The 54,727-nt window shown below is 67.1% G+C and carries 57 protein-coding genes, 3 tRNA genes and 1 riboswitch (2 of these 61 running past the window's edge); of the genes, 26 read left to right on the top strand and 34 right to left on the bottom strand.

What is annotated here, in order from left to right:
* The 5 genes from thiM to ACN0TP_RS14985 form a co-directional block, all read left to right on the top strand.
* Positions 1-103, top strand: the final stretch of a protein-coding gene (gene thiM, locus ACN0TP_RS15005; RefSeq protein ID WP_417220209.1) for a hydroxyethylthiazole kinase. Its footprint begins 719 nt before the window's first position; only the last 103 of its 822 coding nucleotides appear in the window; the start codon falls outside the window, past its left edge; it ends in the stop codon at positions 101-103.
* Positions 100-774, top strand: a complete 675-nt coding sequence (gene thiE / locus ACN0TP_RS15000; protein ID WP_417220207.1) for a thiamine phosphate synthase — start codon at positions 100-102, stop codon at positions 772-774. Before thiM ends, thiE begins: the two co-directional genes overlap by 4 nt.
* Positions 771-2,291 (top strand): bifunctional hydroxymethylpyrimidine kinase/phosphomethylpyrimidine kinase, encoded by a 1,521-nt coding sequence (thiD, locus tag ACN0TP_RS14995; RefSeq protein ID WP_417220206.1) that lies wholly within the window; start codon positions 771-773, stop codon positions 2,289-2,291. Before thiE ends, thiD begins: the two co-directional genes overlap by 4 nt.
* Before the next feature lie 70 nt (positions 2,292-2,361).
* The gene (locus ACN0TP_RS14990) at positions 2,362-3,678 is read left to right on the top strand and encodes a uracil-xanthine permease family protein (protein WP_417220204.1); all 1,317 of its coding nucleotides are present in this window, start codon (positions 2,362-2,364) and stop codon (positions 3,676-3,678) included.
* An 8-nt stretch (positions 3,679-3,686) separates the two neighbouring features.
* Positions 3,687-4,685 carry a hypothetical protein gene (locus tag ACN0TP_RS14985; RefSeq protein ID WP_417220202.1) on the top strand — a complete coding sequence of 333 codons (999 nt, stop codon included), beginning with the start codon at positions 3,687-3,689 and terminating at the stop codon, positions 4,683-4,685.
* Here the strand turns inward: ACN0TP_RS14985 and ACN0TP_RS14980 are convergent.
* Positions 4,682-5,497 (bottom strand): glycerophosphodiester phosphodiesterase, encoded by an 816-nt coding sequence (locus tag ACN0TP_RS14980; protein WP_417220201.1) that lies wholly within the window; start codon positions 5,495-5,497, stop codon positions 4,682-4,684. The genes ACN0TP_RS14985 and ACN0TP_RS14980 overlap by 4 nt on opposite strands.
* Positions 5,498-5,528: 31 nt before the next feature.
* On the opposite strand from ACN0TP_RS14980, the gene ACN0TP_RS14975 reads away from it, so the two are divergent.
* Positions 5,529-6,206, top strand: a complete 678-nt coding sequence (locus tag ACN0TP_RS14975; protein WP_417220199.1) for a nitrilase-related carbon-nitrogen hydrolase — start codon at positions 5,529-5,531, stop codon at positions 6,204-6,206.
* A 56-nt stretch (positions 6,207-6,262) separates the two neighbouring features.
* Here ACN0TP_RS14975 and ACN0TP_RS14970 read toward each other — a convergent pair whose 3' ends face one another.
* The 6 genes from ACN0TP_RS14970 to ACN0TP_RS14945 all read right to left on the bottom strand — a co-directional run bounded on the left by ACN0TP_RS14970 (position 6,263) and on the right by ACN0TP_RS14945 (position 13,192).
* Positions 6,263-8,284 (bottom strand): DUF222 domain-containing protein, encoded by a 2,022-nt coding sequence (locus tag ACN0TP_RS14970; protein WP_417220198.1) that lies wholly within the window; start codon positions 8,282-8,284, stop codon positions 6,263-6,265.
* Positions 8,285-8,397: 113 nt separating this feature from the next.
* Positions 8,398-9,210 (bottom strand): HAD family hydrolase, encoded by an 813-nt coding sequence (locus ACN0TP_RS14965; protein WP_417220196.1) that lies wholly within the window; start codon positions 9,208-9,210, stop codon positions 8,398-8,400.
* A gap of 28 nt (positions 9,211-9,238) precedes the next feature.
* Positions 9,239-10,153 (bottom strand): carbohydrate kinase family protein, encoded by a 915-nt coding sequence (locus ACN0TP_RS14960; RefSeq protein WP_417220195.1) that lies wholly within the window; start codon positions 10,151-10,153, stop codon positions 9,239-9,241.
* 77 nt (positions 10,154-10,230) lie between these two features.
* A complete protein-coding gene (locus ACN0TP_RS14955; RefSeq protein WP_417220193.1) occupies positions 10,231-11,055 on the bottom strand; it encodes an alpha/beta hydrolase family protein in 825 nt (274 codons plus the stop codon).
* A 4-nt stretch (positions 11,056-11,059) separates the two neighbouring features.
* A complete protein-coding gene (locus ACN0TP_RS14950; RefSeq protein WP_417220192.1) occupies positions 11,060-11,869 on the bottom strand; it encodes an enoyl-CoA hydratase/isomerase family protein in 810 nt (269 codons plus the stop codon).
* Positions 11,870-11,926: 57 nt separating this feature from the next.
* Positions 11,927-13,192: a carbamoyl-phosphate synthase gene (locus tag ACN0TP_RS14945; RefSeq protein ID WP_417220191.1), complete on the bottom strand. Its 1,266-nt coding sequence runs from the start codon at positions 13,190-13,192 to the stop codon at positions 11,927-11,929.
* 135 nt (positions 13,193-13,327) lie between these two features.
* Here ACN0TP_RS14945 and ACN0TP_RS14940 point away from each other — a divergent pair, with 135 nt between their 5' ends.
* Entirely contained in the window at positions 13,328-14,719 is a 1,392-nt protein-coding gene (locus ACN0TP_RS14940; RefSeq protein WP_417220189.1) for an OFA family MFS transporter, read from the top strand.
* Complete coding sequence (locus ACN0TP_RS14935) at positions 14,716-14,853, top strand: MFS transporter small subunit (RefSeq protein WP_417220187.1); 138 nt, start codon at positions 14,716-14,718, stop codon at positions 14,851-14,853. The genes ACN0TP_RS14940 and ACN0TP_RS14935 overlap by 4 nt, the downstream gene beginning before the upstream one ends.
* A 93-nt stretch (positions 14,854-14,946) precedes the next feature.
* Here the strand turns inward: ACN0TP_RS14935 and ACN0TP_RS14930 are convergent, their stop codons facing one another.
* Entirely contained in the window at positions 14,947-15,672 is a 726-nt protein-coding gene (locus ACN0TP_RS14930) for a FadR/GntR family transcriptional regulator (protein ID WP_417220185.1), read from the bottom strand.
* Positions 15,673-15,801: 129 nt separating this feature from the next.
* On the opposite strand from ACN0TP_RS14930, the gene ACN0TP_RS14925 reads away from it, so the two are divergent.
* Positions 15,802-16,338, top strand: a complete 537-nt coding sequence (locus ACN0TP_RS14925; protein WP_417220183.1) for a gluconokinase — start codon at positions 15,802-15,804, stop codon at positions 16,336-16,338.
* A gap of 43 nt (positions 16,339-16,381) precedes the next feature.
* Positions 16,382-17,782: a GntP family permease gene (locus ACN0TP_RS14920; protein WP_417220181.1), complete on the top strand. Its 1,401-nt coding sequence runs from the start codon at positions 16,382-16,384 to the stop codon at positions 17,780-17,782.
* A gap of 91 nt (positions 17,783-17,873) precedes the next feature.
* On the opposite strand, the gene ACN0TP_RS14915 is transcribed toward ACN0TP_RS14920, so the two are convergent.
* On the bottom strand, positions 17,874-18,626 hold the full coding sequence (locus tag ACN0TP_RS14915) for a substrate-binding domain-containing protein (protein WP_417220179.1): 753 nt from the start codon (positions 18,624-18,626) through the stop codon (positions 17,874-17,876).
* Positions 18,627-18,666: 40 nt separating this feature from the next.
* Between ACN0TP_RS14915 and ACN0TP_RS14910 the strand changes: the two genes are divergently transcribed.
* Entirely contained in the window at positions 18,667-19,068 is a 402-nt protein-coding gene (locus ACN0TP_RS14910; RefSeq protein WP_417220178.1) for a DUF5997 family protein, read from the top strand.
* A gap of 82 nt (positions 19,069-19,150) precedes the next feature.
* Here ACN0TP_RS14910 and ACN0TP_RS14905 read toward each other — a convergent pair whose 3' ends face one another.
* The 9 genes from ACN0TP_RS14905 to ACN0TP_RS14865 all read right to left on the bottom strand — a co-directional run bounded on the left by ACN0TP_RS14905 (position 19,151) and on the right by ACN0TP_RS14865 (position 25,873).
* The gene (locus ACN0TP_RS14905; protein ID WP_417220176.1) at positions 19,151-19,582 is read right to left on the bottom strand and encodes a universal stress protein; all 432 of its coding nucleotides are present in this window, start codon (positions 19,580-19,582) and stop codon (positions 19,151-19,153) included.
* 60 nt (positions 19,583-19,642) lie between these two features.
* On the bottom strand, positions 19,643-20,341 hold the full coding sequence (locus ACN0TP_RS14900; RefSeq protein WP_417220174.1) for a dienelactone hydrolase family protein: 699 nt from the start codon (positions 20,339-20,341) through the stop codon (positions 19,643-19,645).
* A gap of 136 nt (positions 20,342-20,477) precedes the next feature.
* Positions 20,478-21,467 (bottom strand): MsnO8 family LLM class oxidoreductase, encoded by a 990-nt coding sequence (locus ACN0TP_RS14895; RefSeq protein WP_417220173.1) that lies wholly within the window; start codon positions 21,465-21,467, stop codon positions 20,478-20,480.
* A gap of 346 nt (positions 21,468-21,813) precedes the next feature.
* A complete protein-coding gene (locus ACN0TP_RS14890; protein ID WP_206475464.1) occupies positions 21,814-22,194 on the bottom strand; it encodes a rhodanese-like domain-containing protein in 381 nt (126 codons plus the stop codon).
* 14 nt (positions 22,195-22,208) lie between these two features.
* Positions 22,209-22,829: a DUF4395 domain-containing protein gene (locus tag ACN0TP_RS14885; RefSeq protein ID WP_298863924.1), complete on the bottom strand. Its 621-nt coding sequence runs from the start codon at positions 22,827-22,829 to the stop codon at positions 22,209-22,211.
* Between the two features lie 17 nt (positions 22,830-22,846).
* Positions 22,847-23,638, bottom strand: coding sequence for a sulfite exporter TauE/SafE family protein (locus ACN0TP_RS14880; RefSeq protein ID WP_417220171.1), 792 nt, complete (start codon positions 23,636-23,638; stop codon positions 22,847-22,849).
* Between the two features lie 21 nt (positions 23,639-23,659).
* Complete coding sequence (locus ACN0TP_RS14875) at positions 23,660-25,078, bottom strand: MBL fold metallo-hydrolase (protein ID WP_417220169.1); 1,419 nt, start codon at positions 25,076-25,078, stop codon at positions 23,660-23,662.
* Between the two features lie 208 nt (positions 25,079-25,286).
* Positions 25,287-25,661, bottom strand: coding sequence for a thioredoxin family protein (locus ACN0TP_RS14870; RefSeq protein WP_206475468.1), 375 nt, complete (start codon positions 25,659-25,661; stop codon positions 25,287-25,289).
* Positions 25,662-25,687: 26 nt separating this feature from the next.
* The gene (locus ACN0TP_RS14865; RefSeq protein ID WP_417220166.1) at positions 25,688-25,873 is read right to left on the bottom strand and encodes a hypothetical protein; all 186 of its coding nucleotides are present in this window, start codon (positions 25,871-25,873) and stop codon (positions 25,688-25,690) included.
* A 120-nt stretch (positions 25,874-25,993) separates the two neighbouring features.
* Between ACN0TP_RS14865 and ACN0TP_RS14860 the strand changes: the two genes are divergently transcribed.
* Entirely contained in the window at positions 25,994-26,290 is a 297-nt protein-coding gene (locus tag ACN0TP_RS14860; RefSeq protein WP_417220283.1) for a metal-sensitive transcriptional regulator, read from the top strand.
* Positions 26,291-26,616: 326 nt separating this feature from the next.
* The gene (mobF, locus tag ACN0TP_RS14855; protein ID WP_417220164.1) at positions 26,617-30,081 is read left to right on the top strand and encodes a MobF family relaxase; all 3,465 of its coding nucleotides are present in this window, start codon (positions 26,617-26,619) and stop codon (positions 30,079-30,081) included.
* Between the two features lie 47 nt (positions 30,082-30,128).
* Here the strand turns inward: mobF and ACN0TP_RS14850 are convergent, their stop codons facing one another.
* The 3 genes from ACN0TP_RS14850 to ACN0TP_RS14840 form a co-directional block, all read right to left on the bottom strand.
* The gene (locus ACN0TP_RS14850) at positions 30,129-30,917 is read right to left on the bottom strand and encodes a Fic/DOC family protein (RefSeq protein ID WP_417220163.1); all 789 of its coding nucleotides are present in this window, start codon (positions 30,915-30,917) and stop codon (positions 30,129-30,131) included.
* Between the two features lie 9 nt (positions 30,918-30,926).
* Positions 30,927-31,130, bottom strand: a complete 204-nt coding sequence (locus ACN0TP_RS14845; protein ID WP_417220161.1) for an antitoxin VbhA family protein — start codon at positions 31,128-31,130, stop codon at positions 30,927-30,929.
* A gap of 112 nt (positions 31,131-31,242) precedes the next feature.
* The gene (locus ACN0TP_RS14840) at positions 31,243-31,467 is read right to left on the bottom strand and encodes a helix-turn-helix domain-containing protein (protein ID WP_124970892.1); all 225 of its coding nucleotides are present in this window, start codon (positions 31,465-31,467) and stop codon (positions 31,243-31,245) included.
* 98 nt (positions 31,468-31,565) lie between these two features.
* Here ACN0TP_RS14840 and ACN0TP_RS14835 point away from each other — a divergent pair, with 98 nt between their 5' ends.
* Together ACN0TP_RS14835 and ACN0TP_RS14830 are read left to right on the top strand one after the other, a co-directional pair.
* Positions 31,566-32,219: a helix-turn-helix domain-containing protein gene (locus tag ACN0TP_RS14835; protein WP_417220159.1), complete on the top strand. Its 654-nt coding sequence runs from the start codon at positions 31,566-31,568 to the stop codon at positions 32,217-32,219.
* Positions 32,216-33,478: a tyrosine-type recombinase/integrase gene (locus ACN0TP_RS14830; RefSeq protein ID WP_417220158.1), complete on the top strand. Its 1,263-nt coding sequence runs from the start codon at positions 32,216-32,218 to the stop codon at positions 33,476-33,478. Before ACN0TP_RS14835 ends, ACN0TP_RS14830 begins: the two co-directional genes overlap by 4 nt.
* A 79-nt stretch (positions 33,479-33,557) precedes the next feature.
* On the opposite strand, the gene ACN0TP_RS14825 is transcribed toward ACN0TP_RS14830, so the two are convergent.
* Positions 33,558-33,641, bottom strand: a tRNA-Leu gene (locus ACN0TP_RS14825).
* A 278-nt stretch (positions 33,642-33,919) separates the two neighbouring features.
* Here ACN0TP_RS14825 and ACN0TP_RS14820 point away from each other — a divergent pair.
* From ACN0TP_RS14820 to pknB, 7 genes are read left to right on the top strand one after another with little or no spacing between them, the layout of a single operon-like run.
* Positions 33,920-34,657 carry an FhaA domain-containing protein gene (locus ACN0TP_RS14820; RefSeq protein WP_417220156.1) on the top strand — a complete coding sequence of 246 codons (738 nt, stop codon included), beginning with the start codon at positions 33,920-33,922 and terminating at the stop codon, positions 34,655-34,657.
* Positions 34,654-35,136, top strand: a complete 483-nt coding sequence (locus ACN0TP_RS14815; RefSeq protein WP_417220154.1) for an FHA domain-containing protein — start codon at positions 34,654-34,656, stop codon at positions 35,134-35,136. The genes ACN0TP_RS14820 and ACN0TP_RS14815 overlap by 4 nt, the downstream gene beginning before the upstream one ends.
* A gap of 1 nt (position 35,137) precedes the next feature.
* Positions 35,138-36,550 (top strand): PP2C family protein-serine/threonine phosphatase, encoded by a 1,413-nt coding sequence (locus ACN0TP_RS14810; RefSeq protein ID WP_417220152.1) that lies wholly within the window; start codon positions 35,138-35,140, stop codon positions 36,548-36,550.
* Complete coding sequence (locus ACN0TP_RS14805) at positions 36,547-38,016, top strand: FtsW/RodA/SpoVE family cell cycle protein (protein WP_417220150.1); 1,470 nt, start codon at positions 36,547-36,549, stop codon at positions 38,014-38,016. Before ACN0TP_RS14810 ends, ACN0TP_RS14805 begins: the two co-directional genes overlap by 4 nt.
* Positions 38,013-39,458 (top strand): penicillin-binding transpeptidase domain-containing protein, encoded by a 1,446-nt coding sequence (locus tag ACN0TP_RS14800; RefSeq protein WP_417220149.1) that lies wholly within the window; start codon positions 38,013-38,015, stop codon positions 39,456-39,458. The genes ACN0TP_RS14805 and ACN0TP_RS14800 overlap by 4 nt, the downstream gene beginning before the upstream one ends.
* A complete protein-coding gene (locus tag ACN0TP_RS14795) occupies positions 39,455-41,326 on the top strand; it encodes a protein kinase domain-containing protein (RefSeq protein ID WP_417220147.1) in 1,872 nt (623 codons plus the stop codon). Before ACN0TP_RS14800 ends, ACN0TP_RS14795 begins: the two co-directional genes overlap by 4 nt.
* A 24-nt stretch (positions 41,327-41,350) precedes the next feature.
* Positions 41,351-43,429, top strand: coding sequence for a Stk1 family PASTA domain-containing Ser/Thr kinase (gene pknB, locus ACN0TP_RS14790; protein WP_417220145.1), 2,079 nt, complete (start codon positions 41,351-41,353; stop codon positions 43,427-43,429).
* A 15-nt stretch (positions 43,430-43,444) separates the two neighbouring features.
* Here pknB and ACN0TP_RS14785 read toward each other — a convergent pair whose 3' ends face one another.
* Positions 43,445-44,089 (bottom strand): anthranilate synthase component II, encoded by a 645-nt coding sequence (locus tag ACN0TP_RS14785; protein WP_417220144.1) that lies wholly within the window; start codon positions 44,087-44,089, stop codon positions 43,445-43,447.
* A gap of 419 nt (positions 44,090-44,508) precedes the next feature.
* Here ACN0TP_RS14785 and ACN0TP_RS14780 point away from each other — a divergent pair, with 419 nt between their 5' ends.
* A complete protein-coding gene (locus ACN0TP_RS14780) occupies positions 44,509-44,760 on the top strand; it encodes a cell division protein CrgA (RefSeq protein WP_417220142.1) in 252 nt (83 codons plus the stop codon).
* A 3-nt stretch (positions 44,761-44,763) separates the two neighbouring features.
* Here the strand turns inward: ACN0TP_RS14780 and ACN0TP_RS14775 are convergent, their stop codons facing one another.
* Positions 44,764-45,078, bottom strand: a complete 315-nt coding sequence (locus tag ACN0TP_RS14775) for a DMT family transporter (RefSeq protein ID WP_417220281.1) — start codon at positions 45,076-45,078, stop codon at positions 44,764-44,766.
* Between the two features lie 21 nt (positions 45,079-45,099).
* A riboswitch (guanidine-III (ykkC-III) riboswitch) is annotated at positions 45,100-45,164 on the bottom strand.
* 70 nt (positions 45,165-45,234) lie between these two features.
* On the opposite strand from ACN0TP_RS14775, the gene ACN0TP_RS14770 reads away from it, so the two are divergent.
* Positions 45,235-45,726, top strand: coding sequence for a DUF3817 domain-containing protein (locus ACN0TP_RS14770; RefSeq protein ID WP_417220140.1), 492 nt, complete (start codon positions 45,235-45,237; stop codon positions 45,724-45,726).
* On the opposite strand, the gene ACN0TP_RS14765 is transcribed toward ACN0TP_RS14770, so the two are convergent.
* The gene (locus tag ACN0TP_RS14765; RefSeq protein ID WP_417220139.1) at positions 45,723-46,637 is read right to left on the bottom strand and encodes an ArgP/LysG family DNA-binding transcriptional regulator; all 915 of its coding nucleotides are present in this window, start codon (positions 46,635-46,637) and stop codon (positions 45,723-45,725) included. The two genes, ACN0TP_RS14770 and ACN0TP_RS14765, sit on opposite strands and share 4 nt — an antisense overlap.
* Positions 46,638-46,742: 105 nt before the next feature.
* Here ACN0TP_RS14765 and ACN0TP_RS14760 point away from each other — a divergent pair, with 105 nt between their 5' ends.
* The gene (locus ACN0TP_RS14760; RefSeq protein ID WP_417220279.1) at positions 46,743-47,333 is read left to right on the top strand and encodes a LysE/ArgO family amino acid transporter; all 591 of its coding nucleotides are present in this window, start codon (positions 46,743-46,745) and stop codon (positions 47,331-47,333) included.
* A gap of 6 nt (positions 47,334-47,339) precedes the next feature.
* On the opposite strand, the gene ACN0TP_RS14755 is transcribed toward ACN0TP_RS14760, so the two are convergent.
* The 3 genes from ACN0TP_RS14755 to ACN0TP_RS14745 all read right to left on the bottom strand — a co-directional run bounded on the left by ACN0TP_RS14755 (position 47,340) and on the right by ACN0TP_RS14745 (position 50,482).
* Positions 47,340-48,311, bottom strand: a complete 972-nt coding sequence (locus ACN0TP_RS14755) for a GNAT family N-acetyltransferase (RefSeq protein WP_417220138.1) — start codon at positions 48,309-48,311, stop codon at positions 47,340-47,342.
* A gap of 634 nt (positions 48,312-48,945) precedes the next feature.
* Entirely contained in the window at positions 48,946-49,656 is a 711-nt protein-coding gene (locus ACN0TP_RS14750) for a rhomboid family intramembrane serine protease (RefSeq protein ID WP_417220137.1), read from the bottom strand.
* A 280-nt stretch (positions 49,657-49,936) separates the two neighbouring features.
* Positions 49,937-50,482: a peptidylprolyl isomerase gene (locus ACN0TP_RS14745; protein ID WP_417220136.1), complete on the bottom strand. Its 546-nt coding sequence runs from the start codon at positions 50,480-50,482 to the stop codon at positions 49,937-49,939.
* A 170-nt stretch (positions 50,483-50,652) separates the two neighbouring features.
* Between ACN0TP_RS14745 and ACN0TP_RS14740 the strand changes: the two genes are divergently transcribed.
* Positions 50,653-51,543, top strand: coding sequence for a hypothetical protein (locus ACN0TP_RS14740; RefSeq protein ID WP_417220134.1), 891 nt, complete (start codon positions 50,653-50,655; stop codon positions 51,541-51,543).
* 102 nt (positions 51,544-51,645) lie between these two features.
* Here ACN0TP_RS14740 and ACN0TP_RS14735 read toward each other — a convergent pair whose 3' ends face one another.
* From ACN0TP_RS14735 to gyrA, 6 genes are all read right to left on the bottom strand, one after another.
* A complete protein-coding gene (locus tag ACN0TP_RS14735; RefSeq protein ID WP_417220133.1) occupies positions 51,646-52,566 on the bottom strand; it encodes a DMT family transporter in 921 nt (306 codons plus the stop codon).
* Between the two features lie 46 nt (positions 52,567-52,612).
* Positions 52,613-52,685: transfer RNA gene (locus tag ACN0TP_RS14730), tRNA-Ala, on the bottom strand.
* 10 nt (positions 52,686-52,695) lie between these two features.
* Positions 52,696-52,812: a DLW-39 family protein gene (locus ACN0TP_RS14725; protein WP_417220131.1), complete on the bottom strand. Its 117-nt coding sequence runs from the start codon at positions 52,810-52,812 to the stop codon at positions 52,696-52,698.
* Positions 52,813-52,850: 38 nt separating this feature from the next.
* Positions 52,851-52,924: transfer RNA gene (locus ACN0TP_RS14720), tRNA-Ile, on the bottom strand.
* A gap of 110 nt (positions 52,925-53,034) precedes the next feature.
* Positions 53,035-53,592 (bottom strand): DUF3566 domain-containing protein, encoded by a 558-nt coding sequence (locus ACN0TP_RS14715; protein ID WP_417220129.1) that lies wholly within the window; start codon positions 53,590-53,592, stop codon positions 53,035-53,037.
* A protein-coding gene (gyrA, locus tag ACN0TP_RS14710) for a DNA gyrase subunit A (protein ID WP_417220127.1) crosses the window boundary here: on the bottom strand, positions 53,589-54,727 show its 3' portion. Its footprint extends 1,552 nt past the window's final position; 1,139 of the gene's 2,691 nt are visible here — the last part of the coding sequence; the start codon falls outside the window, past its right edge; its stop codon occupies positions 53,589-53,591. The genes ACN0TP_RS14715 and gyrA overlap by 4 nt, the downstream gene beginning before the upstream one ends.

Here is a 54,727-nt window from a genome sequence, read left to right as displayed (position 1 = left end):
CGCCGCCACGGCTTCGGGGCCGGGCTCCTTCGCCGTGGGGTTCCTGGATGCGCTGGCCGCCGTCTCGCCAGAGGACCTGGCCGCCCGGGCGGTGATCGCATGAGCACGCCCACCGCCGTGACCGGGATCTACCTCGTCGCCGACGCGGCCAGCACCGCCGGACGGCCGCTGGCCGACATCGTGGCAGCTGCCGTTGCCTCGGGCATCAGCACCATCCAGCTGCGGTGCAAGGACCTCCCGGCCCGGGCGTTCCTGGACGAGGTCGCCGCCTGCGCCCCACAGGCCGCGGGCAGGGCCCTGCTGCTGGTGAACGACCGCATCGACGTCTACCTCGCCGCACGGGCCGCCGGCCTCGCCGTCAACGGGGTCCACATTGGACAGCAGGACCTGCCCGCCGACGCCGTCCGGGACCTGATCGGACCGGACGCGGTGCTGGGTTTGAGTGCCAGCACCCCAGCACACTTTGCCGCGGTGGCTGCCCTGCCGGCCGGCACCGTGGACTACCTGGGCACCGGTGCGGTGCGCCCGACCCCCACCAAGAAGGACCACCCCACCCCGCTCGGCTTCGCGGGCCTGGGCCGGCTCGTGGCCCAGGCGCCGCTGCCCTGCGTGGCCATCGGGGGGCTGGGCCACGGCGACGCCGCCGACGTCCACGCCGCCGGGGCGGCCGGGATGGCCGTGGTCCGGGCGATCTGCGCCGCGGCGGACCCGGGCGCGGCCGCCGTCAATCTGCGTGTCGAGTGGGCCGCAGCGACCGGGGAGGGCGGCCGATGAGCGGGGCGCGCATTCCGAACATCCTCTCGATCGCCGGCTCGGACCCCTCCGGCGGGGCAGGGATCCAGGCGGACCTGAAGTCGATTGCGGCCTGCGGTGGCTACGGCATGGCGGCCATCGCCGCGCTGACCGTGCAGAACACCCGCGGCGTGACCGGGGTCCACACCCCACCGGCGGACTTCCTCACCGGACAGCTTCAGGCGATCTCCGGCGACATCCGTATCGATGCCGTGAAGATCGGCATGCTGGCCACCGCCGAGGTCATCGAGGCAGTCACCGGGTGGCTGGGCACCCAGCCAGGCACCGCCGTCGTGCTGGATCCTGTCCTGGTCTCCACGTCAGGTGACCGGCTGCTGGAGCACGACGCCGAGGCCGCCCTGCGCCGTCTGCTGCCGTTGGTCACGGTGGTCACCCCGAACACCGCGGAGTTGGCTGCGCTGCTGGGGGAACCGGAGGCCACCGGGTGGGACGCGGTGCTGGGACAGGCGGAGCGGTTGGCGCACCGCTACAACGTGCTGGTGCTGGCCAAGGGAGGCCACCTGGCCGGCGGGGAACGCCCCGACGCGCTGGTCGGGCCCGACGGGGTCCACGCCGAGGTGTCCGGCCCGCGCGTCGACACCCCGAACTCGCACGGCACCGGTTGCTCGCTCTCCTCCGCGCTGGCCACGTTGTGGGCCAGATGTGGCGACTGGGGCGATGCGCTCCGGCTGGCCCGCGGGTGGTTGCAGGACGCCCTCGCCACGGCCGGGGAGCTCGAGGTGGGTGGTGGCCACGGGCCGGTGAACCACTTCTCGGCGCTCTGGGCCGGGCGGATGGCCCCCTCGGCCGACGCGTTGCTCTCGACGTGGTGGGACGGGATCGCCGGGCTGCGCTCGCGCATCGATTCCCTGACGTTCATCCGCGGGCTGCGGGACGGAAGCCTGCCGGCCGGCGAATTCCACTTCTACCTGGCCCAGGATGCCCTCTACCTGCGCACGTATTCGCAGGTCCTCTCCCGGGCCGCGCAGCTGGCACCGAACCGCGAGGAGCAATCGTTTTGGGCCGCCGGCGCCGTCGGTGCGCTTCAGGAGGAGGCCAACCTGCACCGGTCCCGGCTGGGAGCCACCGGCGATCCGGAGCCGAGCCCCACCACGTCGGCCTACCTGAACCACCTGCTCGCCTCGGACACCTCCTACCCGCAACTCGTCGCCGCGATCCTGCCCTGCTATTGGCTGTACCAGGACATCGGGCGGCGGCTGGCAGCGGCGTCGAGCCCCGGGAACCCCTATGCCGACTGGCTCGACGCCTACTCCAGCCCGGAGTTCGATGAGGCCACCGCCGCCGCGATCGCCACCGTGCAACAGGTTGCCTTTCGTGCCGACGCGACCGGGCTGGCGGCCATGCGCCGGGCCTTCGAGGAGTCGAGCCGGCATGAGCTCGCGTTCTTCGCGCAGACCTCGGCCGATGCCGCAGCGGGCCGGGTCGCCGCCCCCAGGGAGGTCGACGCCGACGGGCTCGTGGGCGTGCCCAGCCTGTAGGATTCCGTGGGGGTTCCGCATCGGTGCGGGCCCCGGCAGAACACCCGCAGGGCCCACACGGAGGACACCCATGAGCAGCAGATTCGGCTACGGCTGGACGGTCCACGGCGACGGCAAGACGATCCGGCCGGGCACCGTCGTGGCACCGGATGAACGGCTGAACTGGTTCCAGACCACCGGCATCGGCGTCCAGCACGTGATGGCCATGTTCGGTTCCACCGTGCTGGTCCCCGCCCTGACCGGCTTCCCGGTCACCGCCACCCTGTTCTTCTCCGGTGTCGGCACGCTGCTGTTCCTGCTCATCACCGCCGGCAGGGTCCCCAGCTACCTGGGGTCCTCCTTCGCCTTCATCGCCCCGGTGACCGCCGCCATGGCAGGCCACGGCTTCGCCGGCGCCTTGGGCGGGGTGGTCATCTCCGGGCTGGCCCTGTTCATCATCGGCCTGGTTGTGCAGAAGTCCGGTACCGGGTGGATCCACGCGCTCATGCCGCCGGTGGTCATGGGCACGATCGTTGCCCTGATCGGCCTGAACCTGGCAGGTGCCACCACGGAGGCCATGCAGACCGTTCCGTTGACCACGTTCACCACCGTCGCCGCCATCGTCTTCTCGGCCGTCCTGTTCCGGGGCCTGTTGGGACGCCTGTCGATCCTGGTGGGGATCGTTCTCGGCTACCTCGTGGCCCTGGTCCAGGGGCAGGTGGACTTCACCGCCGTCGGGGCGGCCGGCTGGCTGGGGTTGCCGCCGTTCGCCTTCCCGGAGTTCCATCTCGATACCCTCGCCCTGTTCCTGCCAGTGGTCTTCGTCCTGGTCGCCGAGAACATCGGCCACGTGAAGACGGTGGGCCTGATGACCAACCGCAACCTGGACGACGTCAACGGCCGGGCGCTGATGGCCGATGGCGTGGCGAGCGTCGTCGCCGGATTCGGTGGCGGCTCCGGAACCACGACCTACGCCGAGAACATCGGCGTCATGGCCTCCTCCCGCGTGTATTCCACGGCCGCCTACTGGATCGCCGGCATCGTGGCCATTCTCCTCGCGTTCCTGCCGAAGTTCGGGGCCGCCATCAACTCCATCCCCACCGGCGTCAGCGGTGGGGCCGGCATCGTGCTGTATGGCATGATCGGCATCATCGGCGCGCGCCTGTGGGTGCAGAACAAGGTGAACTTCTCCAACCCGATCAACCTGATGACCGCTGGCGCCGGCCTGATCATCGCCATCGCCGATCCGACGATCGCCGTCGGGTCGATGCAGTTCGGCGGGATTGCGCTGGGCACGATCGCCACGCTGGTGATTTTCCACGGCATGCGATTCATCGCCCGATGGCGCGGTACCGAGCCGACGGATGCCCCGGACTACGAGGGCTCGACGCCCAGCAAGCTCGGTTAGGCCCCGGCATGGCGGAATGGAACGACTATTGGGCCACCGACGCGTGGTTCGCGGAGGTCGACACGTGGGTCTCCATGGTGCTCGACACCTACGAACTGCGCCGGACGGGGCCGTTGGAGCGCGGTGGCATTGAACTGTGGTCCACCCAGGTCCAGGTGCCCACCGACCATGGCCGGCTCTTCTTCAAGGCGGTCAACCCCGGGCAGCAGTCAGAGGTGGCCCTGACGGCCGCCGCAGCACGTCTGGTCCCCGACCAGCTCGTGATGCCCCTGGCCGTCGAGCCAATGCGCGGCTGGATGATCTCCCCCGACTACGGCGAGACGATGGCGCGGATCCCCAGCACCGACTACCGGCTGTGGGAGAGGATCCTGGCGGACTTCGCCCGGCTGCAACGAGGTCTGGCCCCCTACGCCGACGAGCTCTTCGACGCAGGATTGACGCAGTTGATTCCGGCCCAGCTGCCCGGGTACATCGATGACCAGATCCTGCTGCACGCCTCCCTGCCGGCCGAGCATCCGCTGCATCTCCCCGCCCGGGATGCCGACGATTTGAACGGCCAGCTCGAACCCCTCCACGGCATGTGCGAATTCCTCGCGGCCGGTCCCATCCCGCTGTCGTTGGACCACAACGATCTGCACCGGGGCAATGTCTTCCTGCCTGCTTCCCCCGATGAGCCCCTGCGTTTCATCGACCTGGGTGACGCCTACTGGGCCCACCCGTTCTCCTCCCTCACCGTGCCCTTGCGCACCATGTCGAAGGAGCTGAATACGACACCGGCCGACCCGCGGATCCGCCGGGCCGTGACCGCGTACCTGCATGAGTGGGAGGACTACGGCACCGCCGAGGAGTTGCGCCACTACATCGAGCCGGCGCTGCGGTTGGGCAAGCTGCAGTCCCACCGGACGTGGCTGCGGATCCTCACCGGCGCGAGCGAGGCCGACCTGGAGCGCTACGCACCACGCGTGTTGCGTCCCCTGGCCGAATTGGTCGCACCGCTGACGCTCTAGGCCCGGCGTTGCGGCCAGAACCCGCGGGCCTCCATGACCTCGGCCAGCACGTCGGCGCGGTCCGTCAGGAGCCCGTCGACCCCGAGGTCGAGCAACCGTTCCATGTCCGCCCGGTCGTCGACGACCCAGACGTGGACCTGCAGGCCGGCTCGGTGCGCCTGGGCCAGAAAGCGTGGGGTCACGACCCGGAGGGGGCCACGGCGTTCCGGGACCTGCAGGGCGGCAACACCCTTCAGCCAGGGCGCCACGAGTGACATGAGGCCCACCTTCCCCAGGACCACCGCTGCGGTGATCGTGAAGACGCCGGGGCTCGTGGCGGTCGGGGCCTCGAGCAGCTCGAGGACACGGCGCCGCCGGACATCGGAAAACGAGGCAACCAGGACCCGGTCGTGCGCGCCATACCGGTTGACCAGTTCGGCAAACGGTTCCACCGAGCGATCATCCTTGATGTCGACGTTCAGCCGCACGTCCGGCCAGGCGGCGAGCACCTCCTCGAACCGCGGAATCGCCCCTCCGGCCACCCGGTAGCGGGAAACCTCAGCATGGTCGGCCTCCGCGATCGGGCCGCTGCCATTGCTGACCCGCTCAAGGGTCTCGTCATGGAAGACCATCACCACGCCGTCCCGGGTGGTGCGCACGTCCAGCTCCAAATAGCCGTATCCACGCTCGACGGCGGCCTGGAAGGCCTGCAGGGTGTTCTCCCCCAACGCGGGGTGCGCACCACGGTGCGCAAAGGCCAGCGGCCAGCCCTCACGCCGGGAACCGCCATTAGGATGCAAGTAGGGGAATGCCCTTGTCCGCCGAATATCCATTCGGCCGACTCTACCGCCCGGGAGGTCCGCCATGGCAGCACGCGTGCACCATGCCGCCGCCACGCCCGCCCCCGATCCGGGCACCAACCTCGAACGGATCCATTCCCTGCTGCTGGAGGCGGGCCGACAGGGCGTGATGCTGCTGGTCACCCCCGAACTCTTCGTGACCGCGGAGGCCACGACCGACGGCTCGCTGCTGCGCGAACGCCTGCGCTGGATGGCCAGATCCACCGGGGTCGGACTTATCGCCTCCACACCGGAGACAACGGACACCGCCACCTACATCGGGGCGGATTGGTGGGATTCCTCGGGGAACCTGGTGGCCCATGAACGCAAGCACCGCCTGGCGGAATGGCAGTTCGCCCGGGGTTTCACCGCATGGGACGGACGTCCGCTTTCCATTCTGACAAGCATGTATTCCGATCAGGGAATCAAGGGTCGAGTGGCCCTGGGCTTCGCGGACGACCTGGCTGATCCCGCCTACGAGTACTACCTGCGCGATCATGGCGTCAGCAGGTTCCTGGAGCTGGGCCCGGCTTCAACCCGGTCCGAATCCATCGAGCCGGCCCCGGCGTGGGCCCCCAAGCACACCGGGATTCCATTCCCGCAACCGGGACCGCTTCCCGAGCCCTTGTTGAGGCCCCTGCCACGCATCGCCGATTCCTGGTGGGAGACCACCATCCGCCCGGCACCCGGGTGGGGTTCCTGAGTTCGCCGACGGCCGCGTTCCTGCCTGGCCTGCGCAGTCGCTGACTCCGCCATCGATCAGTAGGGTGGCTCCTGAAGCGGATCGGGTGGTGCCTGCGACGCCGGAGGTCCAGTCTCCGCCCCATCGTCGTAGTGGCGGATGATGGGAGGTCCGTAGCCGCCGACGATTCGTTTCAGCCGACGCTTCCTCGTGGCCTTCGCGGCACCGCTCTGGGCGTAGCGTCCACGGAGCGGGTGCTCGGTCGACGAGTCGGGGACATCCTGGATCCTCCCCCACTCCCGCAGCTGCAACGCCTCGTAACGTCGATACTCGATCCTCCCCGCCCGGGTGTCCCGCAACCTGGGAGGCGGCTCCGTCGTCGCCTGGTCCCCGGGCCCGTCGGCTGCATCGGCCAACCCGGTGTCCCCGCCGTCCGGCCTGCTGGGATGATAAGGCCGCGGTTCGACGTCGGGGATCCGCGCGTCGGGATCCTTCGGCGGTGGTTCGCGGCCATCATCGTGGATCGGTTCACCCGAAACGCCTTCCCGTGGGCCGGCGGACGCCCAGGGCGCGGCGGGGTAGAAGACCCGACGGGTGCCAAACAGGCTGGTCACCAGCATCGTCCCGCCGGCACGCTGCTCAATCTCGATCAGGCCCAGGGACTTCAACCGGTGACAACGATGACACCCGAAATGGAGGTTGGCGATGTCCGTTCCCCCACCGTCCTGCCACTCCTCGGTATGGTCGATTTCGCACGTCCTCAGCGGCCCGGAGCACCCGGGGGTGGTGCACGATCCGTCCCTGAATTGCAGGGCTGCGCGCTGTGCAGCGGTGGGGCGGTAGCGTTCCCTGCCGAATTCCACCACGGCACCGGTGACCGGATCGGTGATCAACCTCCACCAGGTCCTGGCCGCATTCATGAGGCGTACCGCCGATTCCTGGTCGATGGGCCCGCCCCCCAGAAGCGTCGGAACCGGCGCTCCGGGTTCGAGCTCTGCCGTCGCGATTCCGGGGACTCCGTCCACGCCGCCGGCCGGTGGGCCGTCGACCGCCGTGTCGTCGCAGCCAACGGGGCCACCTGGCGTTCCGGGCAGCATGGTCGCGGGAATGGCGACAAACACCTCTGCCGCCACCGACTCCAACCCCTGCCCGCGGGGCCCATTGAGCATCATGTCTGTAAAGACATCTGCCCGCAGCTGGTCCATGCTTCGCCTTTCCGCGGGATCGTCCGCCGGTTGCACCGGGGTCCCCTCGCCCCTGGCCTCGCGCGCTGCCTTCTGCACATGGGCGGCGGCGTCGGGGTCGGCCTTGAGCAGCCGGGCCATCGAATCGAGCTTCGAGAAGATCGCCTGGCAGCTGGCCGTGGGCAGATATCCCGTGAGCCAGGACATGCCATCGGCGGCCTCTTCCACGGTGATCCGGCGATCGCGCAGCGCCGTCCGGGACCTCTTGGTGAAGGACAGGCCGTAGTACTTCTCCAGGACCTGGCGGCCCCGGGTCCGCAACTGAGCCGGCGATTTCCCGGGGGCGACGGCCAACATGTCCACCCCGAAATCACGTCGGTCGGCACGCGCCTGCGCGGACCGCCGTGCCATCTCCCGCTCCCACTCTTCCCGGGTCGCTTCATCGGCATTCCGATCCGGTAGAGGCAGGGGTTCGGGGACGATGTGTTGGGTGTGTTCGAGGATCCGCTGGACGTGGCTGCCCCCGATGCGGCCCAGCGTCAGCGATTCGAGGACCTCGGGCATGTCCATGACCAGCGTTTCGGCCTGGCCCAGGATCCTGTGGGCCTGGCCCGAGGAGAGGCCCGAAACCAAGGCGATCTCCATCGCTGCGCTTTCCGTTGCCGCGAAGGTGACCATGCGTCCGGTACGCAGGGACACCTGCATCCCCGGGTTCTCCTCGAGTGCCTCCAACTGCGGCGGGACCGCATGCTGGGCCTCATCGTGCAGCATCGCCGAGGCCCTGAATTTCTCGGACTCGGCAAAACGAAGCAGCGCTTCGGCGGCCTGCAGGCGTGGCGAGCCGGTCACCGAGGTGCCGGCCATGCGGGTCAGCTTCCACCCGTTGACCTCAACCGACTCCGCAACTGCTTCCATGACCCCACTCTGCCAGCCGCCACCGACAGATGGGGCGGGCGGCGGGGAGCCGTGGACAAGGCCGGGGGATGCGTCTCTTGTGAGGGGTCGGTGGATGCCCGGACGGCCGTCCGCTAGACCGGGTCCCCCGCCAGGTACCGCTCGATCACCCGGGCCACGCCGTCGTCGTGCAGGGAGGCGGTGGTGCGTCCGGCGGCCGTCTTGGCCAGCGGGTGTCCCGAGTCGACGGCATAGCCGCGCCCGGCCCAGGCGAGCATCTGCACGTCGTTGGGCATGTCGCCGAAGGCGAGCACCTCGTCGGCGCCGATCCCGAGGCCAGCGGCGTAGTCGGCCAGGGTGACCGCCTTGTTGACCTCGGGGTGGGCCATCTCCAGCAGGGCGACGCCCGGAGCCGAATGGGTGACGGAAACCAGCCCGCCGATCCGGGGCTCCACGAGGTCCTGGAAGGCCTCGGCGTCGACCTGGTGCGTCTTGGCCAGCAGCTTCACCACCCCGTCGGCATCGAGCAGCCCGACGTCGAAGGGCCCCTCGACGGCTTCGCGGATCCGGGCCCTTGAGGCCGCCTCGTCCAGGAAACCCGGCTCGAGCAGCAGGCCTTTGAGGGTTTCGGCGGCGAAGACTGCCCCGGGCTCGAGCGAGCGGATGCGCCGCTGCACCTGAAGGACCGTCGACCCGGAGATCGTGTGGCTGGCCAGGATGCTTTCGGCCTCGAGATCGTAGACCAGGGCCCCATTGGAACAGATCACGGTGCCCAGATGTCCGAACGCACGCTGCACGGGGCCCAGCCAGCGGAAGGGCCGGCCGGTGACGAAGACGACGTGCAGCCCCGCGTTCCGGGCCGCGGCGAAGGCGGCGACCGTGCGCGCGGAAATCGACTCGTCGGCGTGCAGGATGGTGCCGTCGAGGTCGCTGGCAATCAGGCGCATGGAGGCAGGCGGTCCGTCGGTGAGGGGGTCAGGAGATCTCGGCCCGGTGCGGGGGGTTGGCACCGGGGCGGGAAACGGTGACCGCTGCGGCCCGGGTGGCGTAGCCGAGGACTTCACCGAGCTGTCCCGGGGTCAGGGCGTGCAGGGCCTCCCGGCGCGCGGCACCGACCAGCTCACGGTCCACCAGCGCCGAGAGCAGGGCCGACATGTACGAATCCCCGGCCCCCACCGTGTCCGCCACGTCGACCACCGGCGCCTTCGCCTCGGCCTCCCCGGCGGCCACGACGCCGCGCGAACCCCCGGAACCGTAGGTCGCCACGACCATCGCCGGGCCCAGGGCCAGCCAGGCCTTCACGCTCTCCTCCACACTGCGTTCGGGGTAGAGCCACTGCAGGTCCGAATCGCTGGCCCGCACGACGTCGCTGAGCGCCACGAAGCGCTCGAACTGCTCGACGGCCTCGGCGTGGTGCGTCACGAAGCTGGGGCGCACGTTCGGATCGTAGGAGATGGTCGCATGCGGCCGGGCGCGCTCGATGGCGGCCAGGACGGTGGCCGCACCGGGTTGGAGCACCGTGGCGATCGAGCCGGTGTGCACCAGCTGCGAGTCGGCCAGGGCATTCGACGTCGCGGGGTCGAAAGCGGAAAGGTCCCAGACCATGTCGAACTCGTAGGTGGCGGCACCCACGGGGTCCAGCGTGCCGTGGGCCGTGGACGTCGGCAGGGCGTCGGGGGCCAGGACCTCCTGGACGTCGTTGGAGCGCAGGTGCTCGTGGATCATGCGCCCGTACTCGTCATCGCCGTAGCGGCCCACGAAGGAGACCGGATGGCCCAGCCGGGCCAGTCCCACGGCGACGTTCATCGGACTGCCCCCGACGTAGGCCTGGGGCGCGGCAATGCCGCCGGACAGCACGTCAACGAGGGCCTCGCCCATAACAGTCAGCACTTCTCAACCTTACCTGTGGTCGTTCCGGACGCCCCGTCCGCTTCATCCCGGTGCTGCCCGACCGGGTTCGGGTCCTGCTAGGCCGGAACCGCGAGTTCGGCCAGGGCCACCAGGCAAGCATCCCATGCCGTGGTGCCGGGGGTGATCAGCGCGTGGTGGTCCCCGGTGGTGAAGACCATCCGGGCCGGGTCGCCCTGGGCGCGGGCGGCGTCGGTGTAGGCCCGTGAGAGCGCCGAGGGGACGTCGGCATCGGATTTGCCGTGCAGGGCGATCACCGGGACACCGATCGGCAGCATCCGCACCGGGTCCGCCCACTGCCACCGGCGGGGATCCTCCTCGCTGGTGGCCCCCATGAGCTTCAGCGCCGCCGAGTGGCTGAGCTTGAGCCAGTTCGCCATCCACAGCTCCAGCACGCCGGCCTGGCTGACCACTCCGGCGACCTTCACCGCGGGTCCGGCCCCCGGGGTACCGGCGGGCAGCTTGTGCCGTCCTGCGGCCCAGGTGCCCAGATGCCCTCCCGCGGAATGACCCAGGACGACGACGTTGCCCGGTTCCAGCCCGGCTTCGGCCAGGGCGGGGCCGAGCGCGTCGATGCCCGCCGCGATGTCCTCGAACGTCTCCGGCCAGCCGCCGGTATCCGGCCCCGGCTCCCCGTCGGTGGTCCTGCGGTATTCGAGGTTCCACACGACCCAGCCGCGGCGGACCAGGTCATCGGCCAGCGGGCGGCCCAGGGAGGCGTCGTAGGTGTCGCGCCAGAAGCCGCCGTGGATGATGACGATGACCCCGGGTAGCCGTCGTTCGGACGGCACGTACAGTTCGGCGTACTGGCTCGGGTTCGGCCCGTAGCGGTGGAGTGCATCGGGGGCGCGGGGTGCCGCCGGCACTGCGTCGTTCTCTGCCATGGTCTCAGCGCCCCGGGAACTCGGGGGTTTCCTTCGCCAGGAAGGCGCGGCGCCCCACCACGGAGTCCTCGGTGGCGAAGGCCTTCCGGAAGCTCTCCACTTCGGCTTCGAGCCCGGCGGCGACGGGGAGCCCGTTGATCCGGTTCAGCGCCCGCTTGGTGTTGTCCACCGAGGTCGGGGCCTTCGCGGCGATCTCCTGGATCGTTGCCTTGGCCCCGGCCAGCAGGGCGTCGGTGTCATCGAAGAGGGCGTTGGCCAACCCGATGCGCAGGGCTTCTGCAGCGTCGATCCGGCGTCCGGTGTAGATCAGTTCGCGGGCGTGGCCCAGGCCCACCCGTTGCTGCAGGCGCACCGAGCCGCCGAACCCGGGCACCAGGCCCAGGTTGACCTCCGGCTGGCCGAAGCTGGCGCGGACGCCGGCGTAGATGAAGTCGCACGCCAGTGCCAGCTCGCAGCCCCCGCCGAGCGCAAAGCCGTTGACCGCGGCGATCACGGGGACGGGCAGGGCCTCCAGCCGGGTGGTGACCGCATGCATCTGCCGCGCGTACGCCTCGGCGGCGTCGGGGCTCATGGAGTTCATCTCGCGGATGTCGGCCCCCGCGACAAAGGCCTTGGTCCCTGCCCCGGTGAGCACGATCCCGCGGATCGGCCAGTTCCCGTCGACGCCCAGGCCGGCGAGCCGCCCGGTCAAGTCCAGCAGGTCCTTCACGACGGTCGACGCCAGGGCGTTCATGGCGTCCGGCCGGTTCACCGTCACCACCAGCGCGGCACCGTCCTGCTCGACGAGCAACGTGTCGTAGGGGGCGAATTCCATGGGTGCTTCCTTCCGGGTCATCATCGACCGGCGCGGGTGGCCAGTTCCTCCAGCATGTCAGAGTCGCGGCGGATGCCGCCGGAACTTGCGGAATTGGTTCAGCGACGTGAGCGCGATGTACCACAGCCTACGGGGGTCGCGTTCGGCGCGGTAGAGCAGTGGATTCGCGACCCGGTGGGCGCGCATCAACTCCCTGGCCTTCTCCCCGACGGGGCCGCGCAGGTGGCGGCGCAGCAGCGACAGCGGAAGGACCGTGTACAGGATCTGCTCGGAGGCCACCACGGGAGGCGCGTCCCCGGCGGCGGCCGGCAGGGCGCCGTCGTCGTACCCGGGGCCGAGGTATTCGCGCACGTAGAACCTGGCGGCGTTGTGCCCGGCGGCTGTGAGGTAGTAGTGGTTGCGGCCCAGCCGGGGGTTGAGTTCGAAGAACTTCACCACCCCGTCGCGGGGGTCCAGCTTGGCGTCGAACATGGAGAAACCGGTCCAGCCCAGGTGTTCGAGGATGCGCCGGCCCTGGTCGGTGAATTCGGCGTTGACCCCGGTGACGATGCCTGCCGAGTTGCCCAGCACCAGCGGGGCGTGCTCCTCCACGACGACCTCACCGTAGGCGGCGAAGCGCACGCGGGCGTCGCGGTCGGAGTAGAACGTGCACAGGCGCATGTTCGCGTCCCCGCCCGGGATCATTTCCTGCAGGATGAACGGGCTGGCGTAGCCGGAGGCACGGATGCGCGCGAGCAGGTCATCGAGCTCGTCGGCACCGGCGATGGTGTGGACCTTCTGCTTGCCGGCGAATTTCGCGTGCACCCAGGCGCTGCTGTCCGCCGGCTTGCCGATGAGCGGGAACGGCAGGTCCGCCGGCAGCGGGCGCGGGGAAACCGGGTCGTAGGTGACGGTCAGCGGGTGCGGGATGTCCAGTTCGGCGCAGAGGGCGTAGAAGTTCTGCTTGTGTGCGGCGCGCTCGATGACTGCGGTGTCGGGATACGGAATGGTGTACCAGGGTTCGAGCTCCTCGCGGTGGCCCGTGATGATGCCGACCTGCAGGTCCAGCGAGCCGAACAGCAGCAGCGGGCGCGGGTTGGCCCCGTTCGCGGTGAGCTCACGCGCCACGGAGAGCAGGTGTTCCACGACAGCCGCCTCGTCGGTCATGGTGCCTGCCGGGCGGATGTCGATCGCGACCGAGTGCTCCAGCACCCCGTTCGTCCCGGCCGGGACGGCGACGCTGACGGCCCCGTAGGCCTCGTGGAACTCGCGGGCCAGCGAATACGTGCCGATGTCCCCGCCCAGGATGACCGGGACGAACGGCTGTGAGTCGAGGATGCGCATGGGCACCAATCTAGCGGGACGGGCCGCGCCCGCCGAACCGGGACAACCACTATGCAAGAAGTGTGTTGTGCAGCACAATGACCAGAGGCAACCAGTTCGCCGCCCGGCATCCCGTCCACTTTGGAGGCAACATCCATGGGGTTTCTTGACAGGTCACGTTCCATCGCCCCTCCGGGGTTCAACCGGTGGCTCATCCCGCCGGCGGCCCTGGCGGTGCATCTGTGCATCGGCCAGGCGTACGCCACCAGCGTCTACAAGACGGCGCTGATCGGCCACTTCCAGGTCTCCCAGACGGCGATCGGGGTGATCTTCTCGATCGCGATCGTGATGCTGGGCCTCTCGGCGGCCATCATGGGCACCTGGGTGGAACGCTCGGGCCCGCGCAAGTCCATGTTCACCGCTGCCGTCTTCTGGGCCGTCGGCTTCCTGGTCGGAGCGCTGGGCATCTTCACCGGCCAGCTCTGGCTCGTCTACCTGGGGTACGGCTTCCTGGGGGGCATCGGCCTGGGCATCGGCTACATCTCGCCGGTCTCCACGCTGATCAAGTGGTTCCCCGACCGCCCGGGCATGGCCACCGGCATGGCGATCATGGGCTTCGGCGGCGGCGCGCTGATCGCCTCCCCGCTGTCCACGCAGCTGCTCAAGGCGTTCGACCCGGCGTCCGGCTCCGAGGGCTGGGTCGCCAGCGGCGACGCTGTCGGCCAGTTGTTCGTGACGCTGGGCATCGTGTACTTCATCGTCATGATGTACGGGGTGTTCGCCATCCGGGTCCCGGCCGACGGCTGGCGTCCCAACGGCTGGGATCCGGCCCAGGTCAAGCATTCCGAACTGGTCACCAGGAACCACGTCTCGGCGGCGAACGCCATCAAGACGAAGCAGTTCTGGCTGCTCTGGACCGCGCTGTTCCTGAACGTCACCGCCGGGATCGGCATCCTGGAACAGGCCTCGCCCATGATCCAGGACTTCTTCCGGGCCGAACACGGCGTCTCGGCGGTGTCCGCAGGCGTCGCCGGAGGTTTCGTGGGCCTGCTCTCCATCGGCAACATGGCCGGACGGTTCGTCTGGTCCAGCACCTCGGATGTGATCGGGCGCAAGAACATCTACATGGTCTACCTCGGCCTCGGCGCGGTGCTGTACGTCATCCTGGCGTTCTTCGGCGGTTCCAGCACCCTGCTGTTCATCCTGCTGGCGTTCGTGATCATCAGCTTCTACGGGGGCGGTTTCTCCACCGCCCCCGCCTACCTGAAGGACCTCTTCGGCACGTTCCAGGTCGGCGCCATCCACGGCCGGCTGCTCACCGCCTGGTCGGCCGCCGGCATCGCGGGGCCGCTGATCGTCAACGGCCTGCTGGACGCCCAGGGCAAGCCCGGCACGATGAACGCGCACAACTACCTGCCGGTGCTGCTGACCATGGTGGTGCTGCTCATCGTCGGCTTCGTCGCCGCCCTGCTCATCCGCCCCGTGGATCCCAGGTTCCACGAGCCCGACCGTGAATCCGCCACCACCAGCGCCGAGGAGGCCCGATGAACACCCCCGAACCCACCGACGTCCCCGTCAACGTCAACCCCGCCCAGCTGGTCTTCGGCTGGCTACTGGTGGGCATCCCGCTCATCTACGGGATCACCACGACGCTCTCGCGGGTGGGCCAGCTGTTCCAGTAGCACCCTTTGAACCGGCACGACGGCGGTGCCCACCCTCCGGGGCGGGCGCCGCCGGTGCCGCCCCGTCACTGCAGCACCGTCAGCGCAGCCCGGTCAGTCCGGCAGCTGCCCGTCGGTCAGCGTCGCCTCCAGCGCGGCGCGCACCTCGTCGACCAGGACCTGCATGTGCGCCTCGGCGCCGGGCCCGTCGGCGGCGGCCACGGCTGCGGCGACGGCATCGTGCTCGTCCAGGGCCTTGGCGCGCGGATGGAACGGCATCATGCCCTGTTCGGTACGCCCGGTGAGCACCTCGGCCACCACCGGTTCGAGTTCGGCGAACATCGAGTTCCCGCTGGCCTGCAGCAGCAGTGCGTGAAAGGCGATGTCCACCGCCAGGAAGGCCTCCAGGTCCCCGGCCTCACCCAACCGGCGCATCTCGGCGGCCAGCCGCAGGATCTCCACGCGTGCCTCCCGGGGCGCCCGGCGCGCGGCACCGGCGGCGGCCAGCGGTTCCACGGCCACGCGCAGCTCGGTGAGTTCGGTGAACTGGCGTTCGCGTCCCGGGCCGGCGAGCCGCCACCGGATCACCCGGCGGTCATACGCGTTCCAGAAGTGCGGTTCCTGGACCACGAGCCCGACGCGGCGCTTGGCGTAGACCAGGCGCAACGATTCCAGCACCCGCATGCCGTCGCGCATCACGGTCCGCGAGACCCCAAACCGTTCCTGCAGGGATTCCAGGGTCAGCCGGTCCCCCGGACGCAGCACCCCGTCGGTGATCTCACGGCCCAAGGTCTCGACAATCGGCTCCTGGAGCACCCGTGCCCCGGTGGGAATCTGCATACCGGCCATCCTATGGTCCGGACGCGACCACGATCACAATTAGTACTATCTTTACCCGGTCATAAGGTGTTATCTTTTATCCAGCCACTCCGGTGGCACCAGGCCAAGGACGTCCTTCCAGGAGATGACATGCCACATCAGGCACCCCCCGCCCCCACCACGCACCTCGTGGTCATGGGGGTCTCCGGCTCGGGGAAGACCACGGTCGCCGGCCTGGTCGCCGCGGAACTGGGCTGGCCCTGTGCCGAGGCCGACGACTTCCACCCGGCGGCCAACATCGCCAAGATGGCGGCCGGCACCCCGCTGGACGACGACGACCGCTGGCCCTGGCTGGCCTCCCTGAAGGAATGGATGGACCGGCACGACTCAGGTCCCGGCACCGTCGTCACCTGCTCGGCCCTCAAACGCAGCTACCGCGAGGTGCTCAGGGAAGCCACCGGCGTCGTGCGCTTCCTGCACGTCGACGCGGACACCGACCTCCTGGCCATGCGCCTGGGGCAGCGCACCGGGCACTTCATGCCCGGCACCCTGCTGGCCAGCCAGCTGGCCACGCTCGAACCGCTCGCCGCCGACGAGGACGGCATCACGCTGCCCAACGACACCACCCCCGAGGCCCTGGCCGAGCTGGCCATCGCGCGCCTTCACCTGGCCCCCACGGCCCCCTGACGTTCCTGACCCCTCCGATCCACCCACCCCCAATGGAGAACCCATGACCCTCGAGAACTGGACCCAGACCCTGGGTGCGGGACCGTTGCTCGGCATCGCCGCCGTCGCCATCGTCGTCCTGCTGCTGCTCATCATCAAACTCAGGATGCATGCCTTCGTGGCACTGATCCTGGTCAGCCTGCTGACCGCCTTCGCCACCGGCATCCCCGCCGGCAGCGTCGTGTCGGTGCTCACCGGCGGCTTCGGCTCCACCCTGGCCTCCGTCGCCCTGCTCGTGGGCCTGGGCGCCATGCTCGGGCGCATCGTGGAGACCTCCGGCGGCGCGAAGGTGCTGGCCGACTACCTGATCCGGGTGTTCGGCGAAAAGCGGGCCCCGTTCGCCCTGGGCGTCGCCTCGCTGATCTTCGGCTTCCCGATCTTCTTCGACGCCGGCCTGGTGGTCATGTTGCCCGTCGTCTTCGCCGTCGGGCGCCGGCTCGGCGGCGGCGTGCTGCTCTACGGTTTGCCGGCCGCCGGCGCGTTCTCCGTCATGCACGTCTTCGTCCCGCCGCACCCCGGCCCGGTCGCGGCCGCCCAGTTCTTCGACGCCAACGTCGGCTACGTGCTGCTCATCGGGCTCGTCGTCGCGCTGCCGACCTGGTACGTGGCCAGCTACCTCTTCGGCAAGTGGGCCGGACGTAAATGGGAACTGCCGATCCCGACCCTGCTGGGCGAGGCCGACTCCGAACACGAGGCGAACCCGCCGGCCTTCGGCACCGTCATCGCCGTGCTGCTGCTGCCCCTGGTCCTGATCTTCCTGAACACCGGCCTGAACACGCTGGCCTCCGGCGGGGTGTTCCAGGAGGCCACGACGGAGGCCACCTGGTTCCAGCTGCTCCGGGCCCTGGGCGAGACCCCGGTGGCCCTGCTGATCTCCCTGCTGGTCGCCGCCGTCGTGCTCGGCATGCGCCGCGGCATGGCCAAGACGGCCATCGAGCAGGTCATGGAGAAGGCGTTGGGTCCGGTCTGCTCGGTCATCCTCATCACGGGCGCCGGCGGCATGTTCGGCGGCGTCCTGCGCACCTCCGGCATCGGCGACGCCCTCGCCGACGTGCTGGGCGACCTGGGGGTCCCGCTGATCCTGGCCGGCTTCCTCATCTCAGGCATCCTGCGCGTCGCCCAGGGCTCGGCCACCGTCGCGTTGACCACCGCCGCCGGCCTGCTGGCCCCCGCGGTGGCCGCCGCGGGACTGAACGACATCCAGCTGGCCACCATGGTGGTGGCCGTGGCCGCCGGTTCGGTGATCATCTCCCACGTGAACGATTCCGGCTTCTGGCTGGTGGGCCGCTTCTTCGACATGGACGTGAAGACCACCCTGAAGACCTGGACGGTGCTGGAGACGCTCATCGGCGTGATCGGCTTCGCCCTCGCCGCCGTCGTCTTCGGGTTCGCCTCGATCGGCTGATCCGGCTCTCCCCCCGCGGGGCCCCGCACGGCAGCGCCTTCCGGTGCAGCGGTGCGGGGCCCCGCCGCGTGGGGGCAGCGGCAGTGGGCGGTCAGCGGCGTCCGCGGGCCGGACCGCCACGGCGCTTGTTGCCACCGGACGGCTTGCCGCCGGAGCGCTGGCCCGTCTTCCGGGCGCCGCCGCGGGGGGCATCCTGCGGGCCGCGTTGGCGTTTGCGCTGGGCCTCGGCGGCCTCGCGGCGTTCACGTTCCTGAACGGAGGGCTGGCGGGAGGAATTCGCCCCGCGTCCGCGCACGATGCCGATGAATTCCTCCACGCGCGGATCCTCCGGGTCATCGCCGAGCGGCTTGAGCCAGCCGACGCCGATCCGGGTCGAGGGGGCGCCGGCGAGGATCTTCTGCACCACGTCCTTGCGCCGATGCAGCCGTCCCACCGACATGGGCAGCACCAGCAGCCCGGCACCTGTACCGACCACCTCCATGGCCATGGCCGTTCCACCGACGGCGGGCGGGTAGTCGGCCAGGTCGAGCCAGGCCTCCCTGGCCAGGTCGGCCAGCGGCACCTCGTCATCGTAGAGTTCGACCACGTGGTCCCGCGGCGCACACACCACGGGCAGCTCCTCATACAAGGGGATCACGTGGGTGGTGGCATCGGCCGGCTTCACACCGTCGGCGAACCGCAGGAAGACCAGGTCGGCCTCCCCGGAGGCGAGCAGCCCCCGCGGGTCCGGCCCGTCGTCGTACCGGGTGGCTGCCACGGGGACCTCGGGGTGGCGCTCACGCCAGCGCTCCAGCCATTTGCCCGGGGTCACCCCGGGGACGAACGCGATTCTCAGCTCTGCCACGCAGGACAGCCTACCGTCCGGGCCCGGGTACGCTGGGGGGATGAGCCAGAAAACCCCGCAGAGCATGAAACCGGCCACCGCCGCCAAGAAGCTGGGCGTGTACCTGCCCGCCACGCCTGCCGAGTTCCAGGAGGGCCCCATCACCCGGGCCGCACTGGACGAATTGATGAACGAACCGCCCGAATGGCTGGTGGCGCTGCGCCAGAACGGCCCGCACCCGCGCCCGGTCGTGGCGCAGAAGCTGAACGTGAGCATTTCGGGGCTGGCCCGCGGCGGCGTCGAGGAGGCGCTGACCACGGAGCAGATCAACGCACTGCTGGCCGATCGGCCCCAGTGGCTGCAGAACGAACGGGCCAGCATGGCGGCCGTCCGCGCCGAGGAGGCCCGCGTGCGCGACGTCGCGGCCCAGAAGGCTGCGGAAGGCCGCGCCGGGGGCCGGTAGCCCACCTCCGGCAACTCGCGCACACGAAGGCGGCGCCCCTCCCCACCAGGGAGGGGCGCCGCCGTCGTGCCGGTGGGTGCCGCTAGTTGGCGGTCTTCACGATGTAGACGTCACAGGGGGCGTTCAGCGCGACGCTGGAGGCGACGCTGCCGAGCACACGGCCCAGGCCCTTCATGCCCACGTTGCCGACCACGATCAGCTGGGCGCCGAGGCGGCTGGCTTCCTCGACCAGGGCGTCCTGCGGCTTGCCCTTGACGGCCGAGGCCTTGACGTTCGCCCCCGGAACCAGTTCGCGCAGCTTCGTGGCCGACTTCTCGGCCAGCTTCTGCGCCTGCTCCGCGTCGTCGAGGATCCAGGTGTCGCTGCCGATCTGCACGACTTCGGTGTTGTCCTTGGTGTGCGCGGTGATCACCATGAGATCCGCGCCGAGACCGGCCGCGACGGTGGCCGCGCGCGTGGCCGCCTTGTTCGCGGTCTCGCTGCCGTCAACACCGACGATGACTGTTCCTGACATGTGTTTCCTCCCTGTCTGGCGGGACGCCCTCGGCGCCGCCGCCTGTTGGTCGTGCGTGGTCTAGCTGGTCTTCTCCCGCAGGAAGCCCACGGCCCGTTCCCAGGCCAACCGGGCAGCTTCCGGGCGGTAGTTCCCCTGCGGGTTCCCATCATTATGGAACGCGTGGGGGGCTTCATAGTAGTAATAGGTGACCTCGGCGCCGGATTCCTCGCGGATCTGCCGCTCCTGGGCACGCGCCTGTTCCACCGGGAACGAGGTGTCCTCGGTCGCGTAATGGCCCTGGATGGCCGCACGGACCCCGGAGAACGCCGCGGGAACACCCTGCCCGACACCGTAGAACGGTACGGCGGCGGCGATCCGGTCCCCCTGCTGGGCGGCCAGTGCCAACACGAATCCGCCACCCATGCAGAAGCCGATGGCCGAGACCTTCGTGCTGGTGACAGCTTCGAGACCCAGCAGGTAGTCCACCGCACCGGTGAGCAGCCGGGCACCCTCCTCCTCCGGAAGCTTCTGCATCATCTCGGCGGCCTCGTCGCCGTCGTGGGTGATCCACCCGCCGTAGAGGTCCGGGGCCAACGCCACGAACCCCTCGGCGGCCAGCCGGTCGGCGACGTCACGGATGTGGTCGGTCAGCCCCCACCATTCCTGGATGACGATCACCCCGGGCCCGCTGCCGGAGGCCGGAATGGCCAGGTAGCCGTGGGCCTGTTGCCCGGCGGAGGGAAAGGTGACGTTCTGATGTGCTGACTTTTCTGCCACGGGTGCACCCCTTCATCGTCGTCGTTCGCGTATGCGCCCCCAGTCTATGCAGATCCTGTGGCGTGGGTCTCGTCCGGTGACGGGTATTCGTCACCGGCGGAATCCACGGCGTGGAACCACCGACGGCCCGGGAACCTCAGTCCCGCACCAGCTCCGCGAGCAGCTCATCGGACCTGGCCTGGGCCCGAAGGTCGTGGGTCGCCCCGGTCAGCAGCAGCTCGTCGGCACCCGTCGCGGCGACCAGATCCTCCAGTTCCCTGCCGACCTCCTGCGGTGTCCCGTGCACGGCGGCATCCACGTGGTCCTGGACCAGTCGACGTTGACGGGCGGTCATGGCCGCCTGCTGCACCGCTTGCACCGGCTCCAGCGGCCGGAATTCCCCCACGGTACGGGACTGTGCCATCGCCCACGCCTCCGGGAGCACCAGGTCCCGGGCCGCGGAGCCGGTATCGGCGGCCAGGGCATTCACCGCCACCACCACGTGGGGCCGGTCCCCGTGCCCGGACGGGCGGAAGGAGGAGCGGTAACCCTCCACGAGCGTGCGGGCACGCTCCGGGTCAGCGACCACGGGCCCACCGAGTACGACGCCGAGGCCGGCCTGGGCTGCCAGGGCCACACCCCTCCGGGTCGCCAGGACGAAAACCGGAATCCGGGAGGCGGGCCGCGGCCTGGAGGTCACGGGGGCCGTCCCGTCCAGGTAGGACAGCAGTTCCACGAGGTCCTCGACAAACCCTGCATCCGTGGAGGTGGGTGTGCGCAGCGCGGATCGGACCGCCGGGGTGAAACCCAGTGACCGCCCCACCCCCAGGTCGATGCGCCCGGGATGGAGCTGGTCCAGGGTCGAGGCCTGCTCGGCGACCACCAGCGGCTGGTGGTTCGGCAGCATGATTCCCCCTGACCCCACCCGCAGGTCGGTGGTCGCCGCGGCGATCGCGGCCATCAGGACGGCCGGCGCCGCCCCCGTGATGCCCGGCACCCCATGGTGTTCGGCGACCCAAAACCGCAAGAACCCCTGCGTGTCCGCCGCACCGGCCCGGGCGATCACCGCCTGCAACGCGGCACCTTCACCTTCACCGGCACGTGCCAGGGCACGATCCAGCAGGGACAACGGGGGCAGGGCGGTCATGCCCGGTACAACGGAAAATTCCCCCGCTTATTCCGTCGGCACGTTTCAGCGGGATGCAAAAATGTCCCCTTCCCGTGAACCGGGAAGGGGACATCCTCGAAACTCGTGCGCGAGGGGGGACTTGAACTGACCTCGACCCCCTCGCGCCGCGAATCTGGGCCGAGCGTTCTGCCGTATAAAATCAACGATCTACGACATGTGACCTGTGGATAACTCCGCCGCGATACCTTGACCTACAGGTTGCTTAGCACTTTCGTTAGCACTTTTGCAACGCTCTTTACTGTAGGGGCCGATAGCGTCGCCGCCCATCGCAGCGCCGATACCCATAGGTGATAAGGGTCTGTCCTTAGTTCACGATCGGTAGCCCGGTCGCCTGAGCTGCTTGTTCGAGGGATCCGAGGTTGGTGAGGTTCGTGAACCCGGCCTGTTCCATGAGCGCGATCGCCTGGCCGGATCGGTTGCCTGAGCGGCAGTAGACGAGGTATTCGGCGTCTGGGTCGAGGCTCGGGATCGCGGCGGCGAGGTCGCCGCCGTTGAAGTCGAGCAGCTTGGCTCCATCGAGGTGCCCTGCTGAGTGCTCTGCGGCGGTGCGGACGTCGAGCAGGATCGTGGCATCACCGACTTCGACCGGGTTCGCACCGCCAGCCGAGTTCGGCGCGGATGAGCAGGCTGCCAAGCCGAGCAGGAGCGCGACAGCGGAGAGGGAGATAGTGATTGAACGGAGCATGGCGGGTGGCCCTTTCAGCTTGATTTTGGTCTGGTGGTGACGGATGGTTCAGGGGTCGGGTGTCCGACTGGCGCAGACCAGGGCGCAGCAAAGTGGGTGCTGGAACCCGTATCGCAAGTGTCGCCCGGACAGTACTTGGGCGGTTGCTTGCTGAAACGGCTCTGTAGGGCGCAGCCGACGCAGATGCCGAACGCGGTCTCGAGGAAGAGCAGAGTGAGACAGGAGCCGCAGAGCGCGAGGGGGATCCAGAGCGGTGCCGCGAACAGGCCCATGCTCGCGCAGGCGACGAGGGCGAGGCCGAAGCCCAGCCACCATGCGAGCTCCTTCTGCGGTGCGCCGACCCATTCCGGGCGCTGCCCTTTCACCGCAAGGCGGCCGAGCATCAGCGTGGGCGACCAGCGGTCACCTGCGGTCACACGCAAAAGCATGTCGATCATGAAGAACATGCCGAAGGGCTGCAGCGGCTGTGCCGAGCCGGTGAAGAACGCCGTCGCGAATGCGGCCCCGCCCAGCAGGAACATGATTCCCGCGGCCGCGCGCACAGCCCGCTCGTCGATGACGGGGATCGCGTGCCCGGGAACGACTCGGCCGATGCGCGAGGCTCGGGTTTCGGCGCTTGAGGCGTCAGCGATCATTGGAGGCGTCTTCCGTTTCAGGCTGAGGTGAACAAGGACAGGAACGCAGGGGCTTCTTGGACGAGCACGAAAGCCCCCATCACGAGGACGAACACGCCGAACCCTTTACGGAGCGCGCGTTCGGGGATGCGCCCGGCGAGGGCGACACCCGCGAAGGAGCCCGCGGTGGCGGTCGCCGTGAAGGCAAGCACGATCGGCCAGTTGAGTTGGACCGAGAACAGGTAGCCGCCGAGCCCCGCGAACGATTTCATTGCTATCACCAGCAACGAGGTACCGACCGCAATGGCCATGGGCAGCCCGCCGAGCAGATTGAGCGCGGGCACGATGAGAAACCCGCCGCCCGCGCCGACAAGGCCCGTGGCGATGCCGACAAGGAGCCCGTCGGCGAGGATGCGCAGGATCGGCCTCGAGTGAACCGTTTCAGGGGCCCCGCTGCCGCGATTCTTGCGCCCGCGGATCATCGCGCCCGCGGTGACGATCATCATGACAGCGAACAGAATCATGAGCACTGGCCCGGGAATGAACCCGCCGAGGAGCCCACCTGCGAACGCTCCGATCATGCCCGCGACGCCGAAGAGGGCACCGGTCTTCCAGCGCACACGACCTGATCTGGCGTGGCCGATCATGCTGACGGCGCTGGTCGCGCCGACGATGAAGAGCGACGCGGCGATCGCCTCGCGCGGTGCCATGCCGAGCACATAGGTGAGGATCGGGACCGTGAGGATCGATCCACCCCCGCCGAGGAGCCCGAGGGACACGCCGACCAGCGCCGCCAGAGCGAGCGCGATGACGATCAGATGGGGTTCCACTCGGACTCCTGAGTGCGCCGGTCAGGCGGTGACGGGCTGGTTGCCGGGGCGCGCTGCCCAGGCCGCGTAGCTACCGTCGAGTTCGGCGATGTCATACCCCTGACGGCGCAGCGCGCTGGCGGCGACGCTATTGCGTACACCGCTCTGGCAGTAGGTGACGATCGTGCCGGCCTCGGGCTCGGGCAGCAGGTCGAGGTTCCAGAGCACGCGACCGCCGGAGAGCTGCTTGGCATCTGGCAGGTGGCCCTCAGCGTACTCGGTGCGGTTGCGCACATCGAGCAGCATCACCCCGTCAAAGCCGTCGAGAGCCTCCGGCTGCACGAGCTTCGGCTTGACGAGTTCGAGGCCGTCGAGTGAGGTGATGTAGCCGCGTACCGTGTCGATGCCGACCCGCATCAGGTGGTCGCGCATCTGCTGCGCCTCTTCGAGCGAGCCGGCGAGGAGCACGAGCGGGCGATCCTCGATCTGCGGATCATAGACCCACGCGCCGTAGCTCGCGGCCTTCGCGACGCCCGGGATGTTCAGGGAGCGCTCCACGGTACCTTCGTGCACCTTACTGTTGTGGCGGGTGTCCACGAAGATCACGAAGTCGGCATCGAGCGCCGACCGGAGTTCGTTTGCCGTGTATTCAACGAGTTCGGGCATGTCGCCGATCACGGCTGGGCCGATCTTGTTCTCGATCTTCATGCGGCCGAAGTAGGCGTGAGCATCCGGCTGACCGCTGAGCAGTTCATCGACGAAGCCCTGTTCGTCGTCGTTCTTCAGATACTGGCTCCACCAGGAGAAGTTTCGCTCGTAGCCGACGGTCGACGCAGGGATCGCGCCGAGCGCTTTGCCGCACGCCGAACCGGAGCCGTGCGCCGGCAGCACCTGCACATAGTCGGGCAAGGTGAGGAAGCGGTCGCGCAGGCTTGCGAAGAGATCCCTCGCGCCCCGGAAGCGGGTGTCGACGAACCCGGCGGCCTCGTCGAGCAGGTCGGGGCGACCGAGGTCGCCGACGAACACGAAGTCGCCGGTGAGCATGAAACCCGGCTCGCTCGCCTGCGCCCCGTCGGTGATGAGGAACGACAGGTGCTCAGGCGTGTGCCCGGGCGTGTGCGAGGCCTCGACGGTGATGTTGCCGAGTCGGATGCGGTGGCCGTGCTTCATGCGCACGGCACTGTCGAAGTCGGGGCCGTACGTCCAGTCTGGCCCGCCCTCGTTGGAGACGTGCATCCGGGCGCCGGTTCTCGCAGCGAGTTCGCGGGTGCCCGACAGGTAGTCGGCGTGGATGTGCGTCTCGGTGACGGCGACGATTCGCATGCCGTTCTTCTCGGCCAGGTCGAGGTAGACATCGATGTCGCGGCGGGGATCGATGACGATGGCCTCGCCCTTCGCCTGACAGCCGATGAAATAGCTCGCCTGTGCGAGATCCTCGTCATAGATGCGTTCGAGCAGCATGATCAGTTCTTTCTCGAGTGATGTAGTGATTCAGGAGTCAGTTGCAGGTGCAGCGGTCGGCCTCGGGTACGCCGTAGAGGGCATCCTCGATGTGCTCGCCGCAGCCGGTCCAGGTGGGCCTGCCGCAGGCAGAGCAGGTGATTCGTGCGCACATAATGAGGGTCCTTTCTGACGATGTGCTGGATGGATGAGTGGATCTCAGCCGGTTTCAGGAGGCGGGCTGCGTGCCGCGCTCGGCGATCTGCCGACGCACGTCGTCCATATCGAGGTCACGGGCGCCCTGGATGAGCTGGTCGAGCTGCGCAGGAGGGAGAACCCCAGGCTGGGCGTAGACCGGGATCCCGTCGCGGAACACCATGAGAGTCGGGATCGAGCTGATGCGGAAGCTCGCTGCGAGCTGCTGCTCGGCCTCGGTGTCAACCTTGCCGAACACAATGTCTGGATGCTGCTCGGAGGCGCGCTCGAAGGTGAGGGCAAACGCCCGGCACGGCCCGCACCACGCCGCCCAGAAATCGACGAACACGATGCCATCACCGTTCACGGCACCCTCGAAGGTGTCCAGCGTCAGATTCCTCGTAGCCATTGCCTGTTCCGTTCCTTCTCTGCGGTTTAGCGGCCGAACAGGCGGGAGAAGAACCCGCCCCGGTTTGCCTTCGCGGCATCGATTTGCGCCTGAGTGTGCTTGCCGTTGCACCAGTCCGATGCGGGCACGCCCGCCTTCACCATCGCGACATGCTGCCCACATCCCGCCCAGGTCGTCTTCATGCATGTACGACAGGTCACCGCTCGACACATCACGCTCTCCTTAGTTCTATATACCCCAGGGGGTATCCTGTGGAATAGGATAACTATACCCAGGGGGGTATCATGTTTGTCAAGTCAGGTCGTTTCAACACAGTGAAGGAGGCAGAGGTCATGGGGCATGAGACAACAGCAGACCCTATTCCTGCTCAGCATGATGCGGAGGCGAAGCGCAAGGTGGTGAACCGCTTGCGTCGTGCACACGGGCAGCTCGCCGCGGTCATCGCCGCGGTGGAGCAGGACGCGCACTGCCGCGATGTCGTGCAGCAGCTCTCCGCCGTCTCCAAGGCGCTCGACCGGGCGGGGTTCCTTCTGATCTCCAGCGCATTGAAAGAATGCTTGAACCACCCAGGCACGGAGGGCGCCCCCGATCAAGACGAACTCGAGAAACTCTTTCTCACGCTCGCCTAGCCGTCGGCCTCAACCTAACCCGCGGGGATTTCCATCACATCCCCACTCGCGAAGGCTCGTTAGCGTGACGGTGTCAACGAAGGGCAATTTCACTCTGATCGATCGTGCGCTCACAAGATACTGCGCGACCATCCAGAAGGGGTCGTGGTCAACATCGATGCCACAGCTTGATCTTCCCGTTTTCAACATGCACCCCTGTGGCATGCCTCACCACAACCCGCACCTAGCCCACTACACACGCCGACAGCATTGATCTTCCCCTTGTTCTTCTGAATGAACGTATGCTACCGTGGTAGATACACTAGTTTCTATACAAGAAACATTGGGTGGTGATCGACATGCATGGCGGTGTGATCCTGTTCCGGGGAACCGGAGCAGATGCGCGCCGTTATGTCGAGGCTGACCGTTCCCGCGCGGATGACTACTACCTCGGCGCGGATGCGTCCGTTGCAGGGTTCACCGCTCTCGACGGCGACGGCAGCGTGACCGCTGTGCTGGGGCTCGGCCCGGAGGCATACGCGAAGTGGGTGGATTGGACGAACCCGCTCACGGGTGAGTCGATGGGCAGGCCGCGTCTGCCGGCTGAGGGGCGGCGGGGATCGCCCAGGTTCGCGGAGATGGTCGTGAACGCGCCGAAGTCGCTGTCGATTGCCGCCGCTCTTCACCCGGAAGTCTCCGCAGCTCTTGACCGGGCGCAGCAGGACGCCGTGGCAGAGATTCAGCGGTGGCTCGCGGAGCACTCCGTGACCCGTGTCGGCCCGCGCGGGAAGCAGGAGGTCGTGCCTGTCCAGCGGTTGCAGACCGTGGCGGTGTCGCATCGCACGAGCCGTGCGGGTGACCCGCACCGGCATATCCATTTTCAGATCGGTACTCGGGTCTGGGCGGCGGGGAAGTGGCGAGCCTTGGATACGGCGGCGTTGTTCCGGCAGCAGGGCGCGATCCGTGCCCTTGGCACCGCTGTGATCGCCGCGCACCCGGAGCTTGCGGAGGTGCTGGATCGGCACGGCCTGACCCTTGACCCTGTATCGGGCGAGGTGGTGGAGCTCGAGCGGTTCAACGGCGTGATGAGCAAGCGCGGCGAGCAAGTACGCAAGCATCTCGAACGGTTCGAAGCCGAGTGGGCAGCGGCACATCCGGGCGAGTCGATGGGGCCGGTCGTCTCCGCCCGGCTCGCGGCGAAAGCCTGGGCGCATGAGCGCCCCGCGAAGAAACCCACCGCGTTGCGTGAGGAACAGGCGTGGGTGACCGAGTTGCGAGAGGCCGGCTACGACCCAGCCATGTTGCGCCGGCCGGCACGTCGTGCGCCGGCGTCGCTGGATGACCTCTCCGTGCAGACCGTGGCAAGCCGGGCGCTGGATCGGTGCGCCGCAAGCGGTTCGGCGTGGACGCGGCACACCGTGCAGGAGCACGCGACCCGGATCATGACCGAGTACGGCGTGCAAGCCGCACCGGATGAGATACGCGAGTTCGTCGGCATTGCGACCGCGTTAGCGATGGAGGATTGCTTCTCGATCCTCCCGCCTGGTGTACCGACGCCGGAGCATGTGGCGCACCTGACCAGCCTGCGCGTGGTGCAGGCCGAGACGGAGCTGCGCGACCTCCTGACCGCACGAGTACCGAAGCAGGAGCCGAAGCACCCGGACGTGCGCGAGGCGGCAAGGGCGCGGGGCCTGGATGCCGGGCAGGAGCGTGCCGTCGCTGCGGTCGCCTCCGCCGATCCGCTCGTGATCGTTGAGGGGGCAGCCGGGGCGGGCAAGACCACCATGCTCGGTGTCGCAATCGAGGTCGCAGCGCAGCACGGGCGGGCGTCGCGAGTGGTTGCGCCGACGTTGCGCGCCGCGCAGGTCGCACACGATGAACTCGGCGTGCCCGCGACCAGTGTTGCGGCACTCGTGCACGCGCACGGCTGGCGCTGGAACAGTGACGGCGTATGGACGCGCCTAGCACCCGGCGATACCGACCCGGAGACGGAGCGCAGCTATGGTGGCCCGTCCGAGGACGCACGGCTCATGCGGGGTGCGCGGGTGATCGTTGACGAGGCCGGGATGCTCGACCAAGACACCGCAATCGCCCTCCTGACGGTCTGCGATGAGGCGGGCGCGACGGTTGCGCTCGTCGGAGACCGTGCGCAGCTCGCGGCGGTCGGTCGCGGCGGGGTGCTCGATATGGCTGCGCACATTCGCGATCGTACGTTCGACATGGCCGAGGTACACCGTTTCACCGACCCCGCCTACGCCGAGGTCACGCTGCGGATGCGCGACGGACGCGACCCCGGCTCGGTGTTCGACCAGCTCGCAGGGCTCGGTCTCATCCGCCTGCACGAGAGCGGCGAGGATGCGCGCGAACACATTGCGCAATCCGCACGCGAGAGTGAAGCCGTCACCGTCAGCACGAACGACGAGGCCCGCACCATCAACGCCCGCATCCGCGAAGAACGAGTCTCACAGGGGCTCGTCGACGACATGACGACCGTGTATGGGAGCGACGGTCTCCCTGTCGGGGCGGGGGATGTGATTCAGACGCGGAGGAACAGCGCCTATGTGGGGGTGGCGAACCGTCAAACATGGGTCGTGCAGCGCGTCGAAGACGATGGGGCGCTCTCCGTGCGGGAGGCCGGGAACGGGCGGAAGCGGCAGCGCACAGTGCGCCTCCCTGCCGAGTATGTGGTCGAGCACGCGCACCTGTCGTACGCGGCGACCGCATACGGGGTGCAGGGCGCGACCGTGGCCGGGTCGCACACGATCCTCACCGACACGACCAGCGCCGCCAGCGTCTACGTCGGCATGACGCGAGGCCGAAACGAGAACCTGCTGCACATCGTCGCCGGAAACCTGGCCGACGCGCGGGTGCAGTTCATCGAGGCGATGGAACGCGACCGCGCCGACCGGGGTCTTGCCGACGCCACCCGCCGCGCCGTCGAGGAAGTCGCCGGGCTGACCGAGCACGGCCCCGTGCAGCTCGTGAGCGACGAGATAGCAGCCCTCGTAAAGCGGGCCACGACCGCCGAGGCGCAGGCAGCACGCTGGCAGCAGGTCAGCGACGCCTTGATCGAGCTGAGCACCCGAGAGGACGCGGCGCGTGCGACGGCCCGCACCGCCGAGCATGCCGCACGGCAACGGGCCGAGCAGGTGCGCACCGAAGTGACCGCCCCTATCGTCTCGGCCGCGCGAACGGCGCTCGCCGAGTGGCAGCAGGCCGTCGCCGTAGAGCAGACGGCAGGCGAGCAGGTGCGGGCGTCGTCGTGGTTCGGGAAGCGCCGTGCCCGCGACGAGCACGAGAACGCCCAGGCCCGAGCCCGCGAAGCTCACCAGCAGTTGACGAGCGAGTGGGGTGAGACGCCGAGATGGAACGAGCGCGCCGATAGCTGGGTGGAGCGAGTGACCCGGTCCCGGATCGACGGCGACCCGCGCGTGATCGACGCCGAGCAGGAACACCAGGCAGCACGCGACGTGATGCTGTACCGGCCAGAGCGCGCGCAGACCGCACGGCTCGCGGCATACGCGCGAGCGTTCGGCGCGGAAACGGTGATCCGTAACCAGCAGGCGTACCTCGCCACCAACCCCGCACAGCAAGCCGCACAAGCCGCGAAGACCGCGATGCGGGCGCGGGAAGAAGCCGCCCTGCTGCGCACGCTCACCCCTGCCGAAGCCGTAGAGCGGATCGAGCAGAGCCGCGCAGCAGAGGCTGCACGCGAGGCCCGGCGAGCCGAGCGAGAGCGCGCCCTGTCGCACGACTACGAGCAGCACCACCGAAGCGCACCCCGGCACGACGGCCCGGCTCGCGGACTGTGACGCGGCGCGGTCGGGCTGCCGCGGGCGCGTCGCGCCCTTACCCTCGGCTACCGACCGAGACTCGGGCCGCCGCGCCCGCCGCTGGGCGGGTCATGGTGTCCGAACGCATCTGGCGGAGGCAGGGTGCGGCAGCGTTCACGGGCGGCGTCCAGCTCCCGGTCGAGCACAGCAGGATCGCGGGCGGTTTTCCGTGTCGCGAAGCCCTCGGTGTGCTCGTGCAGCAGCCCCATCAGCCGATCGTGCTGTTCGGCATCCTCGACGGTGAGGAGGTTCGGGCGGATCAGCGCGTCGAGTCCCGTGTGGTCTTCCACGATGGCGAGGGTGCGGGCGTGGGCGAACACGTCGCCGGGGATGCGCGACCAGTCGATGACCCATCCGGCGTCGCGGGCGAGCTGGTTGAAGAAGACGTGTTGACTGCGCGTGTTCACGTCGCGGGTCGCGTGGATCGAGGTTGTTTCGCCCCACGCCCAGGCGAGCCCGTCGGAGAACGCGTCGGCGTCGAGGTCGCGCAGGTAGTCGCGGGCGGCGAGCTGCCCGAAGACGCGCTCGGCCTCGCTGACGATGAACTGCGGTCGGCAGTGGATGATGCCGGTGCCGCCGGGATGCGTGTCGGTGTCTCTGACCTCGCCCGCCCAATCGTACAGGTCGCAGGTCAGATGCTGATGGATCGCCAGCAGATGGGCGAGGTCGTAGCTGCCGGGGATCGGGTGTTCGCGGAGTTCACCCATGCGCTGGCCGATGACCTCGGTTTCCACGAACTTCCAGTGCTCGTAGTCCGTGATGCCGAGCTTGTTGACCAGAACATCGGAGCCCGGATAGGTGTAGTGATCCGGCATGAGCGCGAGCTACCGCGCAGGAGCGAAACGAGCCTTGGCCCGTGCGATCACCTCGGCCACGGCCTCGTCTGCGGTGACCTCGCCGCGCACCTGCCGCGCCAGCAGTTCCAGGCCCTCGGGCGACATTTCCTCGCCTGCGGTCTGCTGACCGGCCTGCACTTCCGCGAGGACGCGCTGAACGTGCGCCTCGGATACGCGAGTCTTCGTAGCCATACGAGGTGCCTCCTTGTGGTCGGCGTTACGAGTTCAGTCTACGTCGCTCCGCCGACATTCCTCCGGGAACTCGGCGCGGCGGTGCCGATTCGGCACCGCCACAGCGCGCCACCTAAGACCCGTCGTGCTCGGGAGCGGTGTCGGCGAAGAGCGCGAGGAACTTCTCGCGGGGGATCACGATACGTCGCCCGAGCTTGACATGAGGGATGGTGCCCTCGTTGATGCTTGTGGTGATCGTGCGGGGATCGACGCCGAGTGCTTCGGCGGCTTCCTTGCGGGTGATGACCAGGCTGCGCCGCTTGCGGAGGTCGTCCATGTCGAGGGTGCTCTGCCGCATCGTCACACCATCCGTTCCAGTCGCGCGCGTGAATGTGATTCTTCACACCGTAGAGAATCGCACTTGCGTTGTCAAGTATTGCGTCGTAGTTTTCTACTATGGAAACAGAGAGGGTGCGGGGCAACCCCGCAGGCATCACGAACACGCACGTCGCGCAGAACATCCGCGCGGCCCGCCAAGCGATCGGCATGGACTTGCGCACCATGTCCGAGGGTCTGAAAGCGGCCGGGCGCAAGCTCTCCACCTCGGGCATCAGCAAACTGGAGGCCGGGGATCGCCGCGTGGACGTGGACGACCTCACCGTGATCGCCTACCTGCTGCGCACTACCCCTGCCGCACTCCTGACCCCGCCCGACGAGCAGACGACGCTTACGGGCGTGCCAGAGGGGTATGAGCCGGAAGAGATCGACAGGTGGATGCGCGGGGAACTCGTGCTCACCGATGAGGGGCTGTTCAACTACTGGCAGCAGGAATGGGTGATCTGCACCGACCGCATCCACTACCTCGAAACCACGCTCGCGGGCATGACCGCTCCCGACCCGGACGACCCCGAGAAGCCACGAGCGAACCCCAAGACCATCGCCGCCTACGCCGAGCGACTACAGACCGCCAGAGCGCGCGAGCAGGTAATCCGCGAGCGGGGCGTGCAGATCGACCCGACCGGGCGCGTGTTCAACGCCAAGGACTACACCGAGAACTACGCCGACACCCACCAGCCCGGACAGACCACCGCGAGGAGCACCCTGTCATGACCACGACCAAGCAGCCCGCCGAGCAGCGCGGCGGGGGTGAGAAGCAGCGACGTTCGCGTTCCCGGCAGCCCGGCTCGATCCAGGCCTACGACACCGACCAGGGCAAGCGGTGGCGGTTTCAGATCTACGTCCTGAAAGACCCGGAGTATCCCGAGATGGGGTCGCGGCGGTTGACGCGTTCCGGGTTCACCAGCACCGACGAGGCGAACGACGCCTTGCAGGAGGCGTTGAAGCAGCGGAAGCAGAACGAGAAGTTCGGCAACAAGGTGCCCACGGTCGGAACGTATGCGGATGAGTGGGCGGCGGGGTTGAAGCTCGCCGCTTCCACAATCAAGGGGTACAAGAAGATCATCCGCAACCACATCCGCCCGCAGCTCGGCACGATCCGGCTCGACAAGCTCACCGCCACGAGGATCGCCCGCCACTACCGCGACTTGGAGAAGTCCGGCCGCAAGGACACCTACGGCAAGGGCAAACCGCTGTCAGCCAACAGTGTCCACAAGGTGCATGTCGTGCTCGGTGCGATCCTCGACGCCGCGATCGACGACGGGCACCTGACGGTGAACCCGGCGAAGAAGAAGCGCACCGTCAAGCCTCCGACCACGAGCGAGGTGCGGGCGCAGAAACCCGAAATCGTCACCTGGACAGCCGAGCAGTTGCAGACGTTCCTCACCTGGAACCGCGACGAGCTGGAAGACGAGCTGTTCCCGCTGTGGCGGCTCATGGCCTACACCGGCATGCGCAGAAGCGAAGCCCTCGCCCTGAAGTGGAGCGACCTCAACACCAAGCGGATGACGGTCAGCATCCGCCGCGCGGTCGATACCGACGACTGGACGAAGACCAAGCCCCCGAAGACCGGCAACGCCCGCGTGATCGACGTGGACGAGGACACGTTGAAAGTGCTCGACTCCTACAAGGTTGCCCGCGCGGAACTCTCGTTCACACTCGCCAAGGCCGACGCCTACATCTTCGGTGACGACGACGGAAAGCTGCGCTCACCCGACGCGATGACGAGCCGCTGGGATCGCCGCCTCAAATGGGCGACCGCGAAGTTCGACTCCCTGCACCGGGTCACGATCAAGGGGCTGCGTCACACCCACGCGACCCTGCTACTCGAACTCGGCGAGCACCCCAAGGTCGTCCAAGAACGATTGGGGCACTCAACGATCACGACGACGATGAACATCTACTCCCACGTCACCCCGACCATGCAGAGGTCGGCAGTAGACCGCTTCGCCGCCCACCTGGGCAAGACTTAGCACTTTTTCTAGCACTTCCGACACGAATGACCCCCAACCCGAGAGATAAAATCCCAGGTCAGGGGCCATTTCATTCGCGTGCGCGAGGGGGGACTTGAACCCCCACGCCCTTGCGGGCACTGGCACCTGAAGCCAGCGCGTCTGCCAATTCCGCCACTCGCGCGAGTCGCTGGTTCGGGTTTCCCCGGAACAGCGAGATCAATCCTAACCCCCTCGGGGCGGCATCGCCTAATCGCCTCCTTCCGTGTGATGCGGGGCACAGAAGGGAACCAAAGTGCCCCGAAAACACGTTGCGTTATGGAAGAGTTGCCACTTCCCTCGGACCGATTCCCAGACGGGGCAAGTAGTATCGGACCAGCACAGGCCACCGGCCGGCTGTTTCGTCACGCTCAGTGGCCGGAACGGCGTACAGGACAACCAACTTCGAGAGGAGCGGCGCCCATGGGTGTGGTGGACAACGTTGAGCGCGGTCTCGAAAAGCTGGTGACCAGCGTCTTCCGGGGTTCCGGCTCCGCCGAGGTACAGCCAGTGGAGATCGCCAGCCAGCTGCGCAATGAGATGGACAACCGGACGCTCACGCTCTCCGAAGGGCGCACCCTGGCCCCCAATTCCTTCAAGGTCCGCCTGGGCACCACCGACTTCGAGCGGGCGCGCCAATGGGGCGCCACCCTGGCCGAGGAACTTTGCGATGTAGCCGTCAAACACGCGCGTTCCCAGCAGTACACCCTGCAGGGGCCCGTCAGCGTCTCGTTCAACCGGGATGAGTCGATCAAGGCCGGCCGCTTCACCATCGACGCCACCATGGAGAAAAAGGCAGATACCGCCACGGCGGCGCCGCCGAAGGCCCCGGCAGCCCCACCCCGCCAACCCGCCAACCAACAGGCCGTCCTGGACATCAACGGGCAACGTTATGCACTGAACGCCGACTCCGTCGTCCTGGGCCGTTCCGCCGATGCGGACATCCCCATCGACGATCCAGGGGCGTCGCGTCGGCACGTGGAGATCGTCCGTGAGGGGAACCGCGCCTGGGCCGTGGACCTCGGTTCCACCAATGGCAGCTACGTCAACGGACAACGCGTCCAGGGCCGCGAGGAACTCTTCGACGGATCCATCGTGGCGATGGGGCGCACCCGCATCACCTACCGTCTCGTTCCCCAGCGCACCGGAGGCAGCGCATGAGCGACCTCGTCCTGACGGCCCTGCGCCTCGGATTCCTGATCCTGCTGTGGATCCTGATCCTCAGCATCGTCACAGCCCTTCGCCGGGATCTTTCCATCGGCAAGAAGGCGCGAACGGGGCAACCGACGGCCAGAGAGGTCCGCAAGAACCCCGATTTGGCGCCAACACCGGCACCTGCACCGAAGAAGACGGCCCGCACCCTGGCCATCATCGAGGGCCCCCTCGCGGGCACCAGCCTCGAATTGGCGGCCAGCCCCATCCTGCTGGGCCGGGCCCAGGAGGCGACAGTGGTGCTGGAAGACGATTACGCGTCAGGACGCCACGCCCGCCTTTTCCCGCAGGGCAGCCGATGGTTCATCGAGGACCTCGGGTCAACGAATGGAACCTACCTGGGCGATTCCGCCTTGACCCGTGCCCAGCCCGTGGACATCGGGCAGACCATCCGGATCGGGAAGACGGTCATGGAGTTGAGGCCGTAGTATGGCGCTCACGTTGCGGTTCGCAGCGCGTTCGGATGTGGGAAAGGTGCGCGCCAAGAACGATGACTCCGGCTATGCCGGCCGCTACCTGGCCGTCGTCGCCGACGGCATGGGCGGCCATGTCGGAGGCGATGTAGCATCCGCCTCAACCGTGTTGGACCTCGTTCACCTGGACCAGGACACGAAACACGACATCGAAACGGTTCTCCCCGACGAGATCCAAACCGCCAACTCGATCCTCAACGACCTGGTCACCGCGAATCCAAAGCTCTCCGGAATGGGCACCACGGTGACCGCTCTCCTGCTGACCGGCGACCGCTTCCAGTACGCACACATCGGCGATTCCCGCGCGTACCGCTTCAAGGACGACGTCTTCGAGCAGGTCAGCAAGGACCATACCTTCGTGCAACGGCTGGTCGACGAGGGCCGGCTGCGCCCCGAAGAAGCCGAGCACCACCCCCACAAGAACGTGCTCATGCGCGTTCTGGGCGATTCCGATGCCAGCCCGGAGCTGGACATCGACCAGTACCCCGTCACGCCCGGCGAACGCTGGCTGCTCTGCTCCGACGGCCTCAACGCCGTCGTGCCGGATGAACTCACCGAACGGATCATCAGGAAAGCGGGCTCCCTGCAACAGACCGTGGACGAACTGGTCGAAGTGACCCTCGACCACGGATCCCCCGACAACATCACGATCGTCATGGTCGAAGTCGCGGAAGACGACGCGGACGATGACCCCGCGCTTCCACCAGCGCAGGAGCCAGCCCCGGATACCGGCCAGCTGCAGGTGGCCCAGGAGGGCGACCTGGAGGCCAGCGCCGCAATCATCCGCCATGACATGTCGATTCGCCCGCATGTACTGGTCGGGGCGGCCGACCTGGCGACCAAGACCGGTCAAATCCCCATGGTCACCCAGCGCTCGGCCGAAAAACGCGCTGCTGCCCTGCTCACCCACAAGGCGTCACAGCCGGAGGAGTCGGCCTCGGGGACCGAATACGATCCGACCCGCCGCCCCGCCCACCGTGGCTGGCTGATCCCCACGTTCCTGACGTTGATGGGACTCATCCTCGCGTCGGTTCTCTGGTTCGGTTATGCCTGGACGCAGACGCAGTACTACGTGGCCGACTACAACGGCAAGGTGGCCATCTTCAATGGCGTTTCACAAGACCTGGGACCGATCGAGCTTTCCCACGTCGACTCGGTCACGCACATCCCCACCCAGGCACTGCCGTCCTATACCCAACAGCGCCTGCGCAATTCCCTCGCAGCACGGGACCTGGCCCACGCCCAGGACATCGTCTCGGAGCTGCTGATCAGCGCCAAGCAGGCCTGCCCGGTCATCGTGCCGGCCGATCCGCAGAGCACGGAGAAGGCGCCGACTCTGCCCAGCTACTGTCAGGAGGTGACACCGTGAGCGAAATACAAACCGCGCCGGTTCCACGGCGCAACACCGAGCTGCTGCTCCTGGTCCTGGCCCTCATCGTCGCGGTGGGAGCCAACTACCTGGTGAGCCTGAGCAACCCCGATGGTCTCGACCAGGGATTCATCACCCAGGGCGCCGTCCTGGCCGGCATGGCGTTGGTGATGCACATCGTGCTGCGCATTTGGACCAAATATGCCGATCCGATCATCCTTCCGTGCGTCGTGGCGCTCAACGGCATCGGCATCGCCATGATCCACCGCCTCGACCTGGTCAATGACGACGATGCGGCCACCCGCCAGCTGCTGTGGACCGGCGTGGCCATGGCGGCCGCCATCATCACCTTATTGGTGGTGCGCGACCACCGCATCCTGCGTCGGGCCCCCTACATCTTCCTGGCGATCAGTGCCCTGTTGCTGATCATGCCGCTGATCCCCGGCCTGGGGCGGGTCATCAACGGCGCCCGCATCTGGATCTTCATCGGCCCGCTGTCCTTCCAGCCCGGGGAATTGGCCAAGATCTGCCTGGCTCTGTTCTTCGCCGGCTACCTCTCGACCCACCGCGACCTGATCCTGCTGGCCGGCCGGAAGCTCGGCCCCCTGCAGCTGCCCCGGCTGAAGGACCTCGGCCCCATGGTCATCGCCTGGCTGGTGAGCATCGGCGTGCTGGTCATGCAAAGCGACCTGGGTTCCTCGATCCTGTTCTTCGGGCTGTTCATGGTGATGATCTACGTCGCCACCGGGCGCATCAGCTGGATCGTCATCGGGCTGGTCATGGTGGCCGTGGCCGGCGTCTTCGCCTCGCAGACCATGTCGCATGTGGCGCTGCGCCTGAACTCCTGGCTGCATGCCTTCGACCCGACCGTCTATGACCAGCGGTATGGCGGCAGCCGGCAGATTGTGCAGGGCCTGTTCGGCTTGTCCAGCGGTGGCCTGTTCGGAACGGGCATCGGCAACGGCCGCCCGGATCTGGTCCCCTTGGCCAACTCGGACATGATCATCACGGCGTTGGGCGAGGAACTCGGCCTCATCGGCCTGGTGGCGATCATCCTGCTCTTCCTCATCCTCATCAGCCGGGGCATCCGGGCCGGGCTGGGGAGCCGCGACTCCTTTGGCAAACTGCTGGCCGCCGGGCTCTCCTTCACCATCGGATTGCAGTGCTTCGTGGTCATGGGCGGGGTGACGCTGATGATCCCGCTCACCGGTTTGACCACACCGTTCATGTCGGCCGGCGGGTCCTCCCTGCTGTCCAACTGGATCATCGTCGCCCTGTTGCTGCTGGTCTCCCACAACGCACGAAGGCCCACCGTCACCGGTCCGCTCAATGAACGCGACATGGCAGCAGCCGGTCCTGACATCAGCGCCCGGGCGAAGGAACGCGAGGAAGAACTGGCCAGACGCCGCGCCAAGGCACCGACATCCTCGGCACCGACCACCCGACGAAAGGGGGACAGCGCATGAACACCGCACTCCGCCACGTGTGGATCTCCGTCGTCGCCCTGTTCATCCTCGTCTTCGGCGCCTTGAGCTACATCCAGTTCTTCGCCGCCAAGGACCTGAGCTCCAACCCGCTGAACACCCGCCAGCTGTACAAGAACTTCGACCTGGCCCGGGGTGCCATCCTGGTGGACGGCAAGCCGATCGCCGAGTCGGTCGCCTCCGATGACCAGTTCGACTACCAGCGGACCTACGCGGATCCAAAGCTCTACTCCCACCTGACGGGGTTCTACTCCCTGACCTACGGTGCCAACATGCTCGAAGGCGTGATGGACGACGAACTGACAGGGCAGAGCGACTCCCAGTTCTACAACCGGATGGTCAACCTCCTGACCGGCCAGCAGGACGAGGGCGCCTCGGTCGAGCTGACCATCGATCCCAAACTGCAGAAGACGGCCTACGACCTGATCCCCGACGGGCAGCAGGGCACGATCATCGTCTCGGAGCCCAAAACCGGCAACATCCTGGCGATGGTGTCGAAGCCCAGCTACAACACCAACCTGCTCGCCGTGCACAGCGGCGCCAAGGCCTCGGCCAACATGGCCGAGCTGCTCAAGACGCCGGGCCTGAGCCCGAACATCAACCCGGCCATCGGCCACCTGATCGCGCCGGGATCAAGCTTCAAGATCCTCGATCTGGTCGCTGGCCTGGAATCGGGCAAGTACAACCTCCAGGACGAGTACGACAATCCCGAATCCATGCTGCTGCCGGGCACGAATACGCCGCTGCCGAACTTCGTCGAGGGCATCTGCTCCAACAAGCCCCGGGCCAAGCTCTCGTTCATCGTCGGCCAAAGCTGCAACACCCCCTTCGTGGCCATGAGCCAGGCGGTCGGACAGGATGCCCTGCGCGACGTCACCGAGCGGTTCGGCTTCGGCCAGCCGCTGGCGATCCCCCTGCGCGTGACCCCGAGTGAATTCCCCACCGACATGAGCCCCGACGAGTTGGGGTTGGCGTCGATCGGGCAGTTCAACGTGAAGGCCACGCCGTTGCAAATGAACATGGTGGCCATGGGGATCGCCAATGACGGGGTCATCATGAAGCCGAACCTCATCAAGCAGGTCACCGCGCCGGACCTCAGCGTCCTCAGCCAGCCCAAGCCGGAGGAATTCAGCACGGCAACGAGCAAGGACGTGGCCAACGACGTCACCGAGCTGATGCGCTCCCCGCTCAAGGGCGGGACGGCCTACACCGCGAACATCCCCGGCCTGGACATTGCCGCGAAGACCGGAACGGCCCAGATCGGCAAGACGGGCAAGGTCAATTCATGGATCACCGGCTTCGCCCCCGCGGACGATCCGCAGGTGGCTGTCACCATTGTCATTGAGAAGACTGATTACGCGACCGGCCACAACCTGACCAGTCCCAACCTGAAGAAGATCCTAGAGGCGGTGTTCAACAAGTGAGGCCTACATCGGGTATCACCCTGGGCGGTCGGTTCCAGTTGACCGATCGGATAGCCATCGGCGGCATGGGGGAGGTCTGGAAGGCACGCGACCAGATCCTCGGCCGGATCGTGGCCATCAAGATCCTCAAGGAGGAATACACCGGTGACCCCGGGTTCCTCCAGCGTTTCCGCGCCGAGGCTCGCCACACGGCCCTGTTGAACCACAACGGCATCGCCAACGTGTTCGACTACGGCGAAGAGGGAGGGTCCGCCTACCTCGTGATGGAGCTGGTTCCCGGCCAGCCGCTCTCGGCGATCATCGAACGCGAAAAGGTGATGGCACCGGACCGCACGATGTCGATCATCGCGCAGACCGCACGTGCCCTTTCAGCGGCCCACGCCCAGGGGTTGGTGCACCGTGACGTGAAGCCGGGGAACCTGCTCATCCTCCCCGACGGACGGGTGAAGATCACCGACTTCGGCATTGCCCGCATCGCGGACCAGGTCCCGTTGACAGCCACCGGGCAGGTCATGGGAACGGCCCAGTACCTGGCGCCCGAACAGGCCACCGGCCAGCAGGCGACCGGTTCCTCGGACATCTACTCGCTGGGCGTCATCGGCTACGAGTGCCTGGCCGGGCGCCGGCCCTTCACCGGCGAGTCGCAGATCGCGATCGCCCTGGCCCAGGTCAACGACAACCCGCCGCCAATGGATGAATCCATCCCGGCGAACCACCGGGCGCTGATCATGTCGATGCTGGCCAAGGACCCGGCGGACCGCCCGGCGACGGCCACGAAGCTCGCCGAGGCGGCCGATGCCATCCGTGCCGGCAACATCGACGCCGCACGGGCTGCCGTCCCCGGCATCATCCCGTTCCTGGCATCCGCCGGCGACGCCACCCAGGCCGTGCCGATGCCCGACACCCCCACCCGCGCCAATCCGCGCACCACAGTCGCCGATGCGGCGGCACCGAGCACCAGTGCCCTGCCGACCGTGGGCGACCCCACGACGACTGGCCCCCAGGCCAGCAAGGACTACGACGACGGCCCCTCCACCACCGTGCAGGGCGCCGCAGCAGCGGGAGCCGTCGCCGGTGCCGGATCGGCGGCGGCAGCGGGCCGTGGCGGTGACGACTTCAATTCCGTCCTCGGCGCCAGCAAGGACTGGGATCCCGACGGCGATGCCTCCACGGACGGCTCATCGGGCCGGGGCGGTCGGGGTGGCCCACCACGGGACACCTCGGGTGGCAGCCCCTGGAAATGGCCCCTGATCGTCTTGCTCATCCTCGTGGTCCTGGCGCTCCTCGCCGTCTGGCTGGTCCCGAAGTTCACCGGCGACAACGCCGGCAACGACACCCCGGCCAGTTCCTCCGCGCCGTCCTCGAGCATCTCGTCGTCCTCGTCGTCGCAGTCCAGCTCCGAGTCCTCGACCACCAGTGCTCCGACCTCGAGTCGCGAGGCCCCGACCTCCACTTCCCCGCGGACGGTGGACATCAACGCCAATGAGTACCTGGGCAAGCAGCTCGAGACCGCCCGCGCGGCGCTGATCGCCAAGGGCCTGCGTGTCTCCGACGAGAGCCGGACCAGCGACAAGCCGGAGAATTCCGTCATCGACGTGCAGCCGCGTGGTCCCGTGGCCGTCGGTTCAGTGGTCCGGCTGACCTATGCCGTGCCGCCGGAGCCCAGTTCCAGCACGGCACCCAGCAGCACCGACCCCGGCGGCAGCACCCCTGCTCCGAGCACGCCCACCGAGGCACCTTCCACGACCCCGACGACGAGCAGCGAACCTGCTTCCTCGAAGCAGGCAGACTCAACGTCGTCCCCGTCCCATCCAGAGGCCAATGGCCGCAAGATCACCGACCCGAACCAGAACAGCGGCACGCCCTAGCCTTCGGGTGTGCAGAGGAACCACGTGACTGAATCCCGAATCCTGAACTCCCGCTACGACGTCGGCGACCTCATAGGCCGCGGCGGCATGGCGGATGTTTACCGCGCCCGGGACATCAGGCTCGGCCGCGTTGTCGCGATCAAGCTGCTACGCCGCGACCTGGCCCGCGACCCGGTCTTCCAGACACGGTTCCGCCGGGAAGCCCAGGCCGTAGCGGGGTTGAACCATCCCTCGATCGTCGCCGTGTACGACACCGGGGAAGAAGAGATCGACGGCGCCGGCGACCACGAGGTCAAGGCCCCGTTCATCGTCATGGAGTACGTCAAGGGCAAAACGCTGCGCGACCTGCTCAAGGCCGGCGAACTCACCCCCGAATCCTCCGTCAGGTACACGCTTGGCGTGTTGGAGGCCCTCCAGTACAGCCACCGCCAGGGGATCGTCCACCGGGACATCAAACCCTCCAACGTCATGGTCACCGCAGACGACCAGGTCAAGGTCATGGACTTCGGCATTGCCCGCGCGTTGGCCGATTCCGCGGCCACGATGACGCAAACGCAGGCCGTGGTCGGCACGGCCCAGTACTTTTCCCCCGAACAGGCCCGCGGCGAGACGGTCGATGCCCGCAGCGACCTGTATTCGGCGGGTTGCCTGCTCTACGAACTGCTGACCGGGCGCCCTCCCTTCACCGGCGACAGCCCGGTCTCGGTGGCGTACCAGCACGTGAGCGAGGAGGCTGCGGCCCCCAGCACGCACAACACCGACCTCGGGCCGAAGATCGACCAGGTCATCTCCACAGCGCTGGCCAAGGACCGCGAGGACCGGTACCAGGACGCCGCGGCCTTCTCGGCTGCCCTGCGGGCGGCGCAGGACGACCGCCCGGTCCCCCGGGACCGTGGCGACGCAACCCAGGCCCTCGCGGTGATGCCGATGTCGACCCAGGCGATGGTCACCACGGACGCCCCGACCCGGGCCCTGTCCACGGGATCCGATGCGCCCAGCGACGCGGGGGAGGACCATGACGGAGGGTCCTCGCCGGACCCGGCGGAGCACACCACTGCCATGGCCGTGGCTGCCGGTTCCTCCCCGGCCACCGGGGTCCAGGCCTCCGTTGAGGAGCAGCACACCGAGTCCTCGCTCTTCGGCCACGATGACGACCGGAACCACCGCGACGAAGACGCCGAACATTATCGGACCTCCCGACGCCGTGCCTGGATCACCGTCTTCTCGATCCTTGCCGTCGTGGTGTTGGCCGCTGGCGCATGGTTCTTCTGGAACTGGACCCAACAGGAACAGGAGCGCAATGCCACGGTCGCCGTACCGAACGTCGCCAACCTGTCGCTGACTGCAGCACAGAACCAGATCTACGGGTCCAATCTGATTCCGATCACCGAAGAGGTCTACGACCCGAAGGTCAAGGCGGGCACCGTGGTGGGAACCGACCCGAAAGCCGGTTCACAGGCCCGCCAGCAGTCGGAAGTCCACCTGCTGGTATCCAAGGGCCCCGAGCAGGTGACGCTGCCCAAGGACCTTGCCGGCCAGTCCGAGGCCACGGTCCGCAGCACCCTGGACGCGTTGGGCCTGGAGGTGTCGAACGACGTCAAGCGTGAAAACACAGCGACCGTGGAGCTCGGAAGCCTCATCAGCACCAACCCGCAGCTGGGTGAAAAGGTCAAGGCCGGCAGCTCCGTCGAACTGACCATTTCCACCGGGAAGGTCACGGTCCCCTCGGTCATGGACCTGGACGAGGACAAGGCCCGCGAGGTGCTGGCCGACAAGGCAGTGGGGTTGAATCTCGCGGTCGAAACCGAGCAGAACCCGGTGCTCAAGCCCGGCACCATCACCAAGCAGGTCCCGGAGGCCGGTCAGGACATCGACCAGGGTGGCACCGTGACCATCACCGTGGTGGAAGAACCCGGGCCCTCCGCTCCGCCGTCCTCCTCCGATGGCGCGGGTTCGGGATCGGCCGACCCGTCGGGCGGTTCATCGGATTCGGCCAACCCATCGGGGAGCGCCCCGACGACTCCCAAGGCCGCCGATCCCTCCAAAAAGGGCAACGGGGCCGAGCGCAGCCACCCGACCAACCCCGGCAAGCCGTCGAAGTAGTCCCGGGGACCCCGCTCAGTCGGTGATCAGCGGGCTGAGCGTGGCGGCCCGGGCAGCGGCGCCGGCGAGGCCCACCGACTCGAGCCAGTTGCCGAGCATGTGGTAGCCCGCCTCGGTGAGGACGGACTCCGGGTGGAACTGCACTCCCCACAGGGGGGCCTCGCGATGGGCCAACCCCATGACCACTCCGCCCTCCGTCTCGGCGATGATCTCCAGCTCGTCGGGGACCGAGGAGCGCACTGCGGCCAACGAGTGGTACCGGGTGGCGGTGAACGGATTGTTGATGTCATGGAACAGCGGATGCGAACCGTGGTGGATCAGCGAGGTCTTGCCGTGCATCAGCTCCTCGGCGTGGGTCACGATCCCTCCGTAGGCTTCGGCGAGGGCCTGGTGTCCCAAACAGACACCGAGCATCGGCTTGGACCGTTCCCCGCACCAGCGGATGAGGTCGATGCAAACACCTGAATCAGCGGGCGTCCCGGGGCCGGGGGAGACCAGGACGCCATCGCGTGCCTCGGCCAGCTCGATCGCCTCCTGGAGTCCGACGTCGTCGTTGCGCACCACGGTGGTCTCGGCACCGAGCTCGCGCAGGTAGCCGACCAGCGTGTAGACGAAGCTGTCGTAGTTGTCGATCACCAGGATCCGCGTGGGGGCTGTCATTTCCACTGCACCAGACCAATCGTCGATTCGGCCCATGGGTTGTACTGATCGGCCCAGGGGAACACCTATTCCATCAGCACCAGTATGACGAGGACGAGCGGCAATGCCGAAATCACGACGTGGCCTCCTCGGGCCGGATCCGGCCGGTCCATGACGGTGCCCACGCACAACACTGCTTCAGGCGCGCTTCCCTGCCTGGCCGACATGTCCCCGGGAGGCCTTCGGTCGTGGTGGTCAGGTGGAGTGGCCGGGGGCAGCTGGGAGGCAGGTGCGGATCGCTCCGGGTCTACGGCCGCGGTACCGGTAGAATGGCGGAACGGGGAGGCCGCTGACTCCAAGGTGTCGGCTCCCAGCCATCAGAGTATCGCCCGGGTCCAGCGCCATGTTGTGTAACGGCCCGCACTAGGTCAGGAGAAGTAGTGCCCGAGTCGAGGACCCGCCGCAAGGCCCGGAAGGCTTCTGAAGCCGCCAACAAGTACGGCGCCGTCAAGCCGCTTCCCGTGTGGTACAAACCGGTGATGTTCGGGCTGATGATCCTGGGCCTGCTCTGGATCATCACGTACTACATTTCGCAGGCCCTCCTCCCGATCGCCGCGGTCGGCGGGTGGAACATCGTCATCGGCTTCGGTATCGCCATGGTCGGATTCTTCATGACAACCCGTTGGCGCTAAGGGCTATTCGACGAATTTCAGGCCCACGACGCATCCAACCAGCAGCGTCAGCAACAGGATCTTGGCCCAGCTGATCGAATCCCCATCCACGGCCATCCCGTAGACCACCGTGAGGGACGCGCCGATGCCGACCCAGACGGCATAGGCCGTACCCGTTGATATGTCTTTCATCGCATATGCCAATCCGGCCATACTGACGATGAGCCCGGCGCCGAAGACGATGGTGGGCAGCAGCCTGGAGAAGCCCTCCGTTTTTCCCAGCGCGATGGCCCACACTGCCTCGAACATCCCCGAGACGACAAGCACGATCCATGCCATGACCATTCACCGATTCCTTCCGGTGGCCGTCTTGTCGCAGTCCGGGTACGGCTCCCTCGTCCGGTCGGAGCGGCAGGCTCCTGCCCCGGCAGGCTAGCACACCGGCACCGGGCCCCGGGCGGAACATGTCATGCTGGTAGTGGACGAAAGGACATCATGCCATCCACCGTAGAACCACGGACCGGGACCACTCTGACGCCCCAGCGGCTCTATGGTTTCCTGGCCACTGCCGAAATGTTCACCTGGGGTCTGTTGATCCTGGGCATGGTACTCAAATACAGCCACGTCAGCGACGCCTTTGTTCCCGTATTCGGGTCAATTCATGGTTTGACGTTCCTGAGCTATTGCGTCGTGACCTGCTTCGTGTGGGTTAACCAGCGCTGGAGCTTCGGCCGGGGCGTGCTGGGCCTCGCATCATCGATCATCCCGTTCTGCACCGTGCCCTTTGAACGCTCCACGGCCCGGGCCGGACTGCTCGACGGTGGATGGCGTCTGGTGGCCGGTGGGGATGAGCCCCGCGGTTTCATTGAAGTCGTCCAGGCGTGGTGCCTCCGCCACCCCCTTCCCGCTGCGGTGGCCGCCCTGGTCGTCATCGCCGTGGTCTTCACCGTCCTGCTCATGCTGGGCCCACCGATCCCCCGCGGTTAGCCGGTCTGGCGGTCGTCATCCCCCCGCTCCGTGGCGGCTAGGATTCCACTCGTCCGTGCTGCTCCCAACACGGCGTCGCTGACCCGCGCCAGGGCGGGGGAGTCCAGCTTCCACCGCTGCCAGTACAGCCGGACGCCCCGGGTCCAGGCGGGGTCGAGCAGCTCCAGCGTTCCGTCAGCTGGATCCTGGACCTCGGGGATCATTCCCCACCCCAGTCCCGCGGCCACTGCGGTGACGAATTGCGTCGAGTCCGGAACATGGTGCGTGGGCGGGTTGGCCCGGCGCCCCGTCACCTCCCGGATCAGCGAACTCTGCAGCTGGTCCGACCTGTCGAAGTTGACCATCGGTGCAACCGCCAGGCCCTGGACGGGATCGGCGGCGAACCATCGTCGGGCAAATCCGGGCGCCGCCATCGCCGCATACCGCACGGTCCCCAGGACCTGCGTCGTGCTTCCCCGAACCGGCCGTCCATCGGTGGTCACGGCCGCCATGACGCGCCCGTCGCGCAGGAGTTCGGACGAAACGGTCTCATCCTCACGGAGCACCTCGAGTTCCAGCCCATCATCCCGGGCCAGCTCCGCGAACACCGCAGGGAACCAGGTGGCGAGCGAGTCCGCGTTGACGACCACCGTCACGGCGGCCCGCCGACCCTGGCCTCCCACACCGTGCCCGGACAGCTCCGCCTCCGCTTCGGCCGCCAAGAGGTCCACTTGACGGGCCAGGCGAAGCAGCACCAGCCCAGCCGACGTCGGGGCCGCCGGTTGGCTGCGGCGCACGACGACGGTTCCCACCTGGATCTCCAGTGCCTTGATCCGCTGGCTCACGGCAGATGGCGTCACGTGAAGGCGCACCGCCGCGGCTTCGAAGGTCCCTGCATCGATGACGGCGGCGAAGGCCCTGAGCTGTTCCACGGGAAAATCCATGATTAGAGATACTAATGTACGCGCAGAAACTTTAGCTGGTCTGTTGATGTCGGATCGATCTACCGTGGGACGGTGCTGACTTTCACCCCCCTTATGGCCGGATTCGGCTCCGGCCTATCGCTCATCGTCGCGATTGGGGCACAGAATGCGTTCGTCCTCCGCCAGGGCATCCGCCGGGAACACATCGTCGGGGTTGTCCTGCTGTGTGCGCTCTCCGACGCCGTGCTCATCTTCGCCGGAGTCGCCGGGGTCGGGGCACTGGTCGCCACGGCACCTTGGGTGCTCACGGTGGCACGATGGGCGGGAGCCGCCTTTCTCGTCATCTACGCAGTCCTGGCGCTCAAGCGGGCCGTCAGACCATCGGCTCTCACCGCGGTGGGCTCCGGCAACGCGTCACGAGCCGGAGCCATCGGCACGGCAGCCGCACTGACGTGGTTGAACCCGCATGTCTATCTGGACACGATGGTCCTGCTCGGCACCATTGCCAATGCCCAGGGCGACCCGGGACGGTGGATGTTCGGAGCCGGCGCAGTTTTGGGCAGCTTCGTCTGGTTCCCGCTGTTGGGATTCGGAGCACGCCTGTTGGCGGGCTTCTTCGCGCGTCCGACATCGTGGCGTGTCTTGGACTGCCTGGTGGCTGCAGTCATGCTGCTCGTCGCCGGAGGACTGGTCACCGGCGCATGATGTCGGTCAAGCCAGTCGTCGTTGATAGACGGCACTGGTGCGTACTGGCGTGAATCCTGCCCGCTCATAGATCCGTCCCGCACCGGTGGGGCTTTCCGAGTCAACGGTCAGATCCACCATCCGATACCCGGCCTCGGCAGCCGCCTGAACGATATTGCCCAGCAGGGCGAGTCCGAGCCCTTGCCGGCGGGCACGTCGGCGGGTTCCGACAAGGCTGACGTAGAGCTCCCCGCTGACCCACTCGCCACACAGGGCATACGCGTCAACACGTTCATCGGAATCCACGCTGCCATCGGTGGTGACGACCACGCGGCTCAGCCCCGCACGGAAACTGCGTGCTGCCAGTTGATCCGCCCACCGCTCCGGCGATCGGGGGACAGAGCCCCAGTGGTCCGCGAAGGCCTCATTGTGGGCTCGACGTACGGCTTCACCCAGTTCCGGCGTGAAGACGTCGATCCGCCTGCCGTCCGGCAACTGGCCGGTTCGTTCGCCGGTGTCAGCCAATGAACTCAGGTCAACGCGCATGTCGGTGAAGTAGCGGACGGGCGAATATCCTCTGGCCAGCGCCATGCGGGCGGCCGTGGATCCTTCCTTGCCGGCCCAGAGGTCGGCCGTCAGCGGAACGCCGGGGTGTCGCCCCGCGGCCAGCTGGATGGCGCGAGGCTCCAGCAAGTCCATGATCGAACGCCCGATTCCCCGTCCCCGGTGATCCGGATGGACTCCACCGGTAATGGAGGCCTTCGCCATGCCATCGCGCAGGCCATCACCGAGACGCAGTTGGCCGAAGCCCACCATGTCACGTCCATCCCATACGGCCACACTGTCCTGCTCGGGATCGAACCCCGGTTCCTCAAGTTCCTCGGCGAGGTCTTCGGGTTCATAGAACTCCTCCGTGTCATCCACGCGCGCCAGCAGGTTGGTCAGCTCGCTCCACTGGGCAAGGGAAGCAGGGGAAAGTGTCGTGTACTGAAGACCCATGACGCCTCCGTCGGTTTCGGGGCGACCGCCATCCGGACGCCCTCAGGACAAGATAGCGCCCCATCCGCCGCTTGTCACCGCGGCAGCAATCGTCCTGCGCCACACGGAGTGTGCCGGTATCACGCGTTCGTGCACACGCTGTGAACATAGTTATCCACAGGTGGGGATAGAACTGTGCGTAACTATGTTCGATTCTCCCGGGCTGGCGGCGATGCAGCACTCTTCCGAGCCATGAATTACATGGATGTAAGTTATTAACAGTGTGGACAACTGCTGTGGATATCCGTTCGGTGTTCGAATTTCCGCGTAATTCAGCGGATTTCCGTCGAATACGTAACCGAGAATCGCTCCCCATCCGCCTCTCACGCCAACGCACAGGCTGTGCACGATAGTTATCCACAGGTGTGGATTGTCGTGTGAATATTCAAGTGCATCCGGGTCCGGATCGAAGGTTACCGGGGCGTAGACCGGGATGTATCGTCACGTGGCGCGGTGAGTTACAAGGGTGTGAGTTATTAACAGTGTGGATAACCTCTGTGGATAGAGGCGGGACAAGAACGGGGTGGACGGTGGATCTACTCCACCGTCCACCCCGTGAACCTTGCCGTTCCCCGTCAGGGAGTCTCTTCGTTCATCAGGCCAGGAACGGGTATGCCTCTCGAATGGGTGTCCACCCCCACCAGGTCAGCGCGCCCAAGAGGGCCGCCACCACAATCATTCCGGTCCATTGGATCAAGGCCCTGTTTCTGCCTCGCGGCACCCAGACGAGGACGGCTGCCAGGACCCCACCGGTCACCAGGCCACCAACGTGCGCCTGCCAGGCAATGTTTGCCCCGGGAAGAAATCCAATGACCAGATTGATGCCAATGATCACCAGCACCGGCACGAGGTTCCCCCCGTGGGCCTTGGTCACCACCAGGAAGGCCCCGAACAGGCCGAACACTGCACCTGAGGCACCCACTACGGCCACGTTCGGCTCACCCAGCAGCAGCACGCCGACGGAACCGCCGAAACCGGCTACCAGATACAGGACAGCGAATTTCACGTGGCCCAACACCGGTTCCAGCACCCGACCCAGGATGTAGAGCGCATACATGTTGAAGGCGATGTGCATGATGAACCCGGTGGAGTGCAAGAACAGGGAGGTGATCATGCGCCATGGTTCGCTGCCGGTGTACAACGGCGCATAGAGCAGCCGGTCGGTGAGGCCGGGGACCAGATACTGTCCGCCGTAGATGAGAACGCACAGGGCGATGACCACATACGTGACCATCGGGCGGCCCGACGTGATCCGGGAGCCGACTACCGTATGCGGTTGACGTTGCTGGCTGTTCACCTCCGCCACGCAATCCACGCATTGCACACCGACTGCCGCCGTGCGTTGGCAGTCCGGACAGGCTGGCCGCCCACACCGTTGGCAACGCACATATGAGGGGCGGTCGGGATGGCGCGGACAGGTGGGGACCTGCATGTGGGGTTCCTGTTGGGGCTGGCCGAAGGCCATGTCGTACTCCTGGGTCAGGGTCCGGGGGTGGAAGGAAAAAGGGCGGACGCCTTCGGCTCCGTGGAACCGTCGGCTGTCCGCCCTCGCTGCGCAGGGATGGTCCCTACGAGGTCGCCCTGTATCAGAGCGACTCGACGTCGATACTGGAGATGACGACGTCCTCAAGGGGCTTGTCGCGCCCGTCGGTTGCGACGTTGTTCAGCGCGGAGACGATCTCGCGTGACTTCTCGTCGGTGACGTCACCGAAGATGGTGTGCTTGCCCTGCAGCCAAGTGGTGGGGATCGTGGTGATGAAGAACTGGGAACCGTTTGTTCCGCGGCCCATCTGGAGGCCGGCGTTGGCCATCGCCAGCTTGTAGGGCTCGGTGAAGTCCAGGTCCGGGTTGATCTCATCGTCGAAACGGTAGCCGGGGCCGCCGATACCTTGGCCGAGGGGGTCGCCGCCCTGAATCATGAAATCGGAAATGATGCGGTGGAAGATGGTCCCGTTGTACAACGGGGTGCCGGTCTTCTCCTCGCCGGATTCGGGGTGGGTCCAGGCCTGTTCGCCCGTCGCCAGACCGACGAAGTTCTTGACCGTCTTCGGCGCATGGTTGCCGAACAGGTTGACGACGATGTCGCCATGGTTCGTATGGATGGTCGCCTTGTGCGTGGGGATTGCAGTCATGGGCCCATTCTTCCATCTCCGGCGGACCCTCGGTGGGTGCGTGGGCGCTGCGGACTACGCGGACAGTGAACAACCATGGATCGATGTAACGTCGCTCACGTGCTGAATGGCTCGTGCACAGTCCAGCGCGTAGGCTAGGCGTGGATACTCCAACTACTTGGGAGGAACGTGTGAAAAAGAAGAAGCGAATTGCCCGCGATCTGGGTGGAACCGTCAATGCAGGCGTCGAAAGCGCCCGTGATTGGGCGGGGCCACGCGTTGACGCAGCTGTAAATTGGGCGGTGCCTCGTCTGGAAAAGGGCATGGAGTCGGCCTCCCCGCGCATTCAGGAAGGCCTGCATCGTGCTGCCTCGGAGATCGCAGGCGGCGTCGCCAAGGTGACCCCCCGCATCCAGGATGGCCTGGACAAGGTTGCCCCTCGTATTTCACAGGCCGTCGATGAAGCTTCTCCTCGCCTGCAGGAGACCCTCGACAAGGCGACCCCCGCCCTGCAACATGCTCGCGATGTCGTGGTGAACGAGTACATCCCCACGGCAAGCGCCCGTCTCGGAAGTGCTGCCGAGTACGCTGCGCGCCGCCTGGACGGCGTCCAGGTCCCTGCGAAGGTCGAACAGGCAGTGGCCAAGGTGTCCGGCGACAAGAAGGCGGTTAAGCGCGCCCAGAAAGCCGCCGTTTCCGCTGCCAAGGAGGCCGCTAAGCAGTTGAAGCGCGAAAAGGCCCGCCAGGGACGCAAACGAGGTTTCCTGGTCTTCGGCATCTTTGCTGCCGTAGTCACTGCTGGAGTGGCCGCGTGGCGTGCCTCCAAGCCGGTTGAAGACCCCTGGAAGACCCCGGTTGAACCAGCTCCGGTCCCTAAGCCGGAACCGGAGGCGAAGGTTGAAGACGTGCGCGCCGACATCGCGGCTGCGGAATCCGAGGCTGCGGCACCGGCACCCGTTTCGGCAGACCCCGAACTGCGTGCGCCAGCAGCAGCGGGCGAGGAGCCGGCAGCCGAAGAAGTCCCCAAGCCGGGTCCTCGAGGCTCTGCCCGTCGGCGTGCCGACGACTCGGGCGCGAACTAGATCAGGACATCGGGTTCCCAGTACCACCGGAATCCGCAGCGGGGCGGTGATCCATTCGGATCACCGCCCCTTTTGCATGCCCGGGCATTGGGCATCAACGGGTCAACTGCCCCGAACCACTGGGCCAGATTGACCGCGAACGACAGCCATCAGTCCCCCCAGGATCAGTACCAGCCCCACGTAGGTCCACACAGGCGGCGTCTGGCCCAGAAAGATTCCGGCAAGGATCGCGGCACCCGGGATCTCCAAAAGGATGATCATCGAGACCACCAATGGACCCAGGGCGGCCACCAGGTGGTTAAAGATCGAATGGCCCAACAATTGCGAGACCACCGTGAGCGTGAAGATTCCCGCCCATCCGATCGCCGGAAAGCCTACGAGGGGTTGACCGGCGAACCACGTCATGACAAGCAGGAATAGCGCGGTAAGCGCGTAGCAAAGGGTCGTGTAGCTTCCGGTATCCATGGTCGCGCGCGCTCTGCTCCCGGCCAGAGTATAGGCTCCGGCCATGGCGCCCCCGGCTAGGGCCAAAAGGTCGCCCAGAAGGGCCTCAGGAGACCGGCCAACGTCAAAACCGGTGATCAGCAGGGCTCCGCATAGGGACAAGCCCATCCCGGCCATCACCTGTGCCCCGATGGTGGAACCGCGCAGACGTTGGTAACCGGCAATCCACGCCGATTGGAGGCAAACGAGTGCCGTTGCCGCAGCCACTGAGGTCAAGCGGACAGCGACCATGAAGCATGCAAAGTGAAGTGCCAAGGCCACTGACGCGATGATGCAATATCGCCACTCGGAGCGTGAGGGCCACCGACGAATCCCGCGCGACCGAACGAGCGCCCCGGTGCCCATTGTCACCGCGCCCAGTCCGTTTCGCCAGAACGCCATCGCCAGCGGTGGGACGCTCGGCGTCGCAGCCACCAGGGGGCCTGAGGCGGAAACACCCAGTACTCCAACGAGGGCCAGGAAGAAGATCACTGGGTGGCCAGCATGTCGCGCCCTGAGGCGACCTGTCCGGGAAAGCATATGACAAGGTCCCGAACCATTGGTCCGGGACCTTGTGCTGATTGGGTGGAGGTAAGGGGACTCGAACCCCTAACCCCCTGCTTGCAAAGCAGGTGCGCTACCAATTGCGCCATACCCCCGTGATCAAGATCAGTCGAGGTGATCCGTCGATGCCTTCCACACGGACTTCTCCGTTTCAGAAACCTTCCACCTACGATATGCCACGAAGGACACTGCGGCGACACATGCTAGCAATAATTTCCGCATATGTTCCCCGATCTACCCTTGAAGGTGGAGGGATTCCGTGGGCGTACCAGGACTTGAACCTGGGACCTCTTCGTTATCAGCGAAGCGCTCTAACCGCCTGAGCTATACGCCCTCAGTGTCCCTTCAGGACGAGATATGACTTTACCCGACCCCCAGCCGGGAAACCAAATCGGACCTCCAGAGTGGGGTTCCCACGCTCTGTGGGTCCGATCCCGAAACGGTTCAGTCGTCCGTCAGGGTGACTCCGATTCCGCCAACCAAGGTCGAAGAAATGTTGTACAGCACAGCCGCGAGCATCGAAAGTGCCGTCAGCAGAACAACGTTGACGACCGCGATGATCGTCGCGAACGAAGCCACCTGCCCAAGGGAGATGAGCTCCTTGAGGTTGAATCCGGACTCCGAACCGATGACCTCGGCCAGCAAGTCGTTCACGCGGTCGAAGATGCCTGTCAGGTCAAGAACAGTCCACAACACCACCGCAGCAACGACGGTGACGATGCCCAGCGCGACCGAAAGCAGAAACGCCATTTTCAGGACCGACCACGGGTCGACCTTGCTGACCAGCAGGCGTGCCTTACGCACCTTCGCCTTGGGTGCCGGACGGACCAGCTGTTGCGGACGTTGGCCGGTCCGTTGCTGGCTCTGGTTCCTACCCTGTGTGGCCTGGCCGGTTGGACGTGACGCACTTCCGCCCTGGCGCGGTGCCGGCGCCGCAGGACGCCCCTGTCCGCCGGGTTTCTGGCGCGGTGCCGCAGGGCGCGGGTTGTTCGGGGTGCTCACGCAATACCTCCGTCAGTTTCGGTCTCATCAGGGGCCGGGACGACTTCCACGTCGTCGGCAGATACCACGTCGATCCCACCTTCGGTGGGCGAATCGGCCACTACCGGGGCGCTTTCCTGAGAATCGTCAGAATCCAACGGTACTGCATCACCGTCTTCGTCTGTTCCCAGCCCACGCTCAGAGTTCTTGGCCACCGCGATGATCCGGTCCTTTTTGTCGGGCTTCGCAAAAATGACGCCCATGGTGTCGCGCCCCTTGGCGGGTACCTGGCTCACCTGTGAGCGAACGACCTTCCCTCCCTGCATGACAACGAGAACCTCGTCGGATTCCTGGACGATGAGTGCCCCCGCGAGATGGCCGCGGTCATCAGCGAGCTTGGCCACCTTGATGCCGATGCCACCACGTGATTGGACCCTATATTCCTGAGCCGACGTCCGCTTGGCATACCCACCTTCGGTGACGACGAACACATAGGAATCCTCGCCGACGACATCGGCGGCCAACAGCTCGTCGTCCTGGCGGAACTTCATTCCCGTGACACCCGAAGTGTTGCGCCCCATCGGCCGCAGGGCCTCATCTGTCGCGGTGAACCGCACCGACTGACCCTTGCGGGAAACGAGCATCATGTCGTCGGTTTCCGAGACCAGCTGCGCGGAGACCAGTTCGTCACCGTCGCGCAGGTTGATCGCAATGACGCCCGCCGAACGGTTCGTGTCGTAGTCGGCAAGCCTGGTCTTCTTGACCAGTCCTCGGCGAGTAGCCAGGACCAGGTACGGGGCCTGTTCGTAGTCACGGAGGTCAAGGACCTGGGCGATGTGTTCATCGGGTTGGAAGGCCATGAGGTTGGCTACGTGCTGTCCCTTGGCATCGCGTCCCCCCTCGGCCAACTCGTAGCATTTTGCCCGATAGACGCGCCCGTGGTTCGTGAAGAACAGCAGCCAGTTGTGTGTCGTCGTGACGAAGAAGTGTTCAACCACGTCGTCACCACGAAGTTGGGCGCCACGGATCCCCTTGCCACCCCGGTTCTGCGATCGATAGTTGTCGCTACGGGTGCGCTTGACATAGCCGCCACGGGTGATGGTGACGACCATCTCCTCTTCGGGGATGAGGTCTTCCATGGACATGTCGCCGTCGT

This window comes from Arthrobacter sp., from assembly GCF_048266065.1.
Taxonomy (GTDB): domain Bacteria; phylum Actinomycetota; class Actinomycetes; order Actinomycetales; family Micrococcaceae; genus Arthrobacter_H.
The sequence above is the reverse complement of the archived record's forward strand: the minus strand, read 5'-3'. Positions and strand labels throughout refer to the sequence as shown.

Bases quoted from the DNA above. Each gene is read 5' to 3' on its own strand.
- thiE (WP_417220207.1), top strand. From the start codon at position 100: ATGAGCACGCCCACCGCCGTGACCGGGATCTACCTCGTCGCCGACGCG.
- thiD (WP_417220206.1), top strand. From the start codon at position 771: ATGAGCGGGGCGCGCATTCCGAACATCCTCTCGATCGCCGGCTCGGAC.
- ACN0TP_RS14990 (WP_417220204.1), top strand. From the start codon at position 2,362: ATGAGCAGCAGATTCGGCTACGGCTGGACGGTCCACGGCGACGGCAAG.
- ACN0TP_RS14985 (WP_417220202.1), top strand. From the start codon at position 3,687: ATGGCGGAATGGAACGACTATTGGGCCACCGACGCGTGGTTCGCGGAG.
- ACN0TP_RS14980 (WP_417220201.1), bottom strand. From the start codon at position 5,497: ATGGATATTCGGCGGACAAGGGCATTCCCCTACTTGCATCCTAATGGC.
- ACN0TP_RS14975 (WP_417220199.1), top strand. From the start codon at position 5,529: ATGGCAGCACGCGTGCACCATGCCGCCGCCACGCCCGCCCCCGATCCG.
- ACN0TP_RS14970 (WP_417220198.1), bottom strand. From the start codon at position 8,284: ATGGAAGCAGTTGCGGAGTCGGTTGAGGTCAACGGGTGGAAGCTGACC.
- ACN0TP_RS14965 (WP_417220196.1), bottom strand. From the start codon at position 9,210: ATGCGCCTGATTGCCAGCGACCTCGACGGCACCATCCTGCACGCCGAC.
- ACN0TP_RS14955 (WP_417220193.1), bottom strand. From the start codon at position 11,055: ATGGCAGAGAACGACGCAGTGCCGGCGGCACCCCGCGCCCCCGATGCA.
- ACN0TP_RS14950 (WP_417220192.1), bottom strand. From the start codon at position 11,869: ATGGAATTCGCCCCCTACGACACGTTGCTCGTCGAGCAGGACGGTGCC.
- ACN0TP_RS14945 (WP_417220191.1), bottom strand. From the start codon at position 13,192: ATGCGCATCCTCGACTCACAGCCGTTCGTCCCGGTCATCCTGGGCGGG.
- ACN0TP_RS14940 (WP_417220189.1), top strand. From the start codon at position 13,328: ATGGGGTTTCTTGACAGGTCACGTTCCATCGCCCCTCCGGGGTTCAAC.
- ACN0TP_RS14935 (WP_417220187.1), top strand. From the start codon at position 14,716: ATGAACACCCCCGAACCCACCGACGTCCCCGTCAACGTCAACCCCGCC.
- ACN0TP_RS14930 (WP_417220185.1), bottom strand. From the start codon at position 15,672: ATGCAGATTCCCACCGGGGCACGGGTGCTCCAGGAGCCGATTGTCGAG.
- ACN0TP_RS14925 (WP_417220183.1), top strand. From the start codon at position 15,802: ATGCCACATCAGGCACCCCCCGCCCCCACCACGCACCTCGTGGTCATG.
- ACN0TP_RS14920 (WP_417220181.1), top strand. From the start codon at position 16,382: ATGACCCTCGAGAACTGGACCCAGACCCTGGGTGCGGGACCGTTGCTC.
- ACN0TP_RS14910 (WP_417220178.1), top strand. From the start codon at position 18,667: ATGAGCCAGAAAACCCCGCAGAGCATGAAACCGGCCACCGCCGCCAAG.
- ACN0TP_RS14905 (WP_417220176.1), bottom strand. From the start codon at position 19,582: ATGTCAGGAACAGTCATCGTCGGTGTTGACGGCAGCGAGACCGCGAAC.
- ACN0TP_RS14895 (WP_417220173.1), bottom strand. From the start codon at position 21,467: ATGACCGCCCTGCCCCCGTTGTCCCTGCTGGATCGTGCCCTGGCACGT.
- ACN0TP_RS14890 (WP_206475464.1), bottom strand. From the start codon at position 22,194: ATGCTCCGTTCAATCACTATCTCCCTCTCCGCTGTCGCGCTCCTGCTC.
- ACN0TP_RS14885 (WP_298863924.1), bottom strand. From the start codon at position 22,829: ATGATCGCTGACGCCTCAAGCGCCGAAACCCGAGCCTCGCGCATCGGC.
- ACN0TP_RS14875 (WP_417220169.1), bottom strand. From the start codon at position 25,078: ATGCTGCTCGAACGCATCTATGACGAGGATCTCGCACAGGCGAGCTAT.
- ACN0TP_RS14870 (WP_206475468.1), bottom strand. From the start codon at position 25,661: ATGGCTACGAGGAATCTGACGCTGGACACCTTCGAGGGTGCCGTGAAC.
- ACN0TP_RS14865 (WP_417220166.1), bottom strand. From the start codon at position 25,873: ATGTGTCGAGCGGTGACCTGTCGTACATGCATGAAGACGACCTGGGCG.
- ACN0TP_RS14860 (WP_417220283.1), top strand. From the start codon at position 25,994: ATGGGGCATGAGACAACAGCAGACCCTATTCCTGCTCAGCATGATGCG.
- ACN0TP_RS14850 (WP_417220163.1), bottom strand. From the start codon at position 30,917: ATGCCGGATCACTACACCTATCCGGGCTCCGATGTTCTGGTCAACAAG.
- ACN0TP_RS14845 (WP_417220161.1), bottom strand. From the start codon at position 31,130: ATGGCTACGAAGACTCGCGTATCCGAGGCGCACGTTCAGCGCGTCCTC.
- ACN0TP_RS14840 (WP_124970892.1), bottom strand. From the start codon at position 31,467: ATGCGGCAGAGCACCCTCGACATGGACGACCTCCGCAAGCGGCGCAGC.
- ACN0TP_RS14835 (WP_417220159.1), top strand. From the start codon at position 31,566: ATGGAAACAGAGAGGGTGCGGGGCAACCCCGCAGGCATCACGAACACG.
- ACN0TP_RS14830 (WP_417220158.1), top strand. From the start codon at position 32,216: ATGACCACGACCAAGCAGCCCGCCGAGCAGCGCGGCGGGGGTGAGAAG.
- ACN0TP_RS14820 (WP_417220156.1), top strand. From the start codon at position 33,920: ATGGGTGTGGTGGACAACGTTGAGCGCGGTCTCGAAAAGCTGGTGACC.
- ACN0TP_RS14815 (WP_417220154.1), top strand. From the start codon at position 34,654: ATGAGCGACCTCGTCCTGACGGCCCTGCGCCTCGGATTCCTGATCCTG.
- ACN0TP_RS14810 (WP_417220152.1), top strand. From the start codon at position 35,138: ATGGCGCTCACGTTGCGGTTCGCAGCGCGTTCGGATGTGGGAAAGGTG.
- ACN0TP_RS14800 (WP_417220149.1), top strand. From the start codon at position 38,013: ATGAACACCGCACTCCGCCACGTGTGGATCTCCGTCGTCGCCCTGTTC.
- ACN0TP_RS14785 (WP_417220144.1), bottom strand. From the start codon at position 44,089: ATGACAGCCCCCACGCGGATCCTGGTGATCGACAACTACGACAGCTTC.
- ACN0TP_RS14775 (WP_417220281.1), bottom strand. From the start codon at position 45,078: ATGGCATGGATCGTGCTTGTCGTCTCGGGGATGTTCGAGGCAGTGTGG.
- ACN0TP_RS14770 (WP_417220140.1), top strand. From the start codon at position 45,235: ATGCCATCCACCGTAGAACCACGGACCGGGACCACTCTGACGCCCCAG.
- ACN0TP_RS14760 (WP_417220279.1), top strand. From the start codon at position 46,743: ATGGCCGGATTCGGCTCCGGCCTATCGCTCATCGTCGCGATTGGGGCA.
- ACN0TP_RS14755 (WP_417220138.1), bottom strand. From the start codon at position 48,311: ATGGGTCTTCAGTACACGACACTTTCCCCTGCTTCCCTTGCCCAGTGG.
- ACN0TP_RS14745 (WP_417220136.1), bottom strand. From the start codon at position 50,482: ATGACTGCAATCCCCACGCACAAGGCGACCATCCATACGAACCATGGC.
- ACN0TP_RS14735 (WP_417220133.1), bottom strand. From the start codon at position 52,566: ATGCTTTCCCGGACAGGTCGCCTCAGGGCGCGACATGCTGGCCACCCA.
- ACN0TP_RS14725 (WP_417220131.1), bottom strand. From the start codon at position 52,812: ATGCGGAAATTATTGCTAGCATGTGTCGCCGCAGTGTCCTTCGTGGCA.